General features: G+C 72.8%; 51 protein-coding genes, 3 tRNA genes and 1 pseudogene. 21 read left to right on the top strand and 34 right to left on the bottom strand.

Annotated elements, in window-relative coordinates; translation table 11 throughout:
* The first annotated feature begins 376 nt into the window (after window positions 1-376).
* Complete coding sequence (locus SVTN_RS45610; protein ID WP_052499213.1) at window positions 377-676, top strand: hypothetical protein; 300 nt, start codon at window positions 377-379, stop codon at window positions 674-676.
* On the opposite strand, the gene SVTN_RS19655 is transcribed toward SVTN_RS45610, so the two are convergent.
* From SVTN_RS19655 to SVTN_RS19645, 3 genes are read right to left on the bottom strand one after another with little or no spacing between them, the layout of a single operon-like run.
* A complete protein-coding gene (locus tag SVTN_RS19655) occupies window positions 657-1481 on the bottom strand; it encodes an alpha/beta fold hydrolase (RefSeq protein ID WP_041130290.1) in 825 nt (274 codons plus the stop codon). The two genes, SVTN_RS45610 and SVTN_RS19655, sit on opposite strands and share 20 nt — an antisense overlap.
* The gene (locus tag SVTN_RS19650; protein ID WP_041130289.1) at window positions 1478-2050 is read right to left on the bottom strand and encodes a TetR/AcrR family transcriptional regulator; all 573 of its coding nucleotides are present in this window, start codon (window positions 2048-2050) and stop codon (window positions 1478-1480) included. Before SVTN_RS19650 ends, SVTN_RS19655 begins: the two co-directional genes overlap by 4 nt.
* A gap of 55 nt (window positions 2051-2105) precedes the next feature.
* Window positions 2106-3029 carry an oxidoreductase gene (locus SVTN_RS19645; RefSeq protein ID WP_041130288.1) on the bottom strand — a complete coding sequence of 308 codons (924 nt, stop codon included), beginning with the start codon at window positions 3027-3029 and terminating at the stop codon, window positions 2106-2108.
* A gap of 73 nt (window positions 3030-3102) precedes the next feature.
* Here SVTN_RS19645 and SVTN_RS19640 point away from each other — a divergent pair, with 73 nt between their 5' ends.
* A complete protein-coding gene (locus SVTN_RS19640; RefSeq protein WP_041134059.1) occupies window positions 3103-3714 on the top strand; it encodes a TetR family transcriptional regulator in 612 nt (203 codons plus the stop codon).
* 83 nt (window positions 3715-3797) lie between these two features.
* On the opposite strand, the gene SVTN_RS19635 is transcribed toward SVTN_RS19640, so the two are convergent.
* On the bottom strand, window positions 3798-4031 hold the full coding sequence (locus SVTN_RS19635; protein ID WP_030685489.1) for a hypothetical protein: 234 nt from the start codon (window positions 4029-4031) through the stop codon (window positions 3798-3800).
* Window positions 4032-4190: 159 nt separating this feature from the next.
* On the opposite strand from SVTN_RS19635, the gene SVTN_RS19630 reads away from it, so the two are divergent.
* Both SVTN_RS19630 and SVTN_RS19625 read left to right on the top strand, forming a co-directional pair.
* Window positions 4191-4640 (top strand): MarR family winged helix-turn-helix transcriptional regulator, encoded by a 450-nt coding sequence (locus SVTN_RS19630; protein WP_041130287.1) that lies wholly within the window; start codon window positions 4191-4193, stop codon window positions 4638-4640.
* 100 nt (window positions 4641-4740) lie between these two features.
* Window positions 4741-6249 (top strand): annotated as a pseudogene (locus SVTN_RS19625) (MDR family MFS transporter); the annotation flags it as partial.
* Between the two features lie 103 nt (window positions 6250-6352).
* Here SVTN_RS19625 and SVTN_RS19620 read toward each other — a convergent pair.
* The 9 genes from SVTN_RS19620 to SVTN_RS19580 all read right to left on the bottom strand — a co-directional run bounded on the left by SVTN_RS19620 (window position 6353) and on the right by SVTN_RS19580 (window position 16782).
* The gene (locus SVTN_RS19620; protein ID WP_041130285.1) at window positions 6353-7180 is read right to left on the bottom strand and encodes a TetR/AcrR family transcriptional regulator; all 828 of its coding nucleotides are present in this window, start codon (window positions 7178-7180) and stop codon (window positions 6353-6355) included.
* Window positions 7181-7215: 35 nt separating this feature from the next.
* Window positions 7216-8715, bottom strand: a complete 1500-nt coding sequence (locus SVTN_RS19615; protein ID WP_041130284.1) for an MFS transporter — start codon at window positions 8713-8715, stop codon at window positions 7216-7218.
* A gap of 89 nt (window positions 8716-8804) precedes the next feature.
* Entirely contained in the window at window positions 8805-10931 is a 2127-nt protein-coding gene (locus SVTN_RS19610) for a glycosyltransferase family 39 protein (protein ID WP_041130283.1), read from the bottom strand.
* Window positions 10928-12187 carry a bifunctional glycosyltransferase family 2/GtrA family protein gene (locus tag SVTN_RS19605; RefSeq protein WP_041130282.1) on the bottom strand — a complete coding sequence of 420 codons (1260 nt, stop codon included), beginning with the start codon at window positions 12185-12187 and terminating at the stop codon, window positions 10928-10930. Before SVTN_RS19605 ends, SVTN_RS19610 begins: the two co-directional genes overlap by 4 nt.
* Window positions 12188-12213: 26 nt before the next feature.
* A complete protein-coding gene (locus tag SVTN_RS19600) occupies window positions 12214-13743 on the bottom strand; it encodes a sensor histidine kinase (protein ID WP_041130281.1) in 1530 nt (509 codons plus the stop codon).
* A gap of 5 nt (window positions 13744-13748) precedes the next feature.
* Window positions 13749-14492, bottom strand: coding sequence for a response regulator transcription factor (locus SVTN_RS19595; protein ID WP_041130280.1), 744 nt, complete (start codon window positions 14490-14492; stop codon window positions 13749-13751).
* A gap of 140 nt (window positions 14493-14632) precedes the next feature.
* Window positions 14633-15508: an amidohydrolase family protein gene (locus SVTN_RS19590; RefSeq protein WP_041130279.1), complete on the bottom strand. Its 876-nt coding sequence runs from the start codon at window positions 15506-15508 to the stop codon at window positions 14633-14635.
* Window positions 15495-15830: an antibiotic biosynthesis monooxygenase family protein gene (locus tag SVTN_RS19585; protein WP_041130278.1), complete on the bottom strand. Its 336-nt coding sequence runs from the start codon at window positions 15828-15830 to the stop codon at window positions 15495-15497. Before SVTN_RS19585 ends, SVTN_RS19590 begins: the two co-directional genes overlap by 14 nt.
* 85 nt (window positions 15831-15915) lie before the next feature.
* Complete coding sequence (locus tag SVTN_RS19580; protein WP_041130277.1) at window positions 15916-16782, bottom strand: DUF2797 domain-containing protein; 867 nt, start codon at window positions 16780-16782, stop codon at window positions 15916-15918.
* Window positions 16783-16809: 27 nt separating this feature from the next.
* Between SVTN_RS19580 and SVTN_RS19575 the strand changes: the two genes are divergently transcribed.
* On the top strand, window positions 16810-17232 hold the full coding sequence (locus SVTN_RS19575; protein ID WP_041130276.1) for a hypothetical protein: 423 nt from the start codon (window positions 16810-16812) through the stop codon (window positions 17230-17232).
* Here the strand turns inward: SVTN_RS19575 and SVTN_RS19570 are convergent.
* Window positions 17217-18041, bottom strand: a complete 825-nt coding sequence (locus SVTN_RS19570; RefSeq protein ID WP_041130275.1) for a BRO family protein — start codon at window positions 18039-18041, stop codon at window positions 17217-17219. The genes SVTN_RS19575 and SVTN_RS19570 overlap by 16 nt on opposite strands.
* Window positions 18042-18193: 152 nt before the next feature.
* On the opposite strand from SVTN_RS19570, the gene sigJ reads away from it, so the two are divergent.
* On the top strand, window positions 18194-19141 hold the full coding sequence (gene sigJ / locus SVTN_RS19565; protein WP_041130274.1) for an RNA polymerase sigma factor SigJ: 948 nt from the start codon (window positions 18194-18196) through the stop codon (window positions 19139-19141).
* A 114-nt stretch (window positions 19142-19255) separates the two neighbouring features.
* Window positions 19256-20437: an NAD(P)/FAD-dependent oxidoreductase gene (locus tag SVTN_RS19560; protein WP_041130273.1), complete on the top strand. Its 1182-nt coding sequence runs from the start codon at window positions 19256-19258 to the stop codon at window positions 20435-20437.
* 187 nt (window positions 20438-20624) lie between these two features.
* Here SVTN_RS19560 and SVTN_RS19555 read toward each other — a convergent pair whose 3' ends face one another.
* From SVTN_RS19555 to SVTN_RS19545, 3 genes are all read right to left on the bottom strand, one after another.
* Window positions 20625-21044, bottom strand: a complete 420-nt coding sequence (locus SVTN_RS19555) for a DUF6578 domain-containing protein (RefSeq protein ID WP_041130272.1) — start codon at window positions 21042-21044, stop codon at window positions 20625-20627.
* Window positions 21045-21153: 109 nt separating this feature from the next.
* Window positions 21154-21226: transfer RNA gene (locus SVTN_RS19550), tRNA-Arg, on the bottom strand.
* A gap of 340 nt (window positions 21227-21566) precedes the next feature.
* Window positions 21567-21657 (bottom strand) — tRNA-Ser (locus tag SVTN_RS19545).
* A gap of 218 nt (window positions 21658-21875) precedes the next feature.
* On the opposite strand from SVTN_RS19545, the gene SVTN_RS19540 reads away from it, so the two are divergent.
* Both SVTN_RS19540 and SVTN_RS19535 read left to right on the top strand, forming a co-directional pair.
* Window positions 21876-22346, top strand: a complete 471-nt coding sequence (locus tag SVTN_RS19540; protein WP_425428989.1) for an SSI family serine proteinase inhibitor — start codon at window positions 21876-21878, stop codon at window positions 22344-22346.
* 115 nt (window positions 22347-22461) lie between these two features.
* The gene (locus SVTN_RS19535) at window positions 22462-26388 is read left to right on the top strand and encodes a hybrid sensor histidine kinase/response regulator (RefSeq protein ID WP_041130270.1); all 3927 of its coding nucleotides are present in this window, start codon (window positions 22462-22464) and stop codon (window positions 26386-26388) included.
* 32 nt (window positions 26389-26420) lie between these two features.
* On the opposite strand, the gene SVTN_RS19530 is transcribed toward SVTN_RS19535, so the two are convergent.
* The 10 genes from SVTN_RS19530 to SVTN_RS19485 all read right to left on the bottom strand — a co-directional run bounded on the left by SVTN_RS19530 (window position 26421) and on the right by SVTN_RS19485 (window position 36375).
* Window positions 26421-28073, bottom strand: coding sequence for a long-chain fatty acid--CoA ligase (locus SVTN_RS19530; RefSeq protein ID WP_041130269.1), 1653 nt, complete (start codon window positions 28071-28073; stop codon window positions 26421-26423).
* Between the two features lie 137 nt (window positions 28074-28210).
* Window positions 28211-28756: a SigE family RNA polymerase sigma factor gene (locus SVTN_RS19525; RefSeq protein ID WP_041130268.1), complete on the bottom strand. Its 546-nt coding sequence runs from the start codon at window positions 28754-28756 to the stop codon at window positions 28211-28213.
* A 174-nt stretch (window positions 28757-28930) separates the two neighbouring features.
* A complete protein-coding gene (locus tag SVTN_RS46190; protein WP_078908416.1) occupies window positions 28931-30091 on the bottom strand; it encodes a DUF1906 domain-containing protein in 1161 nt (386 codons plus the stop codon).
* A 52-nt stretch (window positions 30092-30143) separates the two neighbouring features.
* Window positions 30144-31310 carry a lipid-transfer protein gene (locus SVTN_RS19515; protein ID WP_041130267.1) on the bottom strand — a complete coding sequence of 389 codons (1167 nt, stop codon included), beginning with the start codon at window positions 31308-31310 and terminating at the stop codon, window positions 30144-30146.
* Window positions 31307-31702: a MaoC family dehydratase gene (locus tag SVTN_RS19510; RefSeq protein ID WP_041130266.1), complete on the bottom strand. Its 396-nt coding sequence runs from the start codon at window positions 31700-31702 to the stop codon at window positions 31307-31309. Before SVTN_RS19510 ends, SVTN_RS19515 begins: the two co-directional genes overlap by 4 nt.
* A complete protein-coding gene (locus SVTN_RS19505) occupies window positions 31702-32769 on the bottom strand; it encodes an acyl-CoA dehydrogenase family protein (protein ID WP_041130265.1) in 1068 nt (355 codons plus the stop codon). The genes SVTN_RS19510 and SVTN_RS19505 overlap by 1 nt, the downstream gene beginning before the upstream one ends.
* 1 nt (window position 32770) lies before the next feature.
* The gene (locus SVTN_RS19500; protein ID WP_041130264.1) at window positions 32771-33703 is read right to left on the bottom strand and encodes a bifunctional MaoC family dehydratase N-terminal/OB-fold nucleic acid binding domain-containing protein; all 933 of its coding nucleotides are present in this window, start codon (window positions 33701-33703) and stop codon (window positions 32771-32773) included.
* Window positions 33700-34866 carry an acyl-CoA dehydrogenase family protein gene (locus SVTN_RS19495; protein ID WP_041130263.1) on the bottom strand — a complete coding sequence of 389 codons (1167 nt, stop codon included), beginning with the start codon at window positions 34864-34866 and terminating at the stop codon, window positions 33700-33702. Before SVTN_RS19495 ends, SVTN_RS19500 begins: the two co-directional genes overlap by 4 nt.
* Before the next feature lie 224 nt (window positions 34867-35090).
* Entirely contained in the window at window positions 35091-35396 is a 306-nt protein-coding gene (locus tag SVTN_RS19490) for a hypothetical protein (protein ID WP_041130262.1), read from the bottom strand.
* 463 nt (window positions 35397-35859) lie between these two features.
* Complete coding sequence (locus SVTN_RS19485; RefSeq protein WP_041130261.1) at window positions 35860-36375, bottom strand: O-acetyl-ADP-ribose deacetylase; 516 nt, start codon at window positions 36373-36375, stop codon at window positions 35860-35862.
* Window positions 36376-36777: 402 nt separating this feature from the next.
* On the opposite strand from SVTN_RS19485, the gene SVTN_RS19480 reads away from it, so the two are divergent.
* Window positions 36778-38142 carry a hypothetical protein gene (locus tag SVTN_RS19480; protein ID WP_041130260.1) on the top strand — a complete coding sequence of 455 codons (1365 nt, stop codon included), beginning with the start codon at window positions 36778-36780 and terminating at the stop codon, window positions 38140-38142.
* 121 nt (window positions 38143-38263) lie between these two features.
* Here SVTN_RS19480 and SVTN_RS19475 read toward each other — a convergent pair whose 3' ends face one another.
* The 4 genes from SVTN_RS19475 to SVTN_RS19460 form a co-directional block, all read right to left on the bottom strand.
* A complete protein-coding gene (locus SVTN_RS19475; RefSeq protein WP_041130259.1) occupies window positions 38264-38455 on the bottom strand; it encodes an antitoxin in 192 nt (63 codons plus the stop codon).
* A gap of 100 nt (window positions 38456-38555) precedes the next feature.
* Complete coding sequence (locus SVTN_RS19470) at window positions 38556-38999, bottom strand: hypothetical protein (RefSeq protein WP_041130258.1); 444 nt, start codon at window positions 38997-38999, stop codon at window positions 38556-38558.
* A gap of 177 nt (window positions 39000-39176) precedes the next feature.
* Window positions 39177-39261 (bottom strand) — tRNA-Ser (locus SVTN_RS19465).
* A 71-nt stretch (window positions 39262-39332) separates the two neighbouring features.
* Window positions 39333-40814: a S1C family serine protease gene (locus SVTN_RS19460; RefSeq protein ID WP_041130257.1), complete on the bottom strand. Its 1482-nt coding sequence runs from the start codon at window positions 40812-40814 to the stop codon at window positions 39333-39335.
* Window positions 40815-40997: 183 nt separating this feature from the next.
* Here SVTN_RS19460 and SVTN_RS19455 point away from each other — a divergent pair, with 183 nt between their 5' ends.
* From SVTN_RS19455 to SVTN_RS19445, 3 genes are all read left to right on the top strand, one after another.
* A complete protein-coding gene (locus SVTN_RS19455; protein ID WP_041130256.1) occupies window positions 40998-41819 on the top strand; it encodes a glycerophosphodiester phosphodiesterase in 822 nt (273 codons plus the stop codon).
* A 104-nt stretch (window positions 41820-41923) separates the two neighbouring features.
* Window positions 41924-42526 (top strand): ATP-binding protein, encoded by a 603-nt coding sequence (locus SVTN_RS19450; RefSeq protein WP_078908415.1) that lies wholly within the window; start codon window positions 41924-41926, stop codon window positions 42524-42526.
* 188 nt (window positions 42527-42714) lie between these two features.
* On the top strand, window positions 42715-43692 hold the full coding sequence (locus tag SVTN_RS19445) for a DUF5926 family protein (RefSeq protein WP_041130254.1): 978 nt from the start codon (window positions 42715-42717) through the stop codon (window positions 43690-43692).
* A gap of 221 nt (window positions 43693-43913) precedes the next feature.
* Here the strand turns inward: SVTN_RS19445 and SVTN_RS19440 are convergent, their stop codons facing one another.
* Window positions 43914-44558 (bottom strand): hypothetical protein, encoded by a 645-nt coding sequence (locus SVTN_RS19440; RefSeq protein WP_052499694.1) that lies wholly within the window; start codon window positions 44556-44558, stop codon window positions 43914-43916.
* 126 nt (window positions 44559-44684) lie between these two features.
* Window positions 44685-45437 carry a bifunctional DNA primase/polymerase gene (locus SVTN_RS19435; RefSeq protein WP_041130252.1) on the bottom strand — a complete coding sequence of 251 codons (753 nt, stop codon included), beginning with the start codon at window positions 45435-45437 and terminating at the stop codon, window positions 44685-44687.
* Window positions 45438-45995: 558 nt separating this feature from the next.
* Between SVTN_RS19435 and SVTN_RS19430 the strand changes: the two genes are divergently transcribed.
* Both SVTN_RS19430 and SVTN_RS19425 read left to right on the top strand, forming a co-directional pair.
* Window positions 45996-47411 (top strand): PP2C family protein-serine/threonine phosphatase, encoded by a 1416-nt coding sequence (locus SVTN_RS19430; protein WP_245727592.1) that lies wholly within the window; start codon window positions 45996-45998, stop codon window positions 47409-47411.
* A 103-nt stretch (window positions 47412-47514) separates the two neighbouring features.
* Entirely contained in the window at window positions 47515-48981 is a 1467-nt protein-coding gene (locus tag SVTN_RS19425; RefSeq protein WP_041130250.1) for an aminopeptidase P family protein, read from the top strand.
* A gap of 77 nt (window positions 48982-49058) precedes the next feature.
* Here SVTN_RS19425 and SVTN_RS19420 read toward each other — a convergent pair whose 3' ends face one another.
* Window positions 49059-49505, bottom strand: coding sequence for an ATP-binding protein (locus tag SVTN_RS19420; protein WP_041130249.1), 447 nt, complete (start codon window positions 49503-49505; stop codon window positions 49059-49061).
* A 204-nt stretch (window positions 49506-49709) separates the two neighbouring features.
* Here SVTN_RS19420 and SVTN_RS19415 point away from each other — a divergent pair, with 204 nt between their 5' ends.
* The 6 genes from SVTN_RS19415 to efeB all read left to right on the top strand — a co-directional run bounded on the left by SVTN_RS19415 (window position 49710) and on the right by efeB (window position 56033).
* A complete protein-coding gene (locus SVTN_RS19415; protein ID WP_041130248.1) occupies window positions 49710-50492 on the top strand; it encodes a hypothetical protein in 783 nt (260 codons plus the stop codon).
* A 137-nt stretch (window positions 50493-50629) separates the two neighbouring features.
* The gene (locus tag SVTN_RS19410; RefSeq protein WP_041130247.1) at window positions 50630-51418 is read left to right on the top strand and encodes a YcnI family copper-binding membrane protein; all 789 of its coding nucleotides are present in this window, start codon (window positions 50630-50632) and stop codon (window positions 51416-51418) included.
* 36 nt (window positions 51419-51454) lie between these two features.
* Complete coding sequence (locus SVTN_RS19405; protein WP_174518269.1) at window positions 51455-52186, top strand: SCO family protein; 732 nt, start codon at window positions 51455-51457, stop codon at window positions 52184-52186.
* Window positions 52183-52635 (top strand): copper chaperone PCu(A)C, encoded by a 453-nt coding sequence (locus SVTN_RS19400; protein WP_041130246.1) that lies wholly within the window; start codon window positions 52183-52185, stop codon window positions 52633-52635. Before SVTN_RS19405 ends, SVTN_RS19400 begins: the two co-directional genes overlap by 4 nt.
* A gap of 24 nt (window positions 52636-52659) precedes the next feature.
* Window positions 52660-54759 (top strand): copper resistance CopC/CopD family protein, encoded by a 2100-nt coding sequence (locus tag SVTN_RS19395; RefSeq protein WP_052499212.1) that lies wholly within the window; start codon window positions 52660-52662, stop codon window positions 54757-54759.
* Between the two features lie 5 nt (window positions 54760-54764).
* Window positions 54765-56033 (top strand): iron uptake transporter deferrochelatase/peroxidase subunit, encoded by a 1269-nt coding sequence (gene efeB / locus SVTN_RS19390; RefSeq protein WP_041130245.1) that lies wholly within the window; start codon window positions 54765-54767, stop codon window positions 56031-56033.
* Window positions 56034-56100: the final 67 nt, after the last annotated feature.

Genomic DNA, 56100 nt, shown 5'->3' with positions numbered 1-56100 from the left:
GGTCCCCCTGGAGCCCTCGGAGAGCGGGACGACGTCGAGTACGTCGTCCCCGTCGCCTGCGGGCCCCGGGGCGTCTTCCGGGGCGCCCGGGGCGCCCTCTGCCGGCGGGAGCGGGGCCTCTTCCGGTCCTTCCGAGGCGCCTGGGGTGTCTGGGACGCCTGGGGCGTCTGAGTCCCCCAGGGCCTCCGGGTCTTCTCGTACGGACACGGGCACGGGATCAGGACCGGGATCCGGTACGGGATCGAGTACGGCTCCGACGGCCGCGCCCGGCGGCGGAGGGGCCGGGACCACCGCCCCGCCCCGTACCCCCGGCACGACGCCGACGCCCACCACGCCCCCGCCGTCCCCCACGCCGACCCCCGTACCCGGGCCCGCCGTGCTCACCGTCTCCGCGCCCACCCTCGCCGACGCCGACAAGCGCTGGTGCCAGCGGGTCACCGTGACCTTCCGCAACACCGGTGGCTCCGCCGCGACTTCGGGCACGGTCGGCTTCGCGACGCACATCATCGGGCTGCTCGGCACCGACTGGGGGACGGTCCCCTCCAGCCAGCCGCTGCCCGCGCCGATCGCCGCCGGGACGGCGCGGACCCGGACGTACACGGTGTGCGTGGACTCCTGGCGGGTGCCGATCGGCATGCGGGTCGACACCCGCGAGGTCACCGCGACATGGCGCTGACCAGCACCTTCGCGAACTCCGCCGGGTGCTCCACGCAGCCCACGTGCCCGCCGGGGAACTCGACGGTCTCCGCCCCGGTCAGCTCCGCGATCCGCCGGGACGGCCCGACCAGCGCCTCCTGACCCGCCGACTCCCGCCCGATGCCGAGCGTCAGCTTCCCGGCGGCGGCGCGCAGGCCGTCCACATCCGGGGCGGAGGAGGAGAAGGGGCACAGGACGTGCTCCAGGAACACCGGCATGTTGGCGGCCATGCGGGAGGCCATCGGCCGGATGGAGGCGGGCAGTTCGCCGTGCTGCCGCTCCGGCTTCCGGCCGTCCGGCGTCTCGGAGAACCGGGCCATCGCGGGCCCGAGCCCCTGCGTGCGGTGCAGCTCGCGCACCTCGGCGAAGTGGTCGCGGTACGGGGCGGGGTCGGCGAGCAGCTCCACCAGGGGCGGCTCGTGGGCGACGAGCCGGCGCACCCGGTCCGGGTGGGCGGCGAGCAGGGCGAGGGCGACGATGGCGCCGGAACTGCTGCCGAAGACGTACGCGGGCTCGTCCGGCGAGACCGCGTCCAGGACGGCGAGGGCGTCCTCGCGCCACTCGGCCACCCGCTGGTCGCCGAGGGGCCCGTCGAGCGGGCTGCGCGACAGGCCGCGCTGGTCGTAGGAGACCACCGTGTGCCCGGCTTCCGCGAGCAGGTCCGCCATTCCTTCGAAGAGCCCGGCGTCCCCCGCGCCGCCGGGGACGAGGAGGAGGACGGGGCCGGTGCCGCGCGTCTCGTGGTGGAGGGTGGCTCCCGGGACCTTCAGCGTTCCGACGTTCATGAACTGTTCCCCCAGTTCTCCAGGACGTGATGGAGCGCGTCGAGCGAGCGCGCCCAGGACTCGGCGACGGGGCGGGAGTGCGCGAAGCCGCCGCTCAGTTCGAGGTGGATGTAGCCGTGGAAGGTGCTGCGGAGCAGGCGGCCCGCGTCGGTGAGGTCGGGTTCGACCAGGCCGTAGCCGCGCAGCATGCCGTACGTGAGCTCGACGGCCCGCAGGAGGACGGCGGTGTCGGCGACCTCGGCCGGGTCGATCCGCTGCTGGGTGGCCGCGTACCGCCCGGGGTGGGCGAGGGCGTAGTCGCGGTAGGCGTCGGCGAAGGCGACGAGTGCCTCCTTGCCGGAGCGGCCGGCCACGGCGGCGCCGATGGCGTCGTTCATCTCGCCCGAGGCGAGGAGCGCGAGCCGGACCCGCAGGTCCCGCAGGTTCCGGATGTGCGAGTAGAGGCTCGCGTCCTTGACGCCGAAACGGCGGGCGAGGGCCGAGACGGTGACCTTGTCGAGGCCGCTCTCGTCCGCCATTTCGGCTGCGGCCCGTACGAGGCCGTCGACGGTGATTCCCGCGCGCACCACAGATGCTTCCCCTTCCTAGGGATCCTAGGAAGGAACCTAGCAGCCCTAGGCATGCTCAGGAACTGAGAAAACGCACTCCGGTCAGGCGCTCCGACTCCTCCCACAGCCGGCGGCCCGTCCCGGGGTCGGCCGCCGCGTCGGAGAGGCGTACGCGGGTCGGGGTGCCGCGCAGTTCGCCCATGCCGTCCGGGCCGATGAACTCGCCGCCCGCGACGGACGGGTCGGTCGCCGCGTACAGCTGGGGCAGCGCGCCCCGCTCCGGGCGCTGGGCGAGCAGCGGATTGCCGACGCGCCCGAAGAACAGCTTCGCCAGACCGGAGGTGTCCTTCATCTGGAGGCTGGTCGCCGTGTAGCCGGGGTGGGCGAGCACGCTGCGGACCGGGCTCGCGATCGTGGTCAGGCGGCGGTGCAGCTCCTTGCCGAAGACGGCGTTGGCGAACTTCGACTGGTTATAGAAGGCCATCGGCGCGTAGCCGTGCTCGCCGTTCAGGTCGTCGAAGCGGAGGCTGCCCTGCCGGTGGTTGATCGAGCTGACCGTGACCACCCGGGGGTCGGTTCCGGCGGCGAGCAGGTCGAGCAGCAGGCCGGTGAGGGCGAAGTGCCCGAGGTGGTTGGTGGCGAACTGGAGCTCGTGGCCCTGGGGGCTGAGCGTGCGGGGCGGGGCCATCACGCCCGCGTTGTTGACGAGCACGTCGAGGCGGGGGTGCTCCGCGCGCAGCCGCTCGGCGAAGGCCCGTACCGAGTCGAGGTCGGCGAGGTCGAGCGGGCGGACGTCGAGGAGACGGGCGTCGACCCCGAGGCCCTCGGCGGCCCGTCGGCCCTTCTCCTCGTCCCGTACGGCGAGGATCACGCGCCCGCCCCGGCGGGCGAGCTCGCGGGTGGTGGCGAGGCCGAGACCGCTGTTGGCCCCGGTGACGACGAAGACCCGTCCGGTCTGGTCCGGGATCAGGTCGGCGGTCCAGCGCTGCTTGTCAGTCATGCGGCACACGTTGCCGTTCGTGTCACCGAGTGTCAAGCCTGGCTCTGGATGCCATCGACGGCACCGCGTTACCATCGGGCCCGTGACCACCCTCGCCCAGCGCAAACGCCAGCTCGTCGCGACCGAGCTCACCGAGGCGGCGCTCCAGCTGCTCGCCCTCCGGGGCTTCGACGCGGTGACCGTCGACGAGATCGCGACCACCGCCGGGGTCTCCAAGCGGACCTTCTTCCGGTACTTCGCGTCCAAGGAGGACGTGGTCGTCCAGTTCCTGGCCGGCATGGGCGCCGACATGCGCGCGGGGCTCGCCGCCCGGCCCGCCGGGGAGCGCCCCTCCGAGGCGCTGCTTCACACCGTCTCCGTACCGCTGGCCGCCTGCGGCGACCACGCCGAGCGGGTGCTTCCGGTGGTCCGGCTGATCCTGCGGACGCCCGCGCTGCTCGCCCGCCTCCTCGAACACCAGGCGCGATGGCGGGAGGAGCTGGCGGAGGAGCTGGCGGCCCGGCTCGGCCGCGATCCCGAGGCCGACCTCTATCCCCGGCTCGCGGCGGGCATGGCGCTCGCCGCCTTCGACGCCGTACTGCACCGGTGGAGCGGGGGCGAGGGGGAGGCCGCCGAGGATCCCGGCGCGCTGATCGGGGAGGCCTTCGCGCTGCTCGCGCCCGCCCTGGACTCCGTAAGCGCATGAACCTGGACTCGGTGGGCGCATAAAAAAGTGGGCCGGGTCCGCGCGATGCGGATCCGGCCCACCCCTACGGGGGTACGGAGCGGTCAGCCCAGCGCCAGCCAGGCGACGGCCGCCAGGACGACGATCACGGCGACGACACCGACGATCAGGCCGACCCGCGGGCCGCCCGACGCGGCCGCGGCCTGCGGCTGCTGCCGCTGCGGGGTGCCCTCGTCGACGAAGGCGCGGAACATCTGGGTGCTGCCGGCGGGGTCGTAACCCTCGGGGCCCTGAGGGGGCTGGCCCTGGCCGTACGGTGCTTGCGGGTTGTGTGCCATGGGCCAGGACCCTAGCGAAGTCGGGGTGGGGGCCCCAAGCCCCGGCTCCCCCCACCCGCCTTTGCCGATTCTTTAGCGCCGTTTGACCGATTTAGTTTGCCTGAAGCAACCATCCATCTCTATGGTTGCCCTAAGCAACAAGATGGACGGGGGTGCCCGATGGCGACACGGAACAGGTACGAGGAACTCGCCCGCTCGGTGAGCGCGATCGGAGCCGTGAAGCGCGGACTCGCCCGCGCCCTGCCCGTCGAATGCCAGGGCGGCTCGGCGGCCGTGCTCGCCCTGGTCAAGCACCACGGCGCCATGCGGATGAGCCGGCTCGCCGAACTCATGGCCGTCGACATGTCCGTGTGCAGCCGCCATGTGGCCCACACGGTCGAACACGGCTGGATCGAGCGCCTGCCCGACCCGGACGACAAGCGCTCCCGCATCCTGCACCTCACGGAACCGGGCCACGCGATGCTCGGCGAGCTCGACCGCCGAGTGACCGAGGCCTTCTCCCGCCACCTCACGGAGTGGTCCGACGACGACGTCGAACTCCTCACCCACCTGCTCGCCCGCCTCCGCGACTCCTTCGGGGACTGCCGGGTCCAGGCCCACCACGCTTGAGAAACGCCTGAGAAAAAGGAAGTTCATGGCTACGACCACGCCCGACACCGGTGCGCGGGACGGCGTCACCGGTACCGGCGGTGGCGGCGAGACCGCCCCGATGACGCACCGGCAGATCATGGAGGCGCTGTCCGGGCTGCTGCTCGGCATGTTCGTCGCCATCCTGTCCTCGACGATCGTCTCCAACGCCCTCCCCCAGATCATCACCGACCTGGGCGGCGGCCAGTCCGCCTACACCTGGGTGGTCACCGCCTCCCTCCTGGCGATGACCGCGACCACCCCGCTCTGGGGCAAGCTCGCCGACCTCTTCTCCAAGAAGCTGCTCGTCCAGATAGCCCTGATCGTCTACGTCACGGGCTCGATCGTCGCCGGCCTCTCGCAGAGCACCGGCATGCTCATCGCCTGCCGCGTCGTCCAGGGCATCGGCGTCGGCGGTCTGACCGCCCTCTCCCAGATCATCCTGGCCGCGATGATCGCCCCGCGTGAGCGCGGCCGGTACAGCGGCTACCTGGGCGCCACCTTCGCCGTCGCCACCGTCGGCGGCCCGCTGCTCGGCGGCGTCATCACCGACACCGACTGGCTCGGCTGGCGCTGGTGCTTCTACGTCGGCGTGCCCTTCGCGATCATCGCCCTGATCGTCCTGCAGAAGACCCTGAAGCTCCCCGTCGTGAAGCGTCAGGTCAAGGTCGACTGGGCCGGCGCCTTCTTCATCAGCGCCGCCGTCTCCCTGCTCCTCGTCTGGGTCACCTTCGCGGGCGACAAGTACGACTGGATGTCCTGGCAGACGGCCGCCATGGTCGGCGGCTCGGTCCTCCTCGGCGCGGTCTTCGTGTTCGTCGAGTCCAAGGCGAGCGAGCCGATCATCCCGCTCCGCCTGTTCCGCAACCGGACGATCACCCTCGCCTCGCTCGCCTCGCTCTTCGTGGGCGTCGCGATGTTCGCCGGCACGGTCTTCTTCAGCCAGTACTTCCAGCTGGCGCGGAACGAGTCGCCGACGATGTCCGGCGTCCTCACCATCCCGATGATCGGCGGCCTGTTCGTCTCCTCGACGGTCTCCGGCCTGATCATCACCAAGACCGGCCGCTGGAAGGCCTGGCTGGTCAGCGGTGGCGCCCTCGCCGCCGGCGGCCTCGGCCTGCTCGGCACGATCCGCTACGACACGGCGTACTGGCACATCGCGCTCTTCATGGCGGTCCTCGGCCTCGGCCTCGGCATGATGATGCAGAACCTGGTGCTCTGCACCCAGAACCAGGTCGCCCCCGCCGACCTCGGCGCCGCCTCCTCCGTCGTCACCTTCTTCCGCTCCCTGGGCGGTGCGATCGGTGTCTCGGCGCTCGGCGCGGTCATGGCCCACCGGGTCACGAACTACGTCAAGGAGGGCCTGGCCGAGCTCGGCCCGAAGGCCGCGGCCGCCATGGGCAAGGGCGGCTCGGGCGGCGGCATCCCCGACATGGACAAGCTGCCGGCCCCGATCCGCACGGTCATGGAGGACGCGTACGGGCACGGCGTCGGTGACGTCTTCCTCTACTCGGCGCCGTTCGCGCTGCTCGCCTTCGTGGTGACGCTGTTCATCAAGGAGGTCGCGCTGAAGAGCAACGCGGCGAAGGCCGACAAGAAGTAGCCGACAGGAAAAAGACTCCCGGGCGCGCTTCGAGCGGAGGCGCGGCCGGGTCCGGTACGGAGCGGCGGGCAGGGGACGGCCCGCCGCTCCGTCATTTCTCCGCTGCTTCTTCCGCTGCCTCGCGCGCTTCTTCTGCTGCCTCGCGTGCTTCTTCTGCCGCCTCGCGCGCGACCATGACCTCGATGCCGGCGATCAGGACGTCCAGGGCGTAGCCGAAGTCGCGGTCCCAGAGGGCGCTGAGGTCGTCGTGCGAGGTCCGCTCGTCGAGGATCTCCCGCAGGCCCTCGATCCGGTCCGTCAGCTCCGGGTCGTTCCGGAAGGCGTTGACCGAGTCCACGTAGAACTCGTCCTGCGACATCCCGGCCTCCGCCGCGCGCCGGCCGAACTGGGACTCGATCGTCCCGTAGCCGTACACGAACTGGAAGACCGCCGACATCGCGCTCGGCCTGCGGTCGAGGGAGAGGCCGGTCTCCTTGATCGTGTCGTGGATCTTGTGGCCGACGGCGATCGAGTTCGGGCCGATGTTCAGGTACTGGCCGGCGCTCGGCGACATCCAGCCGTGGCGGACCAGCATCCGCCGGTAGTCCAGGGCGAGCAGCCGGATCCGGGTCTGCCAGTCCTCGGCCGCGTCGACCGCCGCGAGGTCGATCTCGCCGTAGACGCTGTCCATGGCGTACTCGAGGATGTCGTCCTTGGTGTCCACGTACCAGTACAGGGACATGGCGGTGACGCCGAGTTCGGTCGCGAGCTTGCGCATGGACAGCTTGGCGAGGCCCTCCTCGTCGAGCATCCGGACCGCGGCAGCGACGATCCGGTCCCGGTCGAGCCCGGCCGGGCCGCCGCCGCCGCGGGTGGCTCTCTTCTCCAGCCAGACGCTGGAACGCGCCGGGTTCTTGGCCCGATCGGCTGCCTTGACCATCGCGTTCCTCCGTCTGTCAGCGGTCCGTCACCATGCTAGGCAGCGACCGGCTGCTCGGCGGTCACGGCCTTCTCCGCGCGTTCGGCCCGCTTGAGCAGGGCCGCCGCGAGGAGACCACCGGCGAAGACGGCGATCGCGCCGACCAGCTGGCTGGTCTGGAGGCCGGAGGCGAAGGCGTCCGAGATCTGCCGGCGCTCGGCCTCGCCGCCGGCGGCGGCCAGGGCGGCCGGGAGGGAGCTCGCGGTGACGGCGACGAGGGCGGCGAAGCGGGCGTTGAGCACGGCTCCGAGGACGGCGACGCCCAGGCCGTTGCCGAACTCGGCCAGGGTGCCGTTGATCCCGGCGCCCACGCCCGCCTTCTCCGGCGGGATCGCGCTCATCACCGCGTTGGCCATGGCCGGGGAGGAGACGGCGATGCCGACGCCCATCAGGACCAGGCCGAGCAGCATGCCCCAGTAGCTGCCGTCCGTGCCGCCGCCGAGCAGCGCGATCGAGGTGAGGCCGGCGGCGACCAGGGTCATGCCGAGGACGACGGTGGGCGGGGTGCCGAGCTTCACGACGATCCTCGGGCCGACGCCGGTCAGGTTGAGGCCGACGATCGTCAGGGCGAGCGGCGCCATCCGGAGACCGGCTTCGAGCGGCTCGTAGCCGAGGACGAACTGCAGGTGCTGGGTGAGCAGGAAGAGCGAGCCGCCCATGCCGAAGACGACCAGGATCGAACCGCCGATGGCGCCGATGAACTTCTGGTTCCGGAAGAAGTGCATGTCGAGCATCGGGTACGGGGTGTGCAGCTCCCACAGCGCGAAGGCGCCGAGCCCGAGGACACCGATCCCGGCCGGGACGAGGACCTGCGCGGAGAGCCAGCCGTGCTCGGGGCCGCTGATGATCGCGTACACGACGGCGGTCATGCCGATGGTGGAGAGCAGCGCGCCGAGCAGGTCGGGGCGGTCGCCCTGCGGGTTCTTGGACTCGGGGACGAGCTTGAGGACGGCGACGAGGGCGATCACCGCGACCGGGATGTTGACCAGGAAGATCATTCCCCACCAGAAGTGGTTCAGGATCACGCCGCCGATCAGCGGGCCGCCGGCGAAGCCGAGCGAGGCGACCGTGGACCAGAGCGCGATGGCCTTGACCCGCTCCGCGTCGTCGAAGATCTGCATCACGACGGCGAGGGTGGTGGTCATCAGGAGCGCGCCGCCGACGCCCATGCCCGCGCGGGCGGCGATCAGCTGCGCGGTGGAGCCGGCGAGTCCTGCGGCGAGCGAGCCGAGGCCGAAGAGCGCGAGGCCGGTGGCGAGGAGCTTCTTGCGGCCGTAGCGGTCGGCGGCGTTGCCGGCGGTGAGCAGCAGGCCGGACTGGACGAGCGAGTACGCGTTGATCATCCACTGGATGTCGGTGGTGGAGGCGTGGAGTTCGGAGGTCAGCGAGGGGATGGCGACGCTGAGGACGGTGTTGTCGAGCAGGACGGTGAGCTGGGCGAGACAGATGACGCCGAGGATCAGCCAGCGTTGTGGATGGCGGGCGGGGGTTGTCATGGGACGCTCCTATACGGTGTACGAGGCCAAGGCTCGTACACCGTATAGGAGGTCTCGTACGCTGTATAGCGGTTATTTTTTCGGGCCGGCTACTTCTTCTTGGTCAGGTCGTAGAAGGTGGCGCCGTCGACCGTGACCTTCTCGAAGGTCTCCTCGGCCCAGGTGGAGATGGCGGAGTTGCCGCCGCCGAAGCCGCCGCCGGACGCGATGAAGTAGTGGATCCGCCCCTCTGCCACGTACTGCTTGAACTGCGCGAGCGTCGGCGACGGATCGCTGCCGTTGAAGCCGCCGATCGCCATCACCGGCTTTTCGGTGGCGAGTTGGTAGCTGGCGGCGTTCTGGGAGCCGATGGCGGCGGCGACCCAGGTGTACGAGTCGGCGTCCGCCAGGAGCTTGGCCTTGGCGGCGGTGCCGACCGTGGCGCCGTTGAGGAGACCGCCGACGGCGCCGGGGCGGACGCCCTTGGGGGGCTGCGCGGGACCGCCGGGGGCCGCACCTCCGGGGGCCTGACCGCCGGGGGCTTGGCTTCCGGGGGCTTGGCCCATGCCCTGGCCGCCGGGGGGCCGGCCCGCGCCCTGGCCGCCGGGGGCCTGGCCGCCGGGGAGCTGACCGCCGCCCTGGCCGCCCGGTCCCGGACCGTACAGGACGAACATCGGGGCGCCGCCGCGCATGCCGGGCCCCCGCCCGCCCGTCGCGGCGCCCGCCGGGCCCGCCGTCACGATCGAGCCCGTGTGCCCGGCGTTCACCGTCGTCAGGGTGTACGCGAACGGCCCCACGAGCCCCGCCGCCAGGCCGAGGCCCGCCACCCCGAGCCCCCACCGCCGGTCGACCCGGCCCGCGAAGAGGAGACCCAGCGCCGCGACCCCGCCCGCCGCCAGGACCGTCCAGCGCAGCCACGGCAGCCAGTCCGGCGTACGGCCGAGCAGCGTCCAGGCCCACCAGGCCGTCACCGCGACGGCCGCCCCGAGGGTCGCGGAGGCGAGGAACCTCGTCCGCTCCTCCCACAGCACCGCCGCGCCCATGCCGATCAGCGCCGCGAGGTACGGGGCCAGGGCCACCGTGTAGTACTCGTGGAAGATACCGGCCATGAAGCTGAACACGGCCAGCGTCATGAGCAGCGAACCGCCCCACACCAGGAACGCGGAGCGCGCCGTGTCCGTCCGGGGCGCCCGCCAGGTGACGACGAGTCCGGCGACGAGCAGGATCAGCGCGGCCGGCAGCAGCCAGGAGATCTGACCGCCCACCTGGTCGTTGAACATCCGGCCGATGCCGGTCTCGCCCCAGCCGCCGCCAACCCGGGTCGGGAGTTCCATGCCGGCCGGCAGATCCACCGTCATCCGGCCCGGGCCGCCCTTGCCACCGCCGCCCACACTGCCGACCTCGTTGCCGTTGATGCGGCCCAGGCCGTTGTAGCCGAAGGTCAGCTCCAGGAAGCTGTTCTTCTGCGAGCCTCCGATGTACGGGCGGGAGGACGCCGGCCACAGTTCGACCAGGGCCACCCACCAGCCTGCCGACACGAGGAGCGCGAGCCCGCCCAGGCCGAGCCGCCCGAACCGCCGCGCCGGGCCGCCCGGCGCGCACACCACGTACACGAGGGCGAGCACCGGCAGGATCAGGAACGCCTGCAGGGTCTTGGCCAGGAACGCGAACCCGAGCGCCGCCCCGGCCCACATCAGCCACCGCGCGGCGCCCTTGTCCAGCTCCAGGGCGCGCAGGACGCAGTAGACGGCGACCGTCATGAGCAGCGCGAGCAGCGCGTCCGGGTTGTTGAAGCGGAACATCAGCGCGGCGACCGGGGTGAGCGCGAGCACCGCGCCCGCGATCAGTCCGGCGCCCGCGCTGAACCGCCGCCGGACCGCCGCGTACAGGACGGCGACCGTGGCGACCCCCATCAGCACCTCGGGCAGCAGGATCTGCCAGGAGCCGAGCCCGAAGAGACGGACGGACAGGGCCATGGGCCAGAGGGCGGCCGGGGGCTTGTCGACGGTGATGGCGTTGGCGGCGTCGAGCGAGCCGAAGAAGAACGCCTTCCAGCTCTGGCTGCCCGCCTGGACGGCGGCGGAGTAGAAGGAGTTGGCGTAGCCGCTGGCGCTCAGGTTCCAGAGGTAGAGGGCGGCGGTGGCGAGGAGCAGGCCGAGGAAGGCGGGCCGCACCCAGGGCGCGTCCTCGGCCCGCCCGCGCCGGCAGCGCCGTACGAGCGGATTCAGGGTGGTCATCGTTCGTTCCTTGCTGAAGCGCGGTCCGGGAAGACCCAGAGCCGGAAGAGGAGGAAGCGCAGGACGGTCGCGGCGAGGTTGGCGACGATCAGGACGGCGAGCTCGGTGGAGTGCGCCGGATCGCCGGTCGCCGCGCCGAGGGCGGCGAGCGAACCGCTGGTCAGGGCGAGGCCGATGGCGAAGACCACGAGCCCCTGCGCCTGGTGGCGGACGGCCCGGTCCCGGCCCCGTACGCCGAAGGTGAGGCGCCGGTTGGCGGCCGTGTTGGCGACGGCGGAGACGAGGAGGGCGGCGGCGTTGGCGGGCTGCGGGCCGACGCCGAGGCGGAAGGCCGAGTACAGCGCGAGGTAGAAGAGCGTGGACAGGACGCCGACCACGCAGAAGCCGACGAGCTGGCGGGCGAGGCCGCCCGGCACGCCGTTCAGCTCGCGGTCCCGGGGGTCGTCGCCGAACGGCCGGGCGAGCCGGTCGAGGGGCAGCGAACCGGTCGCGAGGGCCCGCCCCACCCGCCACACGCCCTTCAGGTCGTCGGTGGCGGTCTTCACGATGTGGACGGTGGAGTCGGGGTCGTCGATCCAGTCGACCGGCACCTCGTGGATGCGGAGCCCGGCCCGCTCGGCGAGGACCAGCATCTCGGTGTCGAAGAACCAGCCGGTGTCCTCCACCATCGGAAGGAGTCGCTCGGCGACCTCCCGCCGTATGGCCTTGAAGCCGCACTGCGCGTCGGAGAACCGGGCGGCGAGGGAGGAGCGCAGGATCAGGTTGTAGGCGCGCGAGATGAACTCCCGCTTCGGCCCGCGCACCACCCGCGAGGAGCGGGCGAGCCGGGAGCCGATCGCCAGGTCCGAGTGGCCGGAGATGAGCGGTGCGACCAGCGGGAGCAGCGCGTTGAGGTCGGTGGACAGGTCCACGTCCATGTAGGCGAGGACGGGCGCGTCCGAGGCCGACCACACGGTCCGCAGCGCCCGGCCTCGGCCCTTCTGTTCGAGGCGTACCGAACGCACCTCGGGCACCTCGGCCGCGAGGGCGGCGGCGACGTCGGGCGTCGTGTCGGTGGAGGCGTTGTCGGCGACGGTGATGCGGAAGCCGTACGGGAAGGTCCGGAGGAGGTGCTCGTGGAGCCGGCGGACGCACGGCTCCAGGTCCTTCTCCTCGTTGTGGACGGGGACGACCACGTCCAGGACGGGCCGCCCGGCGGCGCTCACCGGAAGGTGTTCCCGGGCGGGGAGGGCTTCCCCGATGGTGTGGATTCGCATGACGGGGACCCTTCCGGGGCCCGCTGTCACGGCTGTGTGATGAGCCTGTGCCCTGCCTGTGAGTCCTGTGCTGCGGGGAGCCGGACGGTGAAGACGGTCCGGCCGGGGACGCTCTCGACGTCCACGTCGCCGCCGTGGGCGAGCACGACGGCACGCACGATGGCGAGGCCGAGGCCGGTGGAGCCGGCGTGCCGGGAACGGGAGGCGTCGCCGCGTGCGAAGCGCTCGAAGACGGCGGGGAGCAGCTCGGGCGGGATGCCGGGACCCTCGTCCTCGACGTCGACGAGCACGGCCGAGCCCTCCGCACGCACACGGGCGGTGACCTTGGTGCCGGGCGGGGTGTGGGTGCGGGCGTTGGCGAGGAGGTTGACCAGGACCTGCTGGAGCCGGGCGACGTCGGCCCGTACGACCGCGCCGTCCGTGGGCAGTTCGAGGCGCCAGTGGTGGTCGGGTCCGGCGGCACGGGCGTCGCTGACGGCGTCCACGACGAGCGGGACGAGGTCGGCGGTCTCGTACGAGAGGGGGCGGCCGGCGTCGAGCCGGGCGAGCAGCAGGAGGTCCTCGACCAGGCCCGTCATCCGGGCCGCCTCGGACTCGATGCGCAGGAGGGCGTGCCGGGTGTCGGGGCCGCACTCCTCGTGGCCGCGCCGGGTGAGTTCGGCGTAGCCCCGGATCGAGGCGAGCGGGGTGCGCAGCTCGTGGCTGGCGTCCGCGACGAACTGCCGCACCCGGGTCTCGCTCTGCTGGCGGGCGTCGAGGGCCGAGTGGACGTGGTCGAGCATCCGGTTGAGGGCCGCGCCGACCTGGCCGACCTCGGTGCGCGGGTCCGCCTCGGCCTCCGGGACGCGCTGATGGAGCGCCACCTCTCCGCTGTGCAGCGGGAGTCGGGCGACCTGACGGGCGGTGATGGCGACCCGGCGCAGTGGACGGAGGGCGATCCGGACGAGCACGGTCCCGGCGAGCGAGGCCGCGACGAGCGCGGCGCCGGTGACGCTCAGCTCGACGAGGACGAGGGTGGAGAGGGCGTCCTCGACCTCGGTGAGGGGGATGCCGGCGAGAAGCTCGCCGCGTTCCCCGGCCGCGTACTCGACCCGGTACGAGCCGAGGCCCCCGGGCATTTCCACGGTGTGCGGCCGGCCGTCGCGAGGAACGGCGGCGAGCGCGGCCCGCTGGGCCGCGTCGAGCATGCTGACCCGAATGAGCCGCTCGTACGGCCCACTGCCCCCGGCCTCCGCCGAGTACCCGGCCGAGGTCACCTCGCCGTCCTTGAGGACCGCGCCGAGGGTGCCGAGGGTGCCGGGTCCCTGGAGGAACATGAGGGGGTCCTTCAGGTGGACCGAGCCGGGTGAGCCGGGCGCCAGGGGCGCGCCGACCGGCGGCCCCGCCGCCCGGTCCGCGATGTCGTGGACCTGCTCGTCGGCCTGGTCGTACAGGTACGAGCGGAACGCGATGGCCGTCACCGTGCCGATCACCGCCGCGACGACCGCGATCAGCGCGACCGCCGAGACGACGAGCCGGGTCCGCAGCGACCACGGCCGCCCACGTCGTACGCGCACGAGAGCTACTCCCCGGGCTTGATCAGATAGCCGGCCCCCCGCCGGGTGTGGATCATCGGGGACCGTCCCGCGTCGATCTTCCGGCGCAGATAGGAGATGTAGAGCTCGACGACGTTGGCCTGGCCGCCGAAGTCGTACGACCAGACCCGGTCGAGGATCTGCGCCTTGCTGAGCACCCGGCGCGGATTGCGCATGAGGTAGCGCAGCAGCTCGAACTCGGTCGCGGTGAGGTGGATGGAGTCGCCGCCCCGGGTGACCTCGTGGCTGTCCTCGTCGAGGGTCAGGTCCCCGACGGCGAGCAGGGACTCGCTGCGCGTCTGCGCGGCCCCGGACCTGCGGATGAGGCCGCGCAGCCGGGCCACGACCTCCTCCAGGCTGAAGGGCTTGGTGACGTAGTCGTCGCCGCCGGCGGTGAGCCCGGCGATGCGGTCCTCGACGGCGTCCTTCGCGGTCAGGAACAGCACGGGCACGTCGGGCAGCTCGCGGCGGATCGAGCCGAGCAGGCTCAGCCCGTCCACGTCCGGGAGCATGACGTCGAGGATGACGACGTCGGGCCGGAACTCGCGCGCGGAGCGGAGCGCGGCGGCCCCGTCCCCGGCGCTGCGGACCTGCCAGCCCTCGTAGCGCAGGGCCATGGAGAGCAGCTCGGCGAGCGAGGCCTCGTCGTCGACGACGAGGACCCGGACGGCGGTTCCGTCGGCGCGGAGCATGTCGGCGCGGGTGCCGGTGCGGCGTGTGGTGACGGTCATGCCCCCAAGGTGACGGCCGCCACTGAGAGGTCTCTTTCCCTTTCCTGTGAATTCCCTGAGAAAGGGACCGGGGGCCGGGGCCTCAGGGGATCAAGGTTTCACGTGAAACGACGCGGCTCGGTTTCACGTGAAACAGCAGCTCAGGGTTTCACGTGAAACAGCGCGGCTCCGTTCTCGTACAGGACCCGCCGGAGCCAGTCGTCCCCGAGCCCGAGGCGTTCGAGGGCGTGGAGCTGGTGGGCGTACGGGTACGGGATGTTCGGGAAGTCCGAGCCGAGGAGGATCCGGTCGCCGAGGTCGAGGAGCCGCCCGCGCTCGGCCTCGGGGAAGGGCGCGAGCCGCTCGCTGAAGTCGGTGAAGGCCATGGTGGTGTCGAGGTGGACGCCCTCGTACCGCTGGGCGAGGTCGAGGAAGTCGCCGTACTCGGGCATCCCCATGTGGGCGACGATCACCCGCAGCCGGGGATGGCGGGCGAGCAGCCGCGCCATGGGCCCGGGTCCGGTGAACTTCCCCGGGCTGGGGCCCGAGCCGCAGTGCACGACGACGGGGGTGCCGCTGTCGGCGAGGGCGCCCCAGGAGCTGTCGAGCGCGAGGTCGGTCGGGTCGAAGCCGCCGACCTGGAGGTGCGCCTTGAAGACCCGGGCGCCGGCGTCGAGGGCCTGGTGGACGTATTCGGCGACGCCCGGCTCGGGGAAGAGGGTCGCCGTGTGCAGGCAGTCGGGGGTGCGGGCGGCGAAATCGGCGGCCCAGGAGTTCAGCCAGGCGGCCATGCCGGGCTTGTGCGGGTAGAGCATCGCGGTGAAGGCGACCGCACCGAACCCGCGCAGGAGGGCGAGCCGGCGCTCCTCCTCCTCGCGGTAGGTGATGGGCCACTCCACGCCGGTCAGGGGCCCTACGGCGTCGAAGTACGCCCAGACCTTGTCGAGGACGTTCTGCGGCATGAAGTGCGTGTGCACGTCGACGAGCCCGGGGATCCCGAGCCGCGTCAGCAGTGCTTCGGTCTCACTCGCGCTCAAAGCTGTAACTCCGCTCGACCTTGCCGATGTGGACGCTGTAGCTGTCGTACCAGTGCTTCCGCCCGTGCGCCTTGGCGGCCTGGTGCTCGGTGTGGAGGCGCCAGGTGTCGAGGGCCTCCAGGTCGCGGAAGTAGGCGACGGTGATGCCGATGCCGCCGGGGGTGCGGGCGGACTCGTAGCCGAGGAAGCCGGGGATGTCCCGGACGATCTCCTGCATCCGGACGGAGGTCTCGGCGTAGCCCTCGGGGGCGTCGGGACGGATCGAGGTGAAGACAGCGGTGTAGTAAGGCGGTTCGATGCCCGCCACGAGCTTCTGGGTCATGTGATCACCCTCGCCGGGCGGGCCGGAGGATGTCCACGGCCCCCGTCCAAAGGGATCCAAGACTTTACGAAGGCGGATCCAGGGCTCAGAAAAGCCCCTCCTGGGCGCTCTCGACCACCGGAGCCACCGCCGTCACCGGCACGGAGAAGCCCTCCCCCTCCCCGGCCGCCTCGAGGATCCAGCCGCCCGTGAGCCGGGTGTCGAGGGCGAGGCAGCGTCCGTCGGGGGCGAGGAGGTGCAGGTCGGGGCCGGCGGCGGCGAGCAGCCGTCCGATGACGACGCCGCCGTCGACGAGCTCGGCGACCGTGCCGTCGAGGCGCGGCAGCCCGTCGAGACGGAACACCCCCACGTGGTCGCGCGCGGCGAACTCCAGCGGCTCCAGGGTCTCCGTCCAGCCGCCGACCGCCCGCGCGCGCCGGTACAGCTCCTCGACCTCGCGGGCCCGGTCCTCGGTGGGCGGCAGGGCGTGCCGGGCGGCCCGCTTCCGCTCGTACGCGACCCGGTCGGGCACGCCGAGGGCCTGCCGCAGGACCTCCTCGGTGCGCCGGGCGGCCATGAGCGGGCCCCGGCCGAGCCAGCTGAACGCGACGGCCCCCTGTTCCAGGAGCCGGGCCTCGCCCCGGGCCTCGGCGGTGATCCCCACCTTGGTCATCCCGGGCCCGAACCAGGCCAGGTAGACGCGGTACGGCTGCGGGTCGTCCGCGATCGTGTCGGCCGCGACGGAGTGGGCCCGGTCGAGCCGCGCGCACTCCGGGCACCGCCCGCCGGTGGCCCGCCCGGGGACGGCGGCCTCCAGGGGGCAGGGGTTCCCCCGGGCCCCGGGACACCGCCGGACCCCGACGGCCCGGAAGGCGAGCCGCTGCCCGTACGCGAGCGCACTGACGCGGCCTCCCCGCCACCGCAGCCCGGGCACCCCGCCGCCCCAGCCGATCCCCCGGCACCACCACTCCACGCCGCCCACCCCTCCTAGGCTCCCTGGATGTCCAGTCTCCGCCACATCCGCTTCCAGTCCCCGATCAGAAGTCCACGGGGCCACCACCCCGGCGTCTTCGGCCTGGCCAACGCCCTGGCCCGGGAGGGCCGGCTCTCCCCCGGGGAATGGACGGTCTGGCGCGCCTCGAACGACTGGTACGACGCCCACTTCCCGAACCCGACGGCGGTGGACCCGACGGTCTACGACCCGGCGGTGAACCCGGGGGCCGCCGCCTGGTTCCGGCCGACGGCGACCGAGGCGCTGGCCCGGGTCGCCCCGTACCTGCGCATCCTGCGGGACCACGGCGTGCCCTGCGTACGCCTGGAGTCGGCGGACCCGGGGCGGATCGTGTACGAGGACGCGTACCAGGTGGTGGCGGTGGGACCGGCCTTTCGGGGACAGGACGCAGCGGCTCACGGCAGCACGTAGATGCGGGTCCCGTCCGGGGCCGGGCGGCCCACCTCGCGCATGCAGCCGCGTTCCAGGAGGAGGCGGACGCAGTCGCGGACGCGTTCGCCGGAGAGGCCGGTGCGGCGGGTGACGTCCTGGGGCCGGTAGCGCACCCCGCCCCGGACGAGCGCGGGCGCCAGGCAGGAGGCGACCGTCCGCATGTCCCCGGTGATGGCCCAGGACTCGACGAGCTGCTGCGGGGTGAGCGCGACGGCGGCGCCGGTGCGCTGGCGGGGCACGGCGAGGCGCTCCAGGGAGTCGGCGACCCTGGAGAGGCTCTGCCGGGTCTCGCGGAGCAGCTCCGCGTACGCGACGTGCTCGGCGTACTCGACGTGCTCGTCGAACCGGCTCTCGAGCCGTACGAGGACGTCGACGAGCTCCGGCGGCAGCAGGAACCCGGCGTGCACCGGCGAGGGTTCGAGCCCGTACCCGCCGTACCGCTGGACCGCCGCCACCACCCCCGCCGTCCACGCCCGGAACGGTCCGGCCTCCGGTCTCCTGCACGCCCCGACGAGCTGGACGAGACCCTCCAGGCTCACCATCCGGGTCGACGCCCGGATCCCGGCGGACCGGCCGGGGAACCCCGCGCCCCCGTCGAGGTCCCGCGCGGCCGCCAGGCACTCCTCGGGCAGCGTCACGGTCCGCAGCGCCTCGCGCGTCCCCGCGTATCCGAGCCGTTTCGCCACGTCCACCACCGGGAACCAGTGGGACCCGTCCGGCGCGGTCAGCCGCCGCAGTCGTGCTCCGGTGGCGACGTGCACCAGGTCATCGATGTCGATCGCATCCATCGATCATCACCTCCGCCGGGCAAGCTAAGCCGAGGGCATATTCAACTGACATGCAAATCAGACAGGTTCACCCAAAAGGGGAAGCGCTTGCGGACACGGCGGGGCCTCGCCGCCCTGCCGCCGCGCACCCCGCCCGGACTAGGATCCGAACCATGCCTCTGACCTTGAGCGACGTGGACCGCTTCGAGGCCTCCAGGCCCCGCCTGGAGGCGATCGCCTACCGTCTCCTCGGCTCGGCGAGCGAGGCCGAGGACGCCGTGCAGGACACGTTCCTGCGCTGGCAGGCCGCCGACGTCGACCGCATCGAGGTCCCCGAGGCCTGGCTGACGAAGGTCCTCACCAACCTGTGCCTCAACCAGCTCACCTCGGCCCGCGCCCGCCGCGAGACGTACGTGGGCGAGTGGCTGCCGGAGCCGCTGCTCGTCGGCGACCCGATGCTCGGCCCCGCCGACACCGCCGAGCAGCGCGAATCGGTCTCGTACGCGGTCCTCGCCGTCATGGAGCGCCTCTCCCCCAACGAACGCGCGGTGTACGTGCTGCGGGAGGCCTTCGACTACCCGCACCGGGAGATCGCCGAGATCCTCGACATCACCGAGGCCGCCAGCCAGCAGATCTTCCACCGCGCGAAGAAGCACGTCGCCGCCGGCAAGGCCCGTACGGAGATCGACGAGGCCGAGGCCCGGCGGATCGTCGAGGAGTTCCTCGCGGCCGCCACCAGCGGCCGTACCGAGCCGCTCGTACGGCTGCTCACGGGCGACGCCATCGCGATCGGCGACGGCGGCGGCAAGGTCCCGGCGCGCGCCAGGGCGTTCGAGGGCGCGCTCGCGGTCGCGACGTTCATGCGGGGCCTGTTCAAGCCCAGTACCGCCAAGCGGAAGGTCATCGGCGGTTCGCCCGACGTCTACGCGACGACCGCCAACGGCGTCCCCGCCGCGGTCGCGGTGCTCGACGGCCGGGTCGTCGGCATCATGTGCCTGGAGGTCACGGCCGAGGGCATCACCGCCTTCCGCAACCAGGTGAACCCGGACAAGCTGGAGCGTGCGACGAGGCACTGGGCGGCCACGGACCACGGAGAGCCCCTGCTGACGGCGGCCTTCTGACCCCCGCCCACTCCATGTGACCCAGCTCACACCCCACACCTGTCAGGAATCGCCGGGCCGCCCGGTTCAAGGGGCGAAACCGCGCGAGACCCTCGCCCAGACAGGAGCAGGCACATGCAGCAGCACCGGATCATCGTCCTCGGGGCCGGCTACACCGGAGCCATCGCCGCCGGGCGCCTCGCCAAGCAGCTCCACCGCGAGGACGTGGCCATCACCCTCGTCAACGCCGAGCCCGACTTCGTCGAGCGGGTCAGGCTGCACCAGCTGGCGGTCGGCCAGGAGCTCACGCCCCGGCCCTTCAGCGAGATGTTCGCCGGCACCGGCGTCGAGCTGAAGCTCGCGAGGGTGACCGCCGTCGACGCCGACCGCAGGACGGTCACGGTCGAGGGCGCGAACGGCGCCGAGGAACTCGCGTACGACACCCTCGTCTACGCCCTCGGCAGCGGCTGGAACACCCAGGGCGTCCCCGGCACCGCCGAGCACGCCCACGAGATCTCCAGCCGCCCCGGCGCGCTCCGGCTGCGCGAGCGCCTGGCCGCCCTGGAGGCCGGGCAGTCCGTGGTCGTCGTCGGCGGCGGCCTCACCGGCCTGGAGGCCGCCACGGAGATCGCCGAGGCCCGCCCGGACCTGGACGTCGCGCTCGCGGCCCGCGGCGGGCTCGGCGACTGGCTCTCGGACAAGGGCCGTGCGCACGTACGGAAGGTCTTCGCCGGCCTCGGCATCACGGCGTACGAGCACACCGCCGTCACCGCGGTCGAGGCGGACCACGTGACCACGGCCGACGGCAAGACGATCCCGGCCGCGGTCACCGTCTGGACCACCGGCTTCGCGGTGCACCCGATCGCGCGGGCCACCACCCTGGAGGTCGCCGAGAACGGCCAGATCATGGTGGACGAGACGATGCGCTCGGTCTCCCACCCTGACGTGTACGCCGTCGGCGACGCGGCCCTGGCGATGGGTCCGGGCGACAAGCCGCTGCGGATGTCGTGCGCCTCGGGCACCCCGATGGCCTGGCAGGCGGCCGACGCCATCGCGGCCCGCCTGACGGGCGGGAAGCTCCCGAAGACGCCGCTGCGCTACTTCAACCAGTGCATCTCGCTGGGCCGCAGGGACGGCCTGATCCAGTACGTCACCGCCGACGACCGCTCGGTCAGCGCGGCCCTGACCGGCCGACTCGCCGCCCGCTACAAGGAGCTGATCTGCAAGGGCGCGGCCTGGGGCGTCGCCAACCCGAAGCTCGGCATCCCGACCCGCCCCCGCCGCGTCCTGCGCACCCCCGTCGGGGCCACGGCCTGACCCGGCCCGCGGAACGGGCGCCCTCCCGGAGAGCGGCGCCCTCCGCAGCCCCGGCTGCCGCCCCTCCGGGCACGCGCGACAGAACCGCTACCGGCCGAATTCGGGGTCTGCAGAGGTGCGTTCGTAGCTGCAGTCGTAGTCGTACTTGTCGAATCCGAGCACCAGATAGGGCGTCAGGCCGGGATCCTCATCGACCGCGCGCAGCCGCGCCTTCCGGCCCGTCCGCGGCGCGCCGGGCGGTCACCAGATAGCCCGCGAAGCTCACGCCCGGCCTGGCCTTCGCCCATCCGTCCGCCTCCTCGACCGGAACCAGCACGGTCGTCCCCGGAACGGGGCGGTTCGCCTTGTCCGTGGCGCCCGGGGACACCCCGTAACGGCAGTGCACCTCGACGATCGACACCACCTCCACCGAGAGGGGCGCGCGCCCCTCCTGCCGGCCGTGATGCTCCTCGCGGAAACCGATCCCGGCCGCACGCTCGCCACCGACGACGTCGGCGTAGTCCTCCGGGCCGACCTCCAGCAGCGTCCACGAGACGACGTCCCCGGGCGCGAAGCTCTCTCCGCAGCACTGGATCTGCCAGCCGTCGACCCACACCGTCAACGCCATGCAGCCATTGTCCGCCGAGCGACCCACCTGCACTCGCCCGCTGCACTTCGCCGCTGTACGGCCCCACAACGCAAGAGGCCCGGACTCTCGTCCGGGCCTCTCACCTGTGTGCACTCGGCAGGATTCGAACCTGCAACCTTCTGATCCGTAGTCAGATGCTCTATCCGTTAAGCTACGAGTGCTTGTTTTTAGTTCTTGTCTCCGTTCCCCGGCCCTTTCGGCCCGCTGTCCCGGCGACAGGAAGAACATTACATGAGTCCCGCCGTCATGTGAAATCCATTCCCCTCACCCCCTCTGACCTGCGAAAACGTCGCGCCGAGGGTCGAGCGCGGATCGGCGGACAGGTGGCGGTCGCGAGGGTTCGCGGGGCGAAAAGACGCGGAAAGAGACCGGGGTCACACCGTCTCGTCGTCGAGTCATGGAAGAAGGCCGCGGAAGAAGCCCGTGGGGGAAGAGGCTCGCGGAAGAAGATCCCGAGAACGGCCGAAGCCCCGGCCTTGGGGGCCGGGGCTTCGGTAGGGGCGGAGGCGGAGGGATTTGAACCCTCGATGGGCTTTAAAACCCAAACCGCATTAGCAGTGCGGCGCCATAGACCGGACTAGGCGACGCCTCCTCGCACCGCGCGCCTACGCGAGTGGTGCGTGCAGATGATGACACAGGCGAACCGGCTGTCACCAATCGATTCTCACCGTACTAGTCCTCCGGGGGTCATAGCAAAGCCCCACGGCACTCTGTCCCGCCCCGCCCGGCGCACCCCGCTTGCGCAACGCCCCGGCGCCCGGAGCGTTAGAGGGGGCGGGCGCGCCGTGCACCCGCGCCCTCCGTACTCCCGTGCTCCTGGAGATCCGCATGCTGCGCAGTCTCGTCCTCGCGACCCTCGCCACCGCCACCGTCGGGGCCGCCGGCCTCGGTCCCCTGCCGTCGCCGCTCCCGTTCTCCTCGACCGGGTCGACCGTGTCGAGCGAGTCGCCCGACATCCTGACCGTGACGGTCGAGAAGAGTGGCTCCCCCGGCTCCGACGGCACCTTCCGGTTGAGCTGTGGCGAGCGCGCCGAGGGTGATCACCCGGCCGCCGAGGGCGCCTGTGAGCGGCTCGGGCAGTTGGCGAGGGAGGGTGGCGACCCGTTCCTGCCCGTCCCCTCGGACCAGATGTGCACCGAGGTGTACGGCGGGCCCGCCCTCGCCCACGTCACCGGCGTCTGGCAGGGCCGCGAGGTCGACGCCCGCTTCTCCCGGGCGAACGGGTGCGAGATCGACCGCTGGAAGAATCTGGAGCCTCTGCTTCCCCTTGCCCGGGGATGACGGTCGGAGGCTCCCTTAGACTCCCCTCAGTGACAGGCCGGGGCCCGAGGGGCAAGATGGGACCGGCCGGCCGACAGGGCATGCGCATGCAGTGCGTCAGGGAGGAAGCGTCGTCGTGAGCAGCAGGCCATCCCGAGGCGCTGCTCGCCTCGCAGCCATACTCGACGCCCTCCCCGACGGCCTCGTGCTCGTCAACTGCAACGGCACGGTCGTCAACGCCAACACCATCGCCCTCGGCATGTTCGAGACGCCCGGCACCGCGCTCGTCGGACGCGGCCTGCTCGATCTGCTGCCCACCTTCGACTCGCGCCTCATCCCCGGCTCCATGCGCCGCCCCGACGGCGCCGACGAGCGCGGCCGCACCAAGCCGACCCGGATGATCGCCCGCCGCACGGACCGCTCCGAGTTCCCCGTCGAGGTGACCAGCGCCAGCCTGGAGGACGGCCGCGAGGCCTACGACTCGTACGGCGGCTACACCGGCGACGAGCTGCTCATGCTCGTCGTGCGGGACCTCACCGGCACCCTCGACACCGAGGCCGAACTCGCCCGCTCGCAGCGCCAGACCGAGATGATCCTGCGCGCCGCGGCCGAGGGAGTCGTCGGCACCGACACCGACGGTCGGGTCGTCCTCGTGAACCCCGCCGCCGCGCAGATCCTCGGCTACCGCGCCGGCGAGCTCGGCGGCCAGGAGCTGCACCCGCTGATCCTCGCCAAGCGCGCCGACGGCGAGCCCTTCCCGTACGAGGAGTCCCCGCTCGCCGACACCCTCAAGTCCGGCCGCAAGCACCGGGTCCGCGGGCAGGTCCTGTGGTCGAAGAAGGGCGAGCGGGTCCCGGTCGACCTGACGACCGCTCCGGTGCGCGACGGGGACCAGCTCGTCGGCGCGGTGATGACCTTCACCGACCGCAGGCCGTACGAGCAGCTCGTCGAGGAGCACGCCGCCGAGCTCGCCGACCGCGCCGAGCGGCACGCCGCCGAGCTCGCCGACCGCGCCGAGCGGCACGCGGCCGAGCGCGAGGCGCAGGAGGAGAGGTACGCCTCCCTCGCCGCCCGCCACGAGCAGCTGACCGCCGTCCTCGCCGAGTCGTTGCGCGGGCCCCTGGAGGAGCTCCGCACCCAGCTCGGCACCCTCGCCGCCGACGACGCCGGGCAGCTGTGGCCCGAGGCCAACCAGGTCCTGCACCACCTGGCCGCCGGATACGCCCGGATGACCTCGCTCGTCGACAACGTCCTCGGCTACCAGCGGCTCGACGCCGGCACGGAGAAGCTCGACAAGTCCGTCGTCCTGCTCGACGGGATCGTGTCCGCGGGCATCGACAGCGCCGTGGAGCTGATCGGGCCCGGCCGCGCCCAGTTCGCCGTGCACGCCCCGCCCATCGAGGCCGAGGTCGACGCGGCCCGGCTGACGACCGCCCTCGCCCATCTCGTCGCGGACGTCGCCGGCGTCGACGCGACCGGCAAGAGCAAGGCCGAGCGGACCCCGAGCGACTCCACGATCGTCGTCGCGGCCGCACAGCGCGGTGACGTCGTACGGATCGAGGTCCGCGGCCCGTACGCGGGCGGCGACCCGGTCCACGGGCCCGTCGTGCGCGGGATCGTGGCGGCGCACGGCGGTGTCGTGCAGACCCACGAGGTGCCGGGCACGAGCGGCGGCGCGTACGTCCTCGAAGTGCCGGTCGGCGCGGGTCGGGGGACCGTCCCCGCGCCGGCGCTGCGGAACAACGGGCCCTCGGGCGGGCGCGAGGCCCTCGCCCTGCCCGCACAGGCTTCGGGACCGGACGCAGGCTCGAACTCGGGGCCGAACTCGGGGTCGCCGTCAGGGCCGCAGTCGGGGTCGGGCTCGGGGTCGGTCGCAGGGCCGACCACGGGGCCGGTCACCGGCCCGGGCCTCGCCCTCGGACCTGTCCCGGCCTCCACCTCCGGACCTGTCCCGGCCTCCACCTCCGGACCTGTCCCGGCTTCCGCCTCCGGTCCTGTCCCGGCTTCCGCTTCCGGTCCTGTCCCCGCCTCCGGCATCGGTGCCGACTCGCCGTCCGTCGTCGCCCCCGGCGGGATCCCCGGCCCGGGTACGGCTCCGGGCGCGGGTTCCGGCATGGTTCCCGGCCCCGGCGCGGCCTCCGGTGCCGTCATGGCCGGCGGGCCGGGCTCCGAGACCTCCGGTGGTGGGCGGCGGCGGGCCCGGCGCGGATCGACGGACGCCTTCCTGGAGAGCGCGGTCGCGCCCGAGGGCGGTGCCGAGCCCAGTGGCCGCCGCCGTGCCCGTACGGGAGAGGCCGCCGGTCCCGCCGAGCTGATCCCCGCCCAGCAGAACGTCGCCGTGCACTCCGCCGCGCCCGCCCCCGTGGAGCCCACCGGGCGCCGTCGGGGCAGGCCCGCCGAGGGCTCCGTGGTGACCGCCGCCGAGGGCGCGCAGGGGCGTGCCGCGCTCGGTGCGGCCGTGCCGCCGCAGGGCGTCGCCGTCGAGCCGTCCGGGGCCCCCGCCCTGGCCCGTGCCCTGCCGGCCGTCGCTTCCGCTCCCGAGGAGGCTCCGGCGCCGCCGAGCGGGCGCCGTCGGCGCGCGCTGGCCGCCGCGCAGGAGCGGGCGGCCGCCGCCGAGGCCGGGCCCCGCACGCCGTTCGCGCTGCCGCCCGCCGATGTCGACCGTGACGCCGAGACGGCGCCGCCGGCCGCCGCTCCCGTGGCCGGCCCGCTGCCGGTCCCGGACGAGGGACGGCACGAGCCCGTACGGGACGTCCCGGGCGCCGACCACACGCCGCCGCAGCCCCACCCGCAGGCCGGGTCCCCGATCGCGATCGAGCCGACCGGTCGGCGCCGGGCCGTGGCGGTCCCGCAGCCGGAGGACGCGCCGGAGGCCGTACCCCAGCCGCAGCAGCCGCAGCAGCCCCGGCAGCCGCAGCCCGTGCCCCAGACCGCCACCGGGACCGGCACCGGTTCCGTACCGCTGCCGCCCGAGCTGCCGATGCCGGCGACCGTGTCCAAGGACTCGACCCAGGGGCGGGCGTTCAGCGTCCGTACGCTCGGGCAGGGCGTCCCGTTCGTGCCACCGGCCCCCGCCGCGCCGTCCAACGGCTCGGGGCGGCGGCGCAGGCTCGCCACCCCGCCCGAGATCGACCCGCCGGTCCCGGCCGTGGAGGCCAGGCCCCACCCGCAGCCGACGGCGCCCGCGCCCTCGCCGCACGACACCCCGGCCGAAGGCCGCGCGTACGCCATAGGAGCGCCCGCCGAGGGTTCCGCCGAGGGGCCCGAGCCGCTCGACGGTCCCGGCGGCGCGGTCGAGGTCGCCAACCGGCCGGCCCCGCAGCCCGTGGACGACGAGCTGCCCCCGGAGCCCCTCGACAACCCGCGCCGGCTGCTCGTCTGGCCCGCGCCCGACGTCTCCACCCAGCAGGCGCTGAGCGACCGCGGCTACCGGCCGGTGATCGTGCACTCCCGCGAGGAGGTCGACGCCCAGATCGCCGCCTTCCCGGCCGCGCTCTTCGTCGACCCGCTGACCGGCCCCATCACCCGTACCGCGCTGCAGTCGCTGCGTCAGGCGGCCGTCGCCGCCGAGGTGCCGGTGCTGCTCGCGGCCGGGCTCGGGCAGGCGACCCGGGAGGAGGCGTACGGCGCCGATCCGGCCGTGCTCCTCAAGGCGCTGGCGCCCCGCGACAGCGAGCAGCACCCGTCCCGGGTCCTGCTGATCGAGGAGAACGAGACCATCGCGGAGGCGCTCGCGGCCACCCTGGAGCGGCGCGGGATGCAGGTCGCGCAGGCGGAGACGGACTCCGAGGCGGTCATGCTGGCCACCCAGACCCGGCCGAACCTGGTGGTGATGGACCTGATGCAGGTGCGCCGCCGCCGGGCCGGGATCATCGACTGGCTGCGCGCGAACGGGCAGTTGAACCACACCCCGCTCGTCGTCTACACCTCGGCCGACCTCGCCGAGGAGGAGCTGGCGAAGCTCGACTCCGGCGAGACGGTCCTGTTCCTCGCCGAGCGCTCGAACAGCGCCGAGGTGCAGGCGCGGATCGTCGACCTGCTCGCGAAGATCGGCACCAACTAGCCCCGTGGGGCCGGTTGGTGCCGATGGGGGCACTACAGCCGGGTGACGTCCAGCTCGCCCTCCGCGTACTGCTTGCGGATGACCTTCTTGTCGAACTTGCCGACGCTCGTCTTCGGCACCGCCGGCACGATCGCCCACCGCTCCGGCAGCTGCCACTTCGCGATGCCGCCCTCGTCGGCGAGGAAGGCCCTCAGCGTCTCGTAGTCCGCCGTCGCGCCCTCCTTGAGGACGACGGTCGCCAGCGGACGCTCGCCCCACTTCTCGTCCGGCACGGCGACGACGGCGGCCTCGGCGACGGCCGGGTGCGCCATGAGGGCGTTCTCCAGGTCGACGCTGGAGATCCACTCGCCGCCGGACTTGATGACGTCCTTGGCGCGGTCGGTGAGGGTGAGGTAGCCGTCCGGGCTGATGACGCCGACGTCGCCGGTCTTGAGCCAGCCGTCCTCGCTGAACTTGTCCTCGGGGCGGAGGGGTTCGCCGTCGACGCCGTTGTAGTACGCGCCCGCGATCCAGGTGCCGCGGACCTCCAGCTCGCCGGCCGACTCGCCGTCCCAGGGCAGGTGCTCGCCGCCGGGGCCGACGAGGCGGGCCTCGACGCCGGCGGGGAAACGTCCCTGCGTGACCCGGTACGGCCACTCCTCCTCGGCGGTGAGGCCGTGCGGCGGGTGGGCCATCGTGCCGAGCGGGGAGGTCTCGGTCATGCCCCAGGCGTGGCAGAGGCGGACGCCGAGGCGGTCGTACGCCTCCATGAGGGAGGGCGGACAGGCGGCGCCGCCGATGGTGACCTGCCGCATGGAGGAGAGGTCGCGGGGGTTCGCGGTGACCTCGGCGAGCAGGCCCTGCCAGATGGTGGGGACGGCGGCCGCGTGGGTCGGCTTCTCGCGCTCGATCATGTCGGCGAGCGGGGCCGGCTGGAGGAAACGATCCGGCATGAGCATGTTGATGCCGGTCATGAAGGTGGCGTGCGGCAGGCCCCAGGCGTTGACGTGGAACTGCGGGACGACGACCAGGGTCGTGTCCTTGTCCGTCAGGCCCATCGACTCGGTCATGTTCACCTGCATGGAGTGCAGGTAGATCGAGCGGTGCGAGTAGACGACGCCCTTGGGGTCGCCGGTGGTGCCGGAGGTGTAGCACATGGCCGCGGCCGAGCGCTCGTCCAGCTCGGGCCAGGCGTACGCGGTCGGGCGGCCGGCGATCAGCTCCTCGTACTCGTGGACGCGCGGGGCGGCGCCGTCCAGGAGGGAACGGTCGCCCGGGCCCGCGACGACGACGTGCTCGACCGTCGGCAGGTGCGGGAGCAGCGGGGCGAGGAGCGGGAGCAGGGAGCCGTTGACGATCACGACCCGGTCGGCGGCGTGGTTGACGATCCACACCAGCTGCTCGGGGGGCAGGCGGAGGTTGAGGGTGTGGAGCACCGCGCCCATGGAGGGGATCGCGAAGTAGGCCTCGACGTGCTCCGAGTTGTTCCACATGAGGGTGGCGACGCGCTGGTCGCCGGTGACCCCGAGTTCGTCGCGCAGGGCGTGGGCCAGTTGGTGCGCGCGCGTTCCGGCCTCCGCGAACGTGCGGCGCTGCGGCTCGGGCTCGCCCGTCCAGGTGGTGATGGTGGACTTTCCGTGGATGGTCATCCCGTGCTGGAGGATGCGGCTCACGGTCAGTTGTACGTCCTGCATGGTGCTGTACACGGGGCGTCCTCCCGGTGGGCGCTACGTGGCAGAAGGGGTGTGGAGATTCTGCGCACGTACCGCGCGGTATGTCACTACCCGAGAGTACGTAAATTGCCAGTGATTACTGGCGGAAGCGGCCTGGTCGAGCGGGTGGTTCACCGTACGGGCGTCAGCTCCGGGTCCTCGCGGAGCTTGCCGAGCGCCCGGGACACCGCGCTCTTGACCGTCCCGACCGACACCCCGAGCACCTCGGCCGTCTGGGCCTCGCTGAGGTCCTCGTAGTACCGCAGGACCACCATCTGGCGCTGCCGCTCCGGCAGCTTCAGGATCGCGCGCCACATCGCGTCGTGCAGCACCTGCCGCTCGGCCGGGTCCGGCTCCGGGAGGCCGGCGGGCTCGGGCAGCTCCTCGCACACGAACTCGTCGACCTTGCGCTTGCGCCACTGCGACGTCCGCGTGTTCAGCAGCGCGCGGCGGACGTAGCCGTCCAGGGCGCGGTGGTCCTCGATGCGCTCCCAGGCCATGAAGGTCTTGGCGAGCGCGGTCTGGAGGAGGTCCTCCGCGTCCGAGGGGTTGGCGGTGAGGGAGCGCGCGGTGCGCAGGAGGACGGGCCCACGCGCCCGTACGTACGAGGTGAAGGTCGGGTACGACGCGTACTGCGAGGCACCGGCGCAGACGGGGCCAGAGGGTGGCGGAGTCATGACTCCACGCTAGGAGGGCACGGACACCGGCGGATCGGCCCCAGGTCCCGAACCGCCGTCCGCCTCAGGTTGTAGGGGTGGGGATGCCTCCACCTCCTCTGGGTGGAGACCCTCTCCACCCGGCTCAGGGTCGATGCCCGGTTCAGGGGTGCCGGGCACGGTGGACCGCCGCCCTCAGGGGTGCCGGCCCGCCACGAACGACAGGGGGACGGGGACGCGGGCCGCGAAGCGGGCGGGGGCGGCGACGCGGGCGACGGGCGCGTCCAGTGCGTTGCGGTCGATCGCGAGGGTGCGCCCGCCGTACGTCTCGGTGACGTTGCCCGCGTACTGGTGGATCCGGGCGTGCGGCGTCCAGGCCTCCGGGTGCAGCACCGACTCGGTGAGCAGCGCCGGCACCCCCCGCCAGCGCGCGAACCACATCACGTCCGGCAGGTCCTTCGTCCCCGCCTTCCGCTGCGTCTCCATGTCCCGCACCCCCGTCTCGGCGCTGCTGTAGAAGCCGGGGAGGTAGCCGAGGCGCTTCACCTCCCGGTTCCAGGCGCGGACGAAGGCGAGGGTGGTCGCGGCGCAGCTCGTGTCGCCCCGCCGGTACGCCTCGATGTCCAGGTAGAGCGGGCTGTTCGGACCGATCCCGAAGGCCTGCGCCGCCCGTACCGCGTCGCCTCCCTCCTTGGTGCCCTGGCTCGTGGGGTTGCTGCCGATGGCGAACTTCCGCTTGGCGAGGGAGTCCACGCACGGCGCCTGGGAGCCGACGAAGAGCGGCAGCAGCCGCCAGCCCATGGCGTGGGCGGAGGCGACCCAGGCGGGGGTGAGCTCCTTCTGCACGGGACAGCCCCGCCCGCGCCCGCCGAAGTAGATCCCGACGGCCCCGTACGGCGACCCCCGCCAGGCCCTCATGACGGCGAGGGACGGCGCCTCACAGGTGTCGAAGGCCTTGCCGGAAAAGGTGACGGGGGTGGCGGCGGCTGCCCCGGGGGCCCCGGCCCCGGCCATGGAGCGGGTCGCCGTGGCGGGGGCGGGCGCCCCGGACGCGACGGATGCCCCGGACTCCCCGGGCGCCCCGGACGCCCCGGACGCCCCGGACGCGACGGCCCCCGACGGCGGCGGGGGCGGGGCGTTCAGGAGGACCGTCCCGGCCAGCGCCACCATCAGGGCGGCGACCACGGCCCGCGCCCGCGCCCCGGGAGGCGGCGCGGAGCGCGGACGGACCGGTGTGGTCGGGAGGGGCGCGAGGCCGGCTCCGGATGCGAGTGCGGGAACGGCTCCGGGCGCGGGGGCGGCTCCGGGTGCGGGCGCGGGGACGGCTTCGGGGGCCGGCGGCGTGCGTGTGCTCATGGCGCGAGTGAAGATCCACCCGCCCCGCCCGGCCACCGCTCAGGCCGTCGCCTCAGCCGTCCGTGCCCAGGATCAACCCGGACGTGGGAACCCCGGTGCCCGCCGTGACCAAGGTCCGGGCCGCGCCGGGCATCTGGTTCACGGAGGTGCCGCGGATCTGCCGTACCGCCTCCGCTATGCCGTTCATGCCGTGGAGGTACGCCTCGCCGAGCTGCCCCCCGTGGGTGTTCAGCGGAAGCGCCCCGGCCGCGACGAAGTCGGCCGCCTCCCCCGGCCCGCAGAAGCCGAACTCCTCCAGCTGCATGAGCACGAACGGGGTGAAGTGGTCGTAGAGGATGCCCACGTCGATCTCGGAGGGCGTGAGCCCCGAGGTCCGCCAGAGCTGCCGTGCCACCACGCCCATCTCCGGCAGCCCGGTCAGCTCGTCCCGGTAGAAGCTGGTCATGGCCTCCTGTTTCCGCCCGGCGCCCTGGGCCGCCGCCAGGATCACGGCGGGCGGGCGCGGCAGGTCGCGGGCGCGTTCGACGGAGGTGACGACGATCGCCTGGCCGCCGTCGGTCTCCTGGCAGCAGTCGAGGAGCCGGAGGGGTTCGACGATCCAGCGGGAGGCGGCGTGGTCGGCGAGGGTGATCGGCTTGCCGTGGAAGTACGCGGCGGGGTTGGTCGCCGCGTACTTCCGGTCCGTCACCGCCACGTGCCCGAAGGCGTCCGGCGTGAGCCCGTACGCGTGCAGGTACCGCTGCGCGGCCATGGCGACCCAGGAGGCCGGGGTGAGCAGCCCGAAGGGCAGCTGCCAGCCGAGCGCGGCGCCCTCGGCGGAGGGCTCGCGCTGCTGCACGCCGGAGCCGAACCGCCGCCCCGAGCGCTCGTTGAACGCCCGGTAGCAGACGACGACCTCGGCGATCCCGGAGGCGACGGCGAGCGCGGCCTGCTGCACGGTGGCGCAGGCGGCGCCGCCCCCGTAGTGCACCCGGGAGAAGAACGAGAGCTCGCCGATGCCGGACGCCTGGGCGACGGTGATCTCGGGGTTGGTGTCCATCGTGAAGGTGACGAGGCCGTCGACGTCGGCGGGCGTGAGCCCGGCGTCGTCGAGGGCCGCGCGCACGGCCTCGACGGCGAGGGAGAGCTCGCTGCGGCCCGAGTCCTTGGAGAACTCGGTCGCCCCGATGCCGACGACGGCCGCCCGCCCTCCGAGCGTGTCCCTGCCGCGGACGCTCATCGCGGCACCTCCACGGTGACCGTCCCGGTGACGTGGTGGCCGATCCCGTTGGCGCCGACGACCCGGACGCTCGCCGTGTCCCCGTCCGCCCCTTCGGCCACCTCGGTGACCGTCCCGGTCAGGACCATGGTGTCCCCGGGGTAGTTGGGGGCGCCGAGCCGGATGGCGACCTTGCGGAGGACGGCCCGGGGGCCGAAGTGGTCGGTGACGTACCGGCCGACGAGCCCGTTGGTGGTGAGGATGTTCATGAAGATGTCCGGAGAGCCCTTCTCCCGGGCCAGTTCGGCGTCGTGGTGCACGTCCTGGTAGTCGCGGGAGGCGACGGCCCCGGCGACGATCAGGGTGCGGGTGATCGGTATCCGCAGCGGCGGCAGCTCGTCCCCGGGCTTCATCACAGGTCCCCTTCCGCGAGCAGGTCGCCGAGTTCGGCGAGGAGTTCGGTGCCGCAGCCGAGGTACGCGTCGAGCTGCCGGCCCCACAGGAAGTGCCGGTGGACGGGGTGGTCGAGGTCCGCGCCCATGCCGCCGTGGAGGTGCTGTCCGGCGTGCACGACCCGCTTGCCCGCCTCGGAGGCCCACCAGGCGGCGGTCAGGGCCGCCCCGGCGGCGTCGAGTCCCTCGTCGAAGCGCCAGGCGGCCTCGTAGGCGGTGACCCGGATGGCCTCGGTGTCCATGTGGGCGTCGGCGGCGCGCAGTTGCACCGCCTGGTGGGTCGAGAGCGGCCGCCCGAACTGCTCGCGTACGGAGGTGTGCTCCACGGCCCTGGCGAGGGACCCGGCGCACACCCCGGCCTGGAGCCCGGCGAAGGCGATCCGCGCGGCGGCGAGCACGTCGTCGTGGGCCCCGGCCCCGCCCCCGGTCCCGGTCCCGATCCCGGTGCCGGTCCCGGTCCCGCCGAGGCGCTCCCCCGGCGTCCCGTCGAGGACGAGCCGGGCGGCGGCCCAGGGCGCGGTGAGCTCGACGGCCTCGACGGCGGCCGCGTCCTCGGTGCGGACGAGCCACAGGGCCCGGCCCCCGTCCGGTACGAGGACGTGGGTGGCGTCCCTGAGCCACGGCACCCACTCCACGGCCCCGCTGAGCCGCCCGGCGCGTGAGGAGACGGATCCCGGTGCCGGGAACGCGCCCGTCACCACCGTCGTACCGTCGCGGAGGCCGGGCAGGAGCCGGGCGCGCTGCTCCTCCGTACCGTGCCGGGCGACGGCGAGGATCCCGTACACACAGCTCGCGGCGAACGGCACCTGCGCCGTCCTGCGCCCCTGCTCCTCCAGGAGCAGGACCAGGCCGAGCAGGCCGGTCTCCTCGACGGCGCCCGGGAGTCCGGCCGCGCAGAGCGCCTTCCACAGCTCGGCGTCGGTGCCGGTCCCGGCGGCCCGGAGCCGCTCGTGGGTCGCGAGGTCGGCGAAGATCCGCCCGGCGAGCTCCCGGGCGGCCTCCTGCTCCTCGGTGGGGGTGAAGTCCATGTCAGTCCTCCCCGCCCGCGCGGAAGACGGGAAGCTCAAGCTCCTCGTCGACCCGCAGGAACTCAAGGCGTACGGGCATCCCGATCCGCACCTTGTCGTACGGCACCCCCACCACGTTGCTGATCATCCGCACGCCCTCGGCGAGCTCGATCAGCCCGACCGCGTAAGGAGGGTCGAAGGCCGGGAAGGCCGGATGATGCATCACCACGTACGAGTAGACGGTCCCCTCGCCGCTCGCCTCGACGGTGTCCCACTCCCGCGAACCGCACTCGGCGCACCCCGGCAGCCAGGGGAAGCGGAGGCTCGCGCACTCGCCGCAGCGCTGGATGAGCAGCCGGTGCCCGGCCACGCCCTCCCAGAAGCCGGCGTTGTCCCGGTTGACGACGGGCCGGGGGCGGCGGGGCTTCTCGGCCTTGGGGGACGGCCGGGCGGCGGGCGCGTACTTGAGGATGCGGAAGCGGTGCGTGCCCGCGAGTTCGCCGCCCGCCCGGACGTCCGTCCGGGTCGTCACGAAGTGCCCGGTGCCGAGCTTGGTGGTCTTGCGCTCCGACACGGACTCGATGACGGTGTCGAAGCCGATCTCGTCGCCCGGGCGGAGCGGCCGCAGGTACTCCTGCTCGCAGTCGGTCGCGACCACCGAGGTGTATCCGGCGCCGTCGAGGAGGGCGAACAGCTCCTCGTACGCCGAGGACCGGTCCGTGTGCCCGGAGAGGCCGCCCATCGTCCAGGCCTGGAGCATGGTCGGGGGCGCGACGGCGTCCGGCCCGGTGTAGGCGGGGTGGGTGTCCCCCATGGCCTCGCACCAGTGCCTGATCATCGGCAGGTTGACCGGGTCCCTCCCGGTGCCGGCGGTGGCGGCGGACCGCCCGACGAAGGCCACGAGCCGCTCGTACAACGCATCGGCCGCATCCGTACCGCTGTCCGTACCGCTCACCGCCGCCCCCTCGCCTTCATGCCGAGCCGCATCCTCGCGACGATCTCGCGCTGCACCTCGCTCACTCCTCCCCCGAAGGTGTTGATCTGCGCGGCCCGGTTCATCCGCTCCAGCTCACCGCCGTCGAACTCCCCCGGCGATCCCGCCCGCACCGTCCCCGCCCCACCGGCGATCTCCTGGCAGATGCGGTACACCTCCACCGCCGATTCGGTACCGGCGAACTTCACGCCGCTCGCGTCCCCCGGGGCCAGCCGGCCGGCCCCCACGTCACCCACCAGACGCCAGTTCAGCAGGCGGGTCGCGGCCAGCCGGGCGTGCGCTTCGGCGGCCCTGATCCGGACCCACGGCTCGTCGATGCGGCGCCGGCCCGTCACCGGATCGGGGGTGCGCGCCCGGTCGAGGACGGCCGCGAAGAAGTCCTCGGCCTGCATGCCGATCGCGGCGAGCGCGACCCGCTCGTGGTTGAGCTGGCTGGTGATGAGGCCCCAGCCGCCGTGCTCGGGCCCGACGAGGTTGCCCGCGGGGACGCGTATCCCGTCGTAGTACGTGGCGGTCGTCGTCAGTCCGCCCACCGTCTCGATCGGGGTCCAGGAGAAACCGGGGGAGTCGGTGGGGACGAGGACGATGGAGATGCCCCGGTGCGGCGGCGCGTCGGGGTCGGTGCGGCAGGCGAGCCAGATCCAGTCGGCGTTCTGGGCGTTGGAGGTGAAGATCTTCTGCCCGTCGATCAGCCAGTCGGATCCGTCGCGGACCGCGCGGGTCCGGAGGGAGGCGAGGTCGGTGCCGGCCTCGGGTTCGCTGTAGCCGATGGCGAAGACGGCCTCGCCGCGCAGGATCCGGGGCAGGAAGAAGGCCTTCTGCTCCTCGGTGCCGTACGCCATGAGCGTGGGGCCGACGGTGTTGAGGGTGACCATCGAGACGGGGGCGCCCGCACGGTACGCCTCGTCGAAGAAGACGAACTGCTCGTCGGGCCCGCGGCCCTGCCCCCCGTACTCCTCGGGCCAGCCGAGGCCGAGGAGCCCGTCGTCGCCGATCCGGCGGAGCAGCCGCCGCTGGGCGGCGGTGTCGGTGGCGGGCGGCGGGCCGTCGGGCATCACGTCCCGGAAGTAAGCGCGGAGTTCGGCGCGCAGCCGCAGCTGCCGCTCGGTCGGGGCGAGGTGCACGGCGACGGCCTCCCGTGGGACGACTGAGGTTTCTGACTGTCCGTCAGGTACGGGATCCCTGTCAAGGTCGGCGCCGCGCGCGAAAAGCCACACGCGAAAAGCCACGTGCGAAAAGCCGCGCGCGAAAACGCGACGGCCCGCACGCCGGTACCGAAGTACCGATGTGCGGGCCGTCGTTCACACCACGGTCACGCCCCCCGTCGGGCCGGTGCCCAGGCTGCGGGTCACCACCACGGGACGAAGTTCACCACGTTGTTGGACTGGTCGATGTGGGTGAAGGCGGAGCCGTTCACGCTCGCGGTGTTGTTCTGGTTGGAGGCACCGGAGCCGGTCGCGACCTGCTGCGTCGTGGTCGAGTTGCCGAGGTTGTGCCCGCCGACACCACTGCCGATGATCGTGGCGACGCTCGTGTTCGATCCGTCGTCCGCGAAACCGCCGTTGTCGGCCTGGGCCACCCCGGTGAAGAGCGCGGCGGCGAGGGGCAGGGCGGCGGCAGCGGCGAGGATGCGGGCGGTACGGATGCTTGCCATGTCTGTTCCTCCGGGAACTGAAAGCTGATGCTGTTGCACGGAACTGCTCTACGGAACTTCGGAACTTCTCTGAAGTACGGCCATTTCCAAGGCAGTTGGCCGACCGCCTCGGTCGTTCGTGCTCGACGTCGCGAATCCAGAGTTGCCCACCGAATCCCCGGCGAACCACCCCGGAGCGGCCGATTCCCCCGCAAGCGTGAGGACAAGCCGATAAACCCCGGCGGTACGAGAAAGCCGCAGCTCACACGGGTGGAGGGGGTCGGGACGGGGTCTGCGGGACGGCACGGCCGGTGCGCCGCAAGGGAGGAAGCGTTCCGGCAGATTTTCCGCCAATCTTTCTCTCGGAAGGACGCCACGGCGCGTCTTCGCCCCGGAGAAACCGAACACATCAACCAGCAAAGAAAAGGCGTTCGCCCGCGAAAGCCGTACCGCCGCCGACCAGAGAACTACGCGGCCCAGAGAACTACGCGGCATCTCCCACGGCAGCCTCGAAAGCCGCGTACGCCGCCGCGTCGAAGAGGACGAAGCGGACCTCCTCGACCTCGGTACGGGCCGCCCGTACCGTCTCCACGGCGATCCGGGCGCCGTCCGCCATCGGCCAGCCGTAGATCCCGGTGGAGATGGCCGGGAAGGCGACCGTACGGGCCCCCAACTCGTCGGCGACCCGCAGCGATTCCCGGTAGCAGGAGGCCAGCAGCTCGGAGCGGTCCTCGTCCCGCGACCAGACCGGGCCGACCGTGTGGATCACGTACCGGGCCGGCAGCCGTCCGGCCGTGGTCGCCACGGCCTGCCCGGTCGGCAGCCCCTTGCCGTAGTGCGACCGCCGCAGGTCCTGGCAGGCGGCGAGGATCTCCGGCCCGCCCCGCCGGTGAATGGCTCCGTCGACTCCCCCGCCCCCGAGGAGCGAGGAGTTCGCGGCGTTGACCACCGCGTCCACCGCCTCGGCGGTGATGTCCCCCTGGACGAGTACGACGCGCATCTCACACCCCTGTCTCCGGATTTCCGGACCCTACCGACCCGTCCGCGGCGGGAGAGGCCGCTTTACCACCTCTCCGGACCGGAAACCCCCGTCCGGAGCCGCCGGCGGCCACTGCACGGGACGGATGCATACGTACGGGCTGACACCTCTGGAAGCGACGTCACGCGTACGGGTGGGTGTCGGGCCGCTGCGGCCCGGCTCCGCAGCGGTCGCTCCGGGGGACGCGCGCCGGCGGATCCGATCGGGCGGGGAAAGCGAAATACCCGGGCCAGAAGGCGTTTCCGGCCCTCAATCGATCAACGCTGTGTGCGTGTCTAACCCCCAAGGCGACGCCTAAATTGTTCAGAATGTCACCTACTGCCCCAGTTGAAACCACGCGGTTTCATTGCCTAGGAGCGTGTCATGCAGATTCGCAGGTGGCTCCCGGACCAGCCCACTCTCATCGGCCGCCACGACTGGCCGGACGAGGACGGCGAGGGCACCCATCTGCGGCTCCGGGCCGGCTCCATCGTCGTGCTCGACCGACGGGCCTGGCGCGTCCTGGAGATCACCGGTTACCCCGGCAACTCCTGGCCGAAATCCTATGAGAAGGCCTGGCGCGACCACGTGGAGCTGTGGTGGCACGCCAACGAACTGCGGCGGGCCGACAACCAGGCGTTCAAACCGGCCCCCGATCGCGCCGAGTTCTACCGGCGACCGGTGGTGCTCGTCCTGCGCGACGAGAACCTGCCCCGGTCGGCGGTGAAGCACTGGTGCGCCCCCGCCAGCCTGGACTGGCCGGTCCTCCCCGAGCACTACGCCGTCTGCCGGGCCTGCGGCGAACTGCCGCCCTGCCACCACGGGGAGTACAGCCCGGAGGGCGGCCCCCGGCATCCGGAGCAGAACGGCGGCATCCCGCTCATCGTGCCGGAGGGCTGCTGCATGGGCTGCGCCGAGCAGATCAAGCCCCGCATGCGGACCGTGCGTTTCCCCGGCCCCAACCTCTGGTACCCGGACCTCGGCGACGACACCGCGGTCTTCCACGCCCGCTCCTCCTGCGAGGACCAGGTGGAGTACTACCGCGCGCAGTGGCAGAGCGAGTACGCCCAGCCCGCCGCGCACCCGACCACACCGTCGTTCCCGGGCTTCGACCACCTGGTCCTGCCCCGCGCCCGCCAGTCCCAGCCCCCGGTCCCGCAGCACGACCAGATCCCGGCCCCGCAACACGGCCAGGCGCCGGCCCCGCACCACGGGCAGGCGCCGACTCCGCAACACGGGCAGGCTCAGGTCCCGCAGCACGGCCAGGCTCAGGCCCCGCAGCACGGCCAGGCCCCGGCCCCGCAGCACGGCCAGGCCCCGGCGCCGACCCCGATCCCGCAGCACGGCCAGGCGCCGACCCCGGCCCCGCAGCACGGCCAGGACCACTTCGCGGCCCCGCAGCAGCACGTACGGGAGGAGGCGCGCACCTCCCTGACCGTCGGCTCCGGCACCTTCTCGCCGTCCTTCGACGGCTACCGGACGACGGAGCCCGAGCCGTACCCCTCGGCCCCTCCGCCTCCCCCGCAGAGCACGGCACCCGCGCCCGCCCCCGTACCCGCGGCCCCTCCCGTACCCGCCGGGGACGCCGGCCCCGCCGTCCGGGCAGCGGAGGAGCTGAGCCGCTCCCTCACGGACCGCCCGGTCTTCCACAACGCGGAGCAGGCGGCCCGGGTGATCGAGGAACTCACCGCGGCGGTCCGCAACATCGCCCTCTGCCTGAACAACCCCCAGGCCCGCAGCCACCCCTGAACCCACTGAACCCGCTGAACCCACTGGCCCCGTTAAACCCACTGGATCCGTCAAACCCGCTGAACCCACCCGAGCCCCTGACCGTTCATCCGGTCAGGGGCCGTTCGTCTGCGGTGGGTTTCTACTCGGGCCCGCCGGTCTGCTCGCGGTCGTTCCCCAGCTGCTCCTTGAGCTTCTCCTGGGCCGTGTCGACCTGGCTGCTGTACTTGCCCTGGGTCTTGTCGTCCACGAAGTCACCGGCCTTGTCGATACCGGTTCCAGCCTGATCCTCGTGACCCTTCAGCATCTGCTTGAGCTTGTCCATCACAGACATCGCGGCTCTCCTTGCCGGTGGATTCGCCCTTTACAGAATCGCTGCTGATCGCACGGTCCGCATCTCCTGGGAGCCGGCCATGGCCTTCCCCCGAGTCGACTCAGTCGCCGGAGAAGCCCCAGAAGTAGATCTCCTGCGGCTCTCCCCGGTCGTCATGGAGCACGGCGCACCGCCCGTACCAGCGCCAGTGGTCGAACTCCTCGAACCTCGGCACGTGCGCCCGGGTGGGCTTCCGCGTGCCGAGGACACGCAGCGCCTCCTCCTCGGTCACCTGCTTCATCGTGGAGTAGTCCGGCTCCTCGTCAGGGCCGATGATCCGGAAGATGTCGAGGATCGAGTGCGTTCCGGCTTCCTGGGCCATCTCGTCAGCCCACAGCTCCTCCTCGGTCTCGGGCCACGGCAACCGTTCCTTCTCCGGCTTCCAGTCGGCGCCCGAAACCCAGTAGTACTCCCGCTCCTCGAAGACCTTCCGCCGCAACGCGTCGAACGCCCCGACGAGATCCTCCTGATACGGCACCGAGTAGTCCCACCCCGACGCGCCCATGTGTCGGCCCTCCCCACACAGCTCTTCCAGAACGGCCGGACGCTAACAGCGGTCACTGACAACCGCCCGGGCCGAAAGTGGGTGGAGAACTGGGCTACAAGAGAGACAGGTTGACGCAGAGGGCGGGCCCCGGAATCCGGGGCCCGCCCTCTGAGCTGCTGCTTCTCTGACCTGCTGCGGTGGGTGTGGGATTTGAACCCACGGTGACTCTCGCCACGACGGTTTTCAAGACCGTTCCCTTAGGCCGCTCGGGCAACCCACCCTCGCTCCGTCCCACCTGGAACGGAGCGGGCAACAGCCTACCGGCTGAGCGGGCGGGGTGGTCCGGTGCCGTCAGCTGTCGCCGGTGCGTTCGCCGAGGGTGACCGTGGTCGTCGCGGTCTTGCCGTCGCGCTCGTAGGTGATCTTCACCGAGTCGCCCGGCTTGTACGTCCAGATCTCGCTGATCAGGGTGCGGCCGCTGTCGATCGGGTGGTCGCCGAAGCCCGTGATCACGTCGCCGGCCTTCAGGCCCGCCTTCGCCGCCGGGCCGTCGGGCGTGACCGAGGGCGTGCCGCCGGAGCCCTGGCCGGCGATCGTCGCGCCCTGGCCCTTGTCGTTCATGTTCACGGTCGCGCCGATCACCGGGTACACCGGCTTGCCCGTCTTGATCAGCTGCTGGGCCACGTTCTTCGCCTGGTTGACCGGGATCGCGAAGCCGAGGCCGATCGAGCCCGCCTGGGACTGGCCGAAGCCGCCGCTGGTCGACTGGATGGCCGAGTTGATGCCGATCACCGCGCCGCTCGCGTCGAGCAGCGGCCCGCCGGAGTTGCCCGGGTTGATCGAGGCGTCCGTCTGCAGCGCGCTCATGTACGAGTTGCTGCCGCCGGAGCCGTCGCCCGAGGCGACCGGGCGGTTCTTGGCGCTGACGATGCCCGTCGTCACCGTGTTGGACAGGCCGAACGGCGCGCCGATCGCGATCGTCGAGTCGCCGACCGCCACCTTGTCGGAGTCCCCGAGCGGCAGCGGCGTCAGCCCCTTCGGGGCGTCCTTCAGCTTCAGTACGGCCACGTCGTAGCCCTCGGCCCGGCCGACGACCTCCGCGTCGTACGTCTTGCCGTCCGAGAACGTCACGGACAGCGTGCCGCCGTCCGCCGCCGACGCCACCACGTGGTTGTTGGTGACGATGTGGCCTTCCTGGTCGTAGACGAAGCCCGTGCCCGTACCGCCCTCGCCGTCCTGGCCGCCGGACTTCGCCTGGATGGTGACCACGCTCGGCAGGGCCTTCGCCGCGACCGCCGCGACCGTCCCCGGGTCGCGCTTGAACGAGGCCGGGGCCTGGCCCGAGGAGACCGTCGTCGAGCTGAAGCCGTTGTCCCCGCGCTCGGCCGCCCAGTAGCCGACGCCGCCGCCGATGCCGCCGCCGACGAGCGCCGCGACGAGCACGGCCGCCACGAGGCCGCCGGTCCGTCTGCGCGGTGCCGCGGGGGCGGGGTACGCGGACGGGTTCGGGGCGCCCCAGGCCGGGACGGCCGGCGGGGGCGGGGGCCAGCCACCGGCGGGGGCGGCGGCGGCCGCGACCGGCTCGGGGGCGGGGGCCTGGGCCTGGGGCTGGGGCTGGGTCTGGGTCTGGGTCTGGGTCTGATCCTGGGCCTGGGCCTGGGGCTCGGGCTGGGTCTGGGTCTGGTCCGGAGCCGCTTGGATCGGGGCCTGGATCGTCGTCGGCTCGTCCGCGGGCTGGGCGGCCGTCGGCTTCGGGGGTACGGGAGGCGTTTGCGGGGCGGACGGGACAGCCGGGTCCGCCGGGTCCGGCGTGCCCTCGTTCTCGGTGCTCACAGCTCGCTCTCCTCGTCGACTACACGGTTACCTACGGGTTCCAGGGTGCTGCACCAGCTTTTCCCACGGGACGTCAGGCCGCTGTAAGGCGGAGCTGTGCGTTCGCTCCCCATCCTTTATATACGGACAGAACGGACTCCCTCCGAGGTGCTCGCCCCGCCCCGCCAATGGCACCATGACGCCGTGACCCACGCACGGCAGCACACGAACCGCGTTCCCCTCCAGGTCGTCGCCCACCGCGGAGCATCCGAGGACGCACCGGAACACACCCTGGCCGCCTATGTGAAGGCCATCGAGGACGGCGCCGACGCCCTGGAGTGCGACGTCCGGCTCACCGCCGACGGCCACCTCGTCTGCGTCCACGACCGGCGCGTCGACCGCACCTCCAACGGCCGCGGCGCCGTCTCCGCGCTCGAACTCGCCGATCTCGCCGCCCTCGACTTCGGCACCTGGAAGGGCCGCGACGACTCCGGCGAGATCCCCGACTGGAAGGACCCCGGGTACACCTCCGTCCTCACCCTCGAACGCCTCCTGGAGCTGGTCTCCGACGCCGGGCGCCGGATCGAGCTGGCCATCGAGACCAAGCACCCCACCCGGTGGCGGGGCCAGGTCGAGGAGAAGCTGCTCCAGCTCCTCAAGCGTTTCGGCCTGGACGCGCCCGCGTCCCCCGCCGACTCCCCCGTACGCGTCATGAGCTTCTCGGCCCGTTCCCTGTACCGGATCGCCGCCGCCGCGCCGACGCTGCCCACCGTCTCGCTCGCCCAGTTCGTCTCGCCCCGGCTGCGCGACGGACGGCTCCCCGCGGGCGCGCGCATCGCGGGCCCGTCGATCCGGATCGTCCGGCACCATCCCGCGGTGATCCTGCGGCTCCAGAAGGCCGGGCACCAGGTCCACGTCTGGACGGTGGACGAGGCCGAGGACGTCGAACTCTGCGAGCGCCTGGGCGTGGACGCGATCATCACCAACCGTCCGAAGCAGGTGCTCGCCCAGCTGGGCCGCGACTGAGAATCGAGAGACCTCTCCTGTCCCTCTTTTCCCGTCCGTCACAGGGGATAACAGCCCTTACGGGGTGTGCACCGGCGCGTTCCGTGCGTACGCGATCGTCACGAGTGCCTCATCACACGTGGATTGGCCGGTTTCCGGTCCAGGCCATTGGGGCATCCACACCGTGGCGTGGGGCAAAGGAGGTCTCGGGGGTGGCGTTGGTGGTGGCACAGGAGGTGCCCACGTCGTCGAGCATGGCCGTACCCCATGGCCCTGCGGGCGTGGGGGAAGCGCGACACCGGATGCGGGACGAGCTGTACCGCAGCGGGGTGGCCGAATCGGTCGTCGACGACGCGGTACTGATCCTTTCCGAGCTGCTCAGCAATGCCTGTCGGTACGGCAGGCCGCTGGGGCACGCGGAGCGGGGCGAAGGCGATGTGCGGGCGGCCTGGCGGGTCGACCCGGCGGGCGGCCTGCGGGTCGAGGTGACCGACGGCGGTGGTCCGACCCGGCCCGTCCCGTCGACGCCCTCGGTCACCGCACGGGGCGGCCGCGGGCTGAACATCATCGGCGCGCTGGCCCAGGACTGGGGCGTACGGGACAGCGCGACCGGCGAGGTCACCGTCTGGGTGGTGGTCACCGAGGGACACCGCCGCGAGGACTTCGCGACGCGCGTCGGCGGCGGCTCCGGCTTCGACTTCCTCGACGCGTACGACGATCTGGACTGACGTGTACGGCGATCCGGGTCGAGGACCGGTCCAGGAGTGAGTGCGGTGGCGGGCGCGGCCTCACGGCGGTGTCCGCCCGGGCTGCCGCGCCGCCCCGCCTGAGTGGCCCCGGCGTCCGGTGCGGCTAGGCTCGCGCCCGGTACAGCACCGCACACACAGCACAGCCGCGATCGGGAGAAAGCCACACCATGGCCAAGAAGCGCCCCCAGACGAAGGCCGGCAAGGCCGGCCAGGCACAGGTCACGAGCGGGGAGATCCCGGTCGTCGGCGCGCGCGAGCCGTGCCCGTGCGGTTCGGGCCGCCGCTACAAGGCGTGTCACGGCCGGGCCGCCGCGCACGCCGTGACCGAGCTCGTCCAGCGCCCCTTCGAGGGTCTGCCCGGCGAGTGCGACTGGGTCGCGCTGCGCGAGCTGGTGCCGGCCGCGACCGTGCCGCTCACCCTGAAGGGCGGGCTGCCCGAGGGCGTGCCGTCCGTGACGCTCGCGACCGTGCTGCCGATGGCGTGGCCGGCGCTCCGCCGCGACGACGGCTCCGTCCTGCTCGCCCTGCAGAACGACTCCTCCTCCGGCGACCTGGCCCGCGACCTCGCCGACACCCTCCAGCGCGCCCTGGAGGCGGAGCCGGGCACCCCGATCCCCGCGCGCCGCGTGCCGGCCGAGGGCCCGCGCCTGCAGGAGCTGCTCGACGCGGACGCCCCGTTCGAGCCGGAGGTCCACTCGGGCTTCGAGTTCTGGATCCCGCAGTCCGCGGACGGCGCGGACCCGGAGGTCGCGGCCTCCCTGGAGCGGGCCAACGCGGCCGCGATCCCGACCGTGAAGCTGGCGAGCGTCGACTCCGCGTACTGGTGCGAGGTCCCGGACAAGAACCACCTGCGCTGGGTCATGCCGCACCCGGAGGAGAAGCTCCTCGACGCGCTCGCCCGGCTCCAGGCCGGCGAGGGCACCTCGCTCGGCGCGGACACCCGGCTCGTCGGCTCCTTCCGTGCCCACGGTCTGATGGTGCCGGTGTGGGACCTGCCGTCGTCGATGACGGCCGAGGACTGCGAGAAGCCGGCGGCCGAGTTCGCCGAGCGGCTGACCGCGGCGCTCGCCTCGGACGCGCCGCTGACGGCGGAGGAGCGCCGGGCGCGCGGCGGTCTCACGAACCGCCAGGTGACTCTCAGCTGATACCCCAGGTGGTATCGGTGACTGACAGACCGACCGGTCGGTGACTTCCGCCACAAGGTGGGTCTTCGCTCGGACAAATCCCTGTCCGAATAACCGAGATCGAATTTGCGAACAGCAGATCTCTTGTTACCGTTCTTGAAGCCCGGTCGCTGGTGCATCCCCCGTCGCCAGCGACCGGGCCTTTCCATGTCCGCTTCCGGCAGGGCCGGGGCGTCCGACGCTCAACTTCCTTCGCTGTCCGCGGTGTTGCTTCCCGCGCGGAGCAGCAGCGGAGTACTGCCGCCCTCGCCGGATCCGGCGAATTCCGCGACCGCCGTATACGCCGTGACCGCGCCCCGGGCGCGCTCCCTCGGCGTTTCACAGGTTCCCGGTTCGTCCTGCGCCGGGACCGGGCAGTCCACTTGTACGGTCCGCCCGCCGGGGCCCATGAGGGTCAGAAAAGCGTCGAGCTGCCGGCCGGTGGCGTTCCGGTAGTACGTGCGCGCCCATACGTCGGGTCCCTCGCTCAGGACGCAGGTCTGCGCCTCGGCCCCCTCGGGAGAGGCGAGTTCAGGCCCACAGTGCGTGACCCGCTCGGGAGAAGGCGGGGTGGCGGGGGAAGGGGAGGCAGGTGTAGGGGAAACCGGTGTACGGGAGGCCGGTGTACGGGACCCCAGGCCGAGCCCTTCCAGCAGGTCCCCGGCCTTCGCGTCACCCGCGGAGCTCCCGGACCCCTCGAAGCCCTCGGAGCCCCCGGACCCCTCCGCGCTCGCTCCCGCCGGCCGTACGGGCTCCCCCGTCGGTCCCGCCGTCGCGACGAGGGGCAGCAGGACGGCGACCGTGACGGCGGTCCCGAGTCCGACCACGCGGAGGTTCACCGGGCTCATGGGGGTGAACATAGCCGCGGGATCCGGGCGCCCGGCGGGCCGCGCGCCCGTTTTCCCTGCAAGTCGGACCAGTACACACCCGTTCGGGTGAACGGGCCCGTGTCCGAGGACCCCGCGCCCGAGGACTCAGTACGCCAGCCTGCTCCCACCGCCCGGCGTGCTCGTGCTCGCCTCGACCAGGGCGTCGACCACCGCCTCGACGTCGGGCAGCCAGGGCCGGGCCGAGCCCGCGAGCGGTGCCCGCTCCCAGCGCACCTGCCCGGTGCCCGCGACCGACGGCGGAAGGAGCAGATAGCCGCCCTCGCCGTGGAACCGCAGCGAGCTGGGCACGTCGTCCTTCGCGTACAGCAGCTCGCCGAGCCGTTCGAGGCCGTACGGGGCGACGAGGATCGACCAGCGGGTCGGGGTCGCCACCACCGGGCCGAGCCGCATGCCCGCCGCGTCGAGCGCGGCGAGGGCCCGCGCCCCCGCCACCGCCGGGAGGCTGACGGCGCAGGGCGCGCGGCCGCCCGTGGCAAGGACCACCGGGGCGTCCGGTCGCCGGGTCCACCACCAGCGGATCATGCGCTCGTCCGTGGTGGCCGCGAGCAGTCCGGGGTCGTAGGGGTGCGCGCCGGGCACCACGCAGTCGGGGTCGGGGCAGGAGCAGACCGCTCCGGCTCCCACGGCCGCACGGGGCGCCGCTCCCATGGCCGTACGGGTCGCTTCCCTCAGGCCCGCGCCCGTTCCCGTGGCCGTACGGGTCGTCGCTCTCAGGCCCGCGCCCGGCAGGACGGGCCAGTTCCACTCGACCGCGAAGGTGACCGCGGCGTCGAGCCGGGCGGTCCTCTCCTTGCGCCGGAACCGGAGCCTGCGTCGCCTTCCGAGGATCTCGCGCATGAGCGCTCGTTCCTTTCCGTTGAACGCCGAATCCACATCACACCATGTGCAGAACTCTTCACCGTGCGTATCAGCGCGTGCCGGGTCGGCGGGGTGCCGGACCGCGGAGGAGCGGTGCGGACCGGGCCGGTGCCGGGTGGATCCCGGGGGAACCGGGTGGAGCCAGGTCAGAGCCGGAGCGGGTCAGAACACGTTCCCCGCCACTCGGTGGCGGGTTGCGGCCTGCGGCGGGAAAGACGCCGGGGTTCCGCGTCACGTTCCGGGGCGGTGTCAACTGCCCCTGCCTGTCACCGAGTACGTACCCAGCACGCTTGGAATGACGCGCTTTCAAACGACGCCAGTCGACCGCAAAAGGTGCACACCGGGGGCAATTTTCGGCCAACTTTCCGCGTACTTCAACCCCCTCGCGCAAGCTCACGGACACCACAAGTCCCATCGGGACAATGCTGGACATCGTTCCTCTGGTGCGTGTACATGTGGATGCATCGAGCGGCTCTGATTGACATGGGGGTTTGCGATGCTTTGGCGTCAAACGCACCGGTCGGAAAGCCGACCGACATGAGCGCCCCACGCATGCCGAAAGTGGCCGGAATCGATTCCACTGTTCCCGGGTCACCGCACACTACGTCGCCCCTTCCCGGGGTCCCCGCGGCGGCGGGTCCCTCCGACGAGGCCCTCCCCCCCGGAGTCCTGATCCAGGACCGGCTCGCCTCCTGGGTCTCCGACCTCACCACCCTCCACGAACTCACCGAGCGCCTCATCAGGACCTCCTCCCTCGACGAGGCCCTCCGCGAGGTGCTCGACGCCGGCGCCGCCCTCGTCGGCGCCCGCCGCGGCATGGCCGTCCTCGAACCGGCCGACGGCCACGGCCCCACCAGCACCATCGGCCTCGGCCTCGCCCACTCCGACCTCGGCACCATCGAGACCGTCCCGCGCAGCGCCACCAGCTACGGCCGCCTCCTCGACGGCCTCCCCGACCCCGTCCACCCCGAGCGCGTCCCCGGTCCGATCGCCATCCGCGACGTCCGTACGGAGGCGGGCCTCGACCCCCGCCACCGCGAGGTCGCCGCCCGCCTCGGCTACGCCGCCAGCTACGCCCTCCCCCTCGCCACCGAGGAGGCCGGCCGACTCGGCGCGCTCGTCTGGCTCTACGACGAGCCCGCCGAACCCGACGAGCGCCGACGCCACCTCATCGGGCTCTACGGCCGCTTCGCCACCGAGCACCTCGCCCGGCTCCTCCAGGTCGAACGCGCCCGCGTCCAGGTCTCCACCGTCGCCGAGGAACTGCTCCCCAGCCGCCTCCCCCGCGTCCCCGGCGTCCAGCTCGCCGCCCGCCACCGCACCGGCCCCATGGGCGGCGGCGACTGGTACGACGCGCTGCCGCTGCCCGACGGCGCCCTCGGCCTGGCCGTCGGCTCCGTCTGCGGCACCGGACCCAGCGCGCTCGCCGCCATGGGCCGGCTCCGCGCCTCCCTCCGGGCGTACGCGGTGATGGAGGGCGAGGACCCCGTCGCCGTCCTCTCCGACCTGGAGCTCCTGCTCCGGCTCACCGAACCCGCCCGCTCGGCGACCGCCCTCTTCGCGTACGCCGAGCCCGCGCAGCGCCGGATCGTCCTCGCCGGCGCCGGACACGCCCCGCCGCTGGTCGTCGGCGACCACCGCACGGAGTTCGTCGAGACCTCGCTCTCGGCCCCGCTCGGGATGCTCTCCTGCTGGGAGGCGCCCAGCGTGGAGCTGTCCCCCGCACCCGGAGAAACGGTGCTTCTCTACACGGACGGGCTGCTGCGCCGTACCGGCGACGCCATGGACCGGGCCTTCGCCCGGCTCCACGCGGCCGCCGCGAGCGTGCCGAAGGCGGACCGGGGCGACCCGGGCGCCGTCGCCGACCACGTCCTGCGGACCCTGCTCCCCGAGGGCCTGGACCGGGCCGTGGAGGGGGAGGACGTGGTCCTGCTCGCCGCGCGCTTCGAGTGACCGGAATGTGACGCTCCGGTAATGGGTCTTACGGCCCTGGGCCCCCTTCCGTACGACCGTACGATGGTGGGGGTTCAGTGTCGTACCAAGAGGAGGCAGACCCGTGGCCGAGGAGCTCACCCCGGAGACCCCGGAAGAGACCGAGACCGAAGAGCAGGCGATCAAGCAGCGGAAGAACGGCCTCTACCCGGGCGTGTCCGACGAGCTCGCCGAGAACATGAAGTCCGGCTGGGCCGACACCGAGCTCACCGGCCTCGCGCCGATCGCGCAGGCCGACAAGACCGCCGCCCGCCGCGCCGCGCTCTCCGCCCGCTTCCCGGGCGAGCGCCTGGTGATCCCCGCCGGCAACCTGAAGACCCGGTCGAACGACACCGAGTACGCCTTCCGCGCCTCCACCGAGTACGCGTACCTCACCGGCGACCAGACCCAGGACGGCGTCCTCGTCCTGGAGCCCACGGCCGACGGCCACGAGGCCACGATCTACCTGCTGCCGCGCTCCAACCGCGAGAACGGCGAGTTCTGGCTCGACGGCCAGGGCGAGCTGTGGGTCGGCCGCCGCCACTCCCTCGCCGAGGCCGAGCAGCTCCTCGGCATCCCGGCCAAGGACGTCCGCGAGCTCGCCGACGCCCTCAAGGAGGCCACCGGCCCCGTCCGCGCCGTCCGCGGCCACGACGCCGGCATCGAGGCCGCGCTGACCGACAAGGTCACCGCCGAGCGCGACGAGGAACTGCGGATCTTCCTCTCCGAGGCCCGCCTCGTGAAGGACGCCTTCGAGATCGCCGAGCTGGAGAAGGCCTGCGCCTCCACCGCCCGCGGCTTCGAGGACGTCGTCAAGGTCCTCGACAAGGCCGAGGCCACCAGCGAGCGCTACATCGAGGGCACGTTCTTCCTCCGCGCCCGCGTCGAGGGCAACGACATCGGCTACGGCTCCATCGCCGCCGCGGGACCGCACGCCTGCACCCTGCACTGGGTCCGCAACGACGGCCCGGTCCGCTCCGGCGACCTGCTGCTGCTCGACGCCGGCGTGGAGACCACCGAGCTCTACACCGCCGACATCACCCGCACCCTGCCGATCAACGGCCGGTACACCGAGATCCAGCGCAAGATCTACGACGCCGTGTACGAGGCGCAGGAGGCCGGCATCGCCGCGGTGAAGCCCGGCGCCGCCTACCGCGACTTCCACGACGCCGCCCAGCGCGTCCTCGCCGAGAAGCTCGTCGAGTGGGGCCTCGTCGAGGGCCCGGTCGAGCGCGTCCTGGAGCTCGGCCTCCAGCGCCGCTGGACCCTGCACGGCACCGGCCACATGCTCGGCATGGACGTCCACGACTGCGCCGCCGCGCGCACCGAGATGTACGTGGACACCACCCTGGAGCCGGGCATGTGCCTGACGGTCGAGCCCGGTCTGTACTTCCAGGCCGACGACCTGACCGTGCCGGAGGAGTACCGCGGCATCGGCGTCCGGATCGAGGACGACATCCTCGTCACCGAGGACGGCAACCGGAACCTCTCGGCCGCGCTGCCGCGCCACGCCGACGAGGTCGAGGCGTGGATGGCCGCGCTGAAGGGCTGATTCCCGCGTACGTTGGAACAGAAGGGCCCCCGCCGACCGACCGGCGGGGGCCCTTCCCCGTACGTCACGCCCTTACGTCACGCCATGAGGAGCGACGGGCTGTCCCGCCACTTCAGGATCTTGTCGAAGCTGACCACGGCACCGCCCCGGCCCGAGCGGTTGCCGAACTGGACGTGATCGGCCAGCTCCTCGATCAGGCGCAGCCCCCGGCCGTGCTCCGCGTCGTCCGAGGGGCGCGCGGGCGCCGCCGCCCCGGGAAAACCCGGGCCCGAGTCGGCGACCTCGATGCGGCAGGTCTCGCCGTCCAGGTAGGCCGTCACCCGGTACGCGCCCTCCGGCTCGCGGGAACCTCCTCCGCCGCCGTGCTCCACGGCGTTGGCACAGGCCTCGGTCAGCGCGACCGACAACTCGTACGACACGTCGGGATCGACGCCCGCCGTCTCCATCGTGCCCAGCAGAAGCCTTCGCGCGAGCGGCACGCTCGCGGCCTCGCGCCGCAGATGGAGTGACCACCAGATGCTCATGCTCCAGCCTCCCGGCAGCGGCTCGACATACCGATACCTATTGCCGGAGCGGACGCTCCGTAAGCGCGGGAAGCCGTCAAGAGCGCTCGTTCGGCGGATGCAGAGGGCGGGTGCGCCGGTGTATGTCACCGCGAAGCCGCTCAAGGACGACCTTCCGGACCTGCCGCATGGCGGTCTTGCGCGTGGTGCGATGATGGGCCCGCCATGACTGCCCCCGCGCTCGCTCCACGGCTGCTGAGGGCCGCGGTGTTCACCGCGGTCTGCGTCGTGCTGTCCGCGTTGGGACACGCCCTCGCCGCCTGCGCGGGCATCGCCCTGTGGACCGTCGTCGCCGGTTTCCTCGGCGTCTTCGGGGTCACCGTGCTCTTCACCGGCCGCGAGCGCTCCCTCGGCTCCGTCGTCGGCGCCCTCGCCGGCGGGCAGCTCGGCCTGCACGTCCTCTTCGGGCTCGGACAGCGGCAGCTCGCCCTGAGCGACCAGGCCGACGACGCCCTCGTCCGGATGGCCGCCCGACTGGTCTGCGGAGCGGGCACCGCCTCGCTCAGCCCCACCGACGCCACCCGGATCATCACCGACGCCGGGCTCGACCCGGCCACCGCGCACGCCCACATGGGACACATGGCCGCCGGGGCGACCGCGCCCGCCGGTGAGCTGCTGCCCGGTCTGCCCATGCTCCTCGGCCACCTCCTGGCCGCCCTGGCCACGGGCTGGCTGCTGCGCCGCGGCGACCGCGCCCTCGGCCGGCTCGTGGAGCTGTCCGAGGAGGGCGCGACGGAGCTCGCCGAGTGCGCCCTCGTGCGCTCCCTGCGGGCCGCGCTCCGTCTCGTACGGGCCCTGCTCGCCGGACTGTCGGCGGCGCCGCGCACCGGGCCGCGGCGGACCCTCCGTACCGCCTTCGACTCCTCGCCGCCGCCGGTGGCCGAGGCCCTTCAGCACACGGTGATCAGGCGCGGCCCCCCGGCCGCCGACTGCGTCCTCGCAGCCTGACGCGGACCGCCCAGCAGGGGCGGGCCGCGCTCGTCCGCACGCCCGTGCGGGACTCCCGTCCCGGGGCGCGCCGGACTTCCGCATCCTTCACCGAGTCTTCGAGCTTTCGAGCTCTCCGAGCTGGAGTGTCTTCTGCCATGAGCGTTTCCCGTGTCTCCGCCACCACCCGCGTCGCCCTCGCCGGCGGCATCGCCCTCTCCTCCGTGGTGCTGCTGTCCGGCACCGCCTTCGCGCACGTCGGCGTGCAGCCGCACGGCGAGGCGGCCAAGGGCGGCTACGCGACCGTCGACATCAAGGTCCCGAACGAGCGCGACAACGCCTCCACCGTGAAGCTGGAGGTCAACTTCCCGCTCGACCACCCGCTGGCCTCCGTCATGCCGCAGCCCGTCCCCGGCTGGAAGGTCGAGGTGACCAAGAGCAAGCTCAGCAAGCCGCTGGAGATGCACGGCAAGAAGATCAACGAGGCCGTCTCCAAGGTCACCTGGACCGCCGACGGCTCGAAGATCGGCCCCGGCCAGTTCCAGCAGTTCCCGCTCTCCCTCGGCCAGCTGCCGGAGGACACCGACGAGCTGGTCCTCAAGGCGATCCAGACGTACGACAACAAGGAGGTCGTGCGCTGGATCGAGGAGCAGAAGGACGGCGCCGAGGAGCCGGAGAACCCGGCCCCCGTCCTGAAGCTCTCCGCCGCCTCCGCCGACGAGGACCACCACGGCGGTGCGGACCACCACGGTGGTGCGGCCCCGTCCGCCTCCGCCGAGTCCGACGAGAAGGCCGGTCACGACGACGAGAAGGCCGACCACGAGGAGACCGCCTCCGCCTCCTCGGCCACCGACACCACGGCCCGTGTCCTCGGTGTCGTCGGCATCCTCGTCGGCATCGCCGGCGTCGCCTTCGGCGTCCTCGCCGGCCGTCGCCGCTCGGCCTGACGGCCGCACCCTCACCCGATATCCGGAAGAAGCACCATGTCTGAAGAGAAGACGCCCGGGACGGCGACGGCCACGGCCACGACCCGCCCCGGGCGGCGCACGCCGCTCGTCATCGCGGCCGTCGCGATCGCCGCCGCGATCGGCATCACCGCCGCCGTCGGCCTCGGCGGCAACGACGACAAGCCCGCGGGCTCCGGCTCGGCGGTCGCCGAGGTCGTCGGCGGCAGCGACAACACCAAGGCCGCCACCGTCCTCGACCGGCCGTTCACCAAGCCCGCACTCGTCCTCACCGACACCAAGGGCCAGAAGTACGACCTGCGGGAGCGCACCAAGGGCAAGCCGACCCTCATCTACTTCGGCTACACGCACTGCCCCGACGTCTGCCCCCTGACGATGAGCAACATCGCCATCGCCAGGAAGCAGCTCCCCAAGGCCGACCAGGACAAGCTCCAGGTCGTCTTCGTCACCACCGACCCCGAGCGGGACACCTCCGCCGAGCTCGCCAAGTGGCTGCCCGCCGCCGGCGACCCCTCCTTCACCGGTCTCACCGGCGACTTCTCCGCCATCCAGGCGGGGGCCCGGCAGATCGGCATCGGCATCGACCCGCCGACGAAGGACAAGGACGGCAACGTCGTCTCCATGCACGGAGCCCAGGTGATCGCCTTCTCGCCCACCACCGACCAGGGCTACGTCCTGTACGGCGAGGACGCGACCGTCGACGACTACGCCAAGGACCTGCCGAAGATCATCAAGGGGGAGAACCCGTGACCCGCCGCACCACCGCCCTGTCCGCCGCCGTGGCGCTCGCCGCCGCGCTCGCGCTGACCGGGTGCTCGTCCTCCGACAGCAAGCCCGACCTGGAGGTCAGCGGCGCGTTCATGCCCCAGCCGGTGATGGACATGGCCGGCGGCTTCCTCACCATCAAGAACGACAGCGGCACCGCGGACAAGCTCACCTCCGTCACCAGCCCGCTCTCGGACGACATCACCATGCACGAGACGAAGAACCAGAAGATGCAGCAGGTGAAGTCCTTCGACATCCCCGCGAACGGCGAGCTCTCCCTGACGCGTGGCGGCAGCCACATCATGTTCATGGAGCTGAAGAAGACGCCGAAGCAGGGCGAGAAGGTCAGCATCGAGCTGCACTTCGAGAAGTCCGACCCCATCAAGGTCGACGTTCCCGTCGAAGCGCCCAACCACAACCCGCAGCAGCACTGAGCTCGTTGACGGAGTGACACACAGATGACAACCACCGCCCCGCGCCTCGGCAACGCCCTGGCCCGGCTGCTGATCCTCGCGGCCGCGCTGCTCGGCACGCTGCTCGCCGGCGCCGCGCCCGCCTCCGCGCACGCGGCGCTCACCGGCAGCGACCCGAAGGACGGGGCGGTGGTCGCCACCGCCCCCAAGGAGGTCAACCTGACCTTCTCCGAACAGGTCGCCCTGAGCACCGACTCCATCCGGGTCCTCGACCCGGCGGGCCGACGGGCCGACACCGGCGAGATACGCGATCTGTGCAGCGGTTCCGTCGTCCGGTACGGGGTGGGGCTCCGCGCCGGACTGCCCGACGGCACGTACACCGTGGCCTGGCAGGCCGTCTCTTCCGACAGCCACCCCGTCGCCGGTGCCTTCACCTTCTCCATCGGCGCCCCCTCCACGACCTCCGTCGCCCTGACCGACCAGGCGCCCGGCGGCGGCCTCGTCGGCGTCCTCTACGGCATCGCCCGCTACCTCTCGTACGCCGGGTTCGCCGTCCTCGTCGGCGGCGGCGCCTTCGTCCTGGCCTGCTGGCCGCGCGGCGCGAGCGTCCGCCCCGTCCAGCAGACGGTGGTCCGGGGCTGGCTGACCCTCACCGGCGCCACCCTCGCGCTGCTGCTCCTGCGCAGCCCGTACACCGGCTCCGGGAAGCTCTCCGACGCCTTCGACCTGGCGGGTCTGAAGGCCGTCCTGGAGACGAAGACCGGCGCCGCGCTCACCTCCCGGCTGCTGCTGCTCGGCGCGGCCGCGCTCTTCGTGGCCGTCCTCTTCGGCGCCTACGCCCGCCGCACCGACCCGAAGGAGAAGAAGGACCTCGCCTTCGGACTCGGCCTCGGCGGCACCGTCGTCGCCGCCGGCATCGCCGGGACCTGGGCCCTGGCCGAGCACGCCTCCACCGGTCTGCAGCCCGGCATCGCCATGCCCGTCGACATCCTGCACCTCCTCGCCGTCGCCGCCTGGCTCGGCGGCCTCACCGTGCTGCTCGTCGCCCTCCACAAGGCGCCGTCCGTCGAGCGCTCCGCCGTCGAACGCTTCTCCAAGGTGGCCTTCGGCTCCGTGGCCGTCCTCGCGGCCACCGGGCTCTACCAGTCCTGGCGCCAGGTCGGCTCCTGGTCCGCCCTGACCGGGACCCGGTACGGCCAGCTGCTCCTGGTCAAGATCGGCCTCATGGCGGTCCTCGTCGGCATCGCCTGGATCTCCCGCCGCTGGACCCAGCGCCTGGCGGAGCCCGCGACGCGGTCGACTCCGTCGCCGACGTCGACGGCGGAAGAGGCCGTGGACGCGGACGAGACCCCGGAGGCCGAGGACGCGGGCGAGACCCCGGAGGCCGAGGCGCCCGAGGACGCCGAGGACGCCGAGGACGCCGAAGACATGGACGAGGCCCTGGAGGCCGAGGCGCCCGACGAGGTCGACGAGCCCGAGGAGGCCGACGAGCCCGAGGAGGCCGACGAGCCCGAGGCGCCCGACGAGGCCGAGGCCTCGGGAGGCCCCGCCGCAGCGGCCGTCGACCCCGTGCGGGCCGCGCAGCTCGCCCGGCAGCGGGCCGCCGTCGCCACCGCCCGGCGCAAGCGGGAGCGGGACGCCGACCCCGAGCGGGCCGGTCTGCGCCGCTCGGTGCTGACCGAGGCCGCCGTCGCCGTCGTCCTCCTCGCCGTGACCACCGTCCTCACCTCGACCGAGCCCGGCCGCACCGAGGAGGAGGCCGGGCGGGCCACCTCCGCCTCCGGTCCGGCCGCCGTGCCCGACCGGCCCGTCGACATCCGGCTGCCCTTCGACACCGGCGGCGTCGACGGCAAGGGCGTCGTCCGTCTCAGCCTCGACCCCGGCCGCACCGGCTCCAACGCGCTCCACCTCTTCGTCGAGCGCCCCAACGGCAAGCCGCTCGACGTCCCCGAGATCAAGGTCGCCCTCACCCTGGAGGCGAAGGACGTGGGCCCGCTGCCCGTCGCCCCCGACCGGATCCAGACCGGGCACTGGAGCGCGAGCGGCGTCCAGATCCCCATGCCCGGCGACTGGAAGATCCAGGTGACCGTCCGTACCTCCGAGATCGACCAGACCACCATCGACAAGAACGTGAAGATCGGCTGAAGCACGTGACCGACAGCGACAACCTCGACCTCTCCCGGCGGCGCCTGCTCGGCACCGTCGGCGCGGCGGGCGCCGCCGGCCTCGTCGTCGGCGCGGCCGGCGGCGCCGGGATCTCCGCGGCCCTGTCCGGCGACGACACCGCCGGAGCCGGAGCCGGCGGCGCCCCGGCCCTGACCACCGTCGGCTCGACCGCGGTGATGTTTCACGGGAAACACCAGGCGGGCATCACCACCCCCCTCCAGTCCCGCGGTCATCTGATCGCCTTCGACCTCGCCCCGGGCGCCGGCCGCAAGGAGGCCGCCGCCCTGCTGCGCCGCTGGTCGGCCACGGCGAAGGTGCTGATGTCGGGCAAGGCCCCGGCCGAGGACACCGGTATCGCCCTGGACGCGGGCCCGTCCTCCCTCACGGTCACCTTCGGCTTCGGCCGTACCTTCTTCGACCGCACCGGGCTCACCTCGCGGCGGCCCGCCGCGCTCGACCCGCTGCCCGCCTTCTCCTCCGACGCCCTGGACCCCCGGCGCTCGGAGGGCGATCTGTGGGTGCAGATCGGCGCCGACGACGCGCTCGTCGCCTTCCACGCGCTGCGCGCGATCCAGAAGGACGCGGGGGACGCGGCCCGGGTGCGCTGGCAGATGAACGGCTTCAACCGCTCGGCCGGTGCCACCACGAAGCCGATGACCGCCCGCAACCTGATGGGCCAGGTCGACGGCACGGGCAACCCGAAGCCCACCGACCCGGACTTCGACCGGCGGATCTTCGTCCCGGCCGGGTCCGGCGGCGCACCGGAGTGGATGGCCGGCGGCTCGTACGCGGTGGTGCGCCGGATCCGGATGCTGCTCGACGACTGGGAGAAGCTGCCCCTGGACCGGCAGGAGAAGGTCATCGGGCGCCGGAAGTCCGACGGTGCCCCGCTCACCGGCGGCTCGGAGACCACCGAGCTCGACCTGAACAAGCTCGGTCCTGACGGGAAGACGGTCATCCCGGACAACGCCCACTCCCGGATCTCCGCCCCCGAACAGAACGGCGGTGCGGCGATGCTGCGCAGGCCGTTCTCCTTCCACGACGGGATCGGTCCGGACGGGACGCCGGACGCGGGCCTCCTCTTCGTCTGCTGGCAGGCGGACCCGCTCCGGGGCTTCGTCCCGGTGCAGCGCAAGCTCGACCGGGGCGACGCGCTGTCCCAGTTCATCCGCCACGAGGCGAGCGGCCTGTTCGCGGTCCCGGGCGGCCCCGCCGAGGGCGAGTACGTGGGCCAGCGCCTCCTGGAGGCGTGAGCACAGGGCCCGGAGCAGGCGGCGGCCGGGCCTGGGCGGGCCGCCGTCCGAGGGGTGAGAGGCCTCG

Source organism: Streptomyces vietnamensis (assembly GCF_000830005.1).
Taxonomy (GTDB): Bacteria; Actinomycetota; Actinomycetes; order Streptomycetales; family Streptomycetaceae; genus Streptomyces; species Streptomyces vietnamensis.
Note: the sequence above shows the minus strand (reverse complement) of the source record. Positions and strands in the feature narration are given on the sequence as shown.

Excerpts from the sequence above, each read along its gene's own strand:
- SVTN_RS46190 (WP_078908416.1), bottom strand. The coding sequence starts at position 30,091 with ATGAGCACACGCACGCCGCCGGCCCCCGAAGCCGTCCCCGCGCCCGCA.
- SVTN_RS19595 (WP_041130280.1), bottom strand. The coding sequence starts at position 14,492 with ATGACCGTCACCACACGCCGCACCGGCACCCGCGCCGACATGCTCCGC.
- SVTN_RS19570 (WP_041130275.1), bottom strand. The coding sequence starts at position 18,041 with ATGGATGCGATCGACATCGATGACCTGGTGCACGTCGCCACCGGAGCA.
- SVTN_RS19480 (WP_041130260.1), top strand. The coding sequence starts at position 36,778 with ATGCAGATTCGCAGGTGGCTCCCGGACCAGCCCACTCTCATCGGCCGC.
- SVTN_RS19620 (WP_041130285.1), bottom strand. The coding sequence starts at position 7,180 with ATGGTCAAGGCAGCCGATCGGGCCAAGAACCCGGCGCGTTCCAGCGTC.
- SVTN_RS19585 (WP_041130278.1), bottom strand. The coding sequence starts at position 15,830 with ATGACCCAGAAGCTCGTGGCGGGCATCGAACCGCCTTACTACACCGCT.
- SVTN_RS19470 (WP_041130258.1), bottom strand. The coding sequence starts at position 38,999 with ATGGGCGCGTCGGGGTGGGACTACTCGGTGCCGTATCAGGAGGATCTC.
- SVTN_RS19515 (WP_041130267.1), bottom strand. The coding sequence starts at position 31,310 with ATGAGCGTCCGCGGCAGGGACACGCTCGGAGGGCGGGCGGCCGTCGTC.
- SVTN_RS19555 (WP_041130272.1), bottom strand. The coding sequence starts at position 21,044 with ATGGCGTTGACGGTGTGGGTCGACGGCTGGCAGATCCAGTGCTGCGGA.
- SVTN_RS19405 (WP_174518269.1), top strand. The coding sequence starts at position 51,455 with ATGTCTGAAGAGAAGACGCCCGGGACGGCGACGGCCACGGCCACGACC.
- SVTN_RS19485 (WP_041130261.1), bottom strand. The coding sequence starts at position 36,375 with ATGCGCGTCGTACTCGTCCAGGGGGACATCACCGCCGAGGCGGTGGAC.
- sigJ (WP_041130274.1), top strand. The coding sequence starts at position 18,194 with ATGCCTCTGACCTTGAGCGACGTGGACCGCTTCGAGGCCTCCAGGCCC.
- SVTN_RS19435 (WP_041130252.1), bottom strand. The coding sequence starts at position 45,437 with ATGCGCGAGATCCTCGGAAGGCGACGCAGGCTCCGGTTCCGGCGCAAG.
- SVTN_RS19630 (WP_041130287.1), top strand. The coding sequence starts at position 4,191 with ATGGCGACACGGAACAGGTACGAGGAACTCGCCCGCTCGGTGAGCGCG.
- SVTN_RS19445 (WP_041130254.1), top strand. The coding sequence starts at position 42,715 with ATGGCCAAGAAGCGCCCCCAGACGAAGGCCGGCAAGGCCGGCCAGGCA.
- SVTN_RS19475 (WP_041130259.1), bottom strand. The coding sequence starts at position 38,455 with ATGTCTGTGATGGACAAGCTCAAGCAGATGCTGAAGGGTCACGAGGAT.
- SVTN_RS19440 (WP_052499694.1), bottom strand. The coding sequence starts at position 44,558 with ATGAGCCCGGTGAACCTCCGCGTGGTCGGACTCGGGACCGCCGTCACG.
- SVTN_RS19615 (WP_041130284.1), bottom strand. The coding sequence starts at position 8,715 with ATGACAACCCCCGCCCGCCATCCACAACGCTGGCTGATCCTCGGCGTC.
- SVTN_RS19505 (WP_041130265.1), bottom strand. The coding sequence starts at position 32,769 with ATGGACTTCACCCCCACCGAGGAGCAGGAGGCCGCCCGGGAGCTCGCC.
- SVTN_RS19420 (WP_041130249.1), bottom strand. The coding sequence starts at position 49,505 with ATGAGCATCTGGTGGTCACTCCATCTGCGGCGCGAGGCCGCGAGCGTG.
- SVTN_RS19560 (WP_041130273.1), top strand. The coding sequence starts at position 19,256 with ATGCAGCAGCACCGGATCATCGTCCTCGGGGCCGGCTACACCGGAGCC.
- SVTN_RS19635 (WP_030685489.1), bottom strand. The coding sequence starts at position 4,031 with ATGGCACACAACCCGCAAGCACCGTACGGCCAGGGCCAGCCCCCTCAG.
- SVTN_RS19605 (WP_041130282.1), bottom strand. The coding sequence starts at position 12,187 with ATGCGAATCCACACCATCGGGGAAGCCCTCCCCGCCCGGGAACACCTT.
- SVTN_RS19415 (WP_041130248.1), top strand. The coding sequence starts at position 49,710 with ATGACTGCCCCCGCGCTCGCTCCACGGCTGCTGAGGGCCGCGGTGTTC.
- SVTN_RS19410 (WP_041130247.1), top strand. The coding sequence starts at position 50,630 with ATGAGCGTTTCCCGTGTCTCCGCCACCACCCGCGTCGCCCTCGCCGGC.
- SVTN_RS19490 (WP_041130262.1), bottom strand. The coding sequence starts at position 35,396 with ATGGCAAGCATCCGTACCGCCCGCATCCTCGCCGCTGCCGCCGCCCTG.
- SVTN_RS19525 (WP_041130268.1), bottom strand. The coding sequence starts at position 28,756 with ATGACTCCGCCACCCTCTGGCCCCGTCTGCGCCGGTGCCTCGCAGTAC.
- SVTN_RS19430 (WP_245727592.1), top strand. The coding sequence starts at position 45,996 with ATGAGCGCCCCACGCATGCCGAAAGTGGCCGGAATCGATTCCACTGTT.
- SVTN_RS19655 (WP_041130290.1), bottom strand. The coding sequence starts at position 1,481 with ATGAACGTCGGAACGCTGAAGGTCCCGGGAGCCACCCTCCACCACGAG.
- SVTN_RS19610 (WP_041130283.1), bottom strand. The coding sequence starts at position 10,931 with ATGACCACCCTGAATCCGCTCGTACGGCGCTGCCGGCGCGGGCGGGCC.
- SVTN_RS19395 (WP_052499212.1), top strand. The coding sequence starts at position 52,660 with ATGACAACCACCGCCCCGCGCCTCGGCAACGCCCTGGCCCGGCTGCTG.
- SVTN_RS19510 (WP_041130266.1), bottom strand. The coding sequence starts at position 31,702 with ATGAAGCCCGGGGACGAGCTGCCGCCGCTGCGGATACCGATCACCCGC.
- SVTN_RS19645 (WP_041130288.1), bottom strand. The coding sequence starts at position 3,029 with ATGACTGACAAGCAGCGCTGGACCGCCGACCTGATCCCGGACCAGACC.
- SVTN_RS19575 (WP_041130276.1), top strand. The coding sequence starts at position 16,810 with ATGTCCAGTCTCCGCCACATCCGCTTCCAGTCCCCGATCAGAAGTCCA.